The following is a 55,723-nucleotide window of genomic DNA, read 5'->3' as shown; positions in this document are numbered from 1 at the left end:
CTTGATAGCGCATCGCCAATGCCGGATGCCCTGAGTACGCCACCGAACATACCGCCGGCGCCTGTGATCAGTACTACCGAGCAAATCGGCGCCAAGGATGAATCAAGCACTTTTTCTAATGCACTGCCTCCGATACCTTGGCGGCGGCCTAGCACTAACATTGCCACCAACGTTGAAATAAGCAGCGCTACCGGCGTGTTGCCAACGGCTGATAGCAGTTGGAACCACTGTGCGTCACTATCCACAACGCCCATTGAGCGCAGAAAGTTTAAGCCGGTGTTCATGAAAATCAGCACAATCGGCAGCAACAACATGCTGATAACAACGCTGACAGAAGGCGGGTTGATAACGTGGTCATCGCTGACGTCGCCGAACAGGGAGTCTGCGAGAGGGAAGGGGTAGCGCTTTGCGACAATTTTCCCCCACATATAGCCTGATATCCACCAAAGGGGGAACGCAATCACCACGCCAGCAAGCAGCAATAACCCTAAATTTGCCTCATAAAGCTCCGATGCGGTAACCGGGCCTGGGTGAGGGGGCAGGAAAACATGCATAACCGAAAAGGCAGCGGCAGCAGGCATGGCATAAAGAAGGATAGGGCCACCCAAACGACGCGAAACGGCAAAAATGATCGGTAGCATGACGATCAAACCGGCATCAAAAAATATCGGAAAGCCCATTAGCAGTGACGTGATACCGAGGGCAAAAGGCGCTCGCTTTTCGCCGAAGAGATCAATCATTTTATCGGCAAGCGCTTTGGCACCGCCTGAATGCTCAACAAGCTTGCCAAGCATTGCCCCTAACCCTACCAGTAGAGCAACAGCGCCCAGCGTTCCCCCAAAGCTATCCACCATCGTGGGAACAATCGCATTGACTGGAATCTGCGTGGCGAGCGCTGTCAGTAAGCTCACCAGCATCAGCGCCACAAACGCATGCATCTTGAATCTGATGATCAATAGTAAAAGGGACAAGACCGCTACGGCGGCAATGCCTAGCAACGGTCCTGTAGATAACGTTTGCGTCCATTCATCCATGCGAGTACTCCCAATGATAGTGCTAATTGCTGGCTATGTTATCGGTAACATCGTACAGCTTGATATTTTCTTGCATACACGACCTTGGTTTAAATAAAGTAAAAAAAGAATCTGTTAGACGATGAAACAGGCAATTTATGGGATAAAGAAAGGCGACATAATGCGACTAGCGTAGCCATCCTTGCTTTTTTGACGTAAAAAAGGGGTAACCATGTTTGATCTCTACATTGCCAACAAAAACTACTCTTCTTGGTCATTGCGGCCTTGGGTGCTTATGAAGGCGCTTGATATTCCTTTTAAGGAACACGTTATGGCCTTTGAGGGTGGCAATGGGGTGAGTCGCGATACGTTTATTCGCTTTTCGCCTTCCGGGCTTGTGCCTTGCCTGGTGGATGGCGAGATGGCCGTCTGGGATTCGCTGGCCATTGTTGAATACATTGCCGAGCAGCATGCTCGGGTATGGCCAAAAGAGGCGACAATACGTGCTTGGGCACGTTCGGCCAGCGCCGAAATGCATAGCGGCTTTTCCACGTTACGTAACGAATGCCTCATGAACTGCGGCGTGCGCGTCACGCTTCAGGATGTTTCTGCTGGGCTCAGAGCTGATCTCGCTCGATTGGATAGGCTCTGGCAAGAAGGCCTTTCACGCTTTGGTGGCCCTTACCTGGCAGGTGACGAATTTACGGCGGTAGATGCCTTCTACGCACCTGTCGTTTTCCGTGTACAAACGTTTGGCTTGCCTTTAAGCGAGGCTTCGAACGCTTATGCAAAGCACCTGTTGACGCTGCCAGCGATGCAGGCGTGGTATCAAGCAGCGCTCGACGAACAATGGCGTGAGCCTCATCACGAAGCCGATACGTTAAAACACAGCACCCTAACGGCTGATTATCGGAATGCCTAGCGCCTATCGGGCCGCGCATCAGGTAAACTAGCCAAAATTTATCGCTGGATATTCTGATGGCCCTTAGTGCGACGCCTTACAAAGTTGATATTAACCTTACCGACCTGGATCGTGGGGTGTATGAAACGCTACGTTTTACCGTGGCACGCCACCCCTCTGAAACAGAAGAGCGGATGAGTGCGCGGCTGATTGCTTATGTATTGTGGTACAGCGAGGCGATTGCATTTGGGCGCGGGCTTTCCGATGTGGATGAACCCGCACTATGGGAAAAGAGTCTGGATGGGCGGGTGCTGCATTGGGTTGAAGTAGGCTTGCCGGATGCCGAACGCCTAACCTGGTGCTCACGGCGCGCCGAGCGCGTATCGCTGCTTGCCTACGGGCGCACCGATATATGGGAAAACAAAGTACTTCCTGGCGTGGCAACGCTTAAAAATCTTCACGTAGCGACCTTGCCTCAAGAAGCCTTGGCAGTGATTGCTCAGAACCTCCCGCGCGCTATTAACTGGGCGGTTATGGTGAGTGAGGGCTCGCTGTTTATCACGGATGAAAACGGCCAGCATGAAATTACTCCGCAGTGGCTGTTAAGGGACCGTTAGGCTATTTCTTTAAATACATACAGCAAGGTACTGCCAACTTGGTGCGCGCAGCGAGGGCATAGGAACTGGCTATGCTTACTGTTACCCACCTTTGGAACAGAAGAGAGGCAGCGCCTTGCGCCACGGGTGTTGGGTTGTTATTGATGTTTGGCGAATAATATTTCCTTGCTATCTTTTTGCATGTTTACATACAATCAGGAATGTTTGCTAGCGCTCTTCGAGGGCGCTACTTTGGTTTTAACCCCCACTCAAGGGATGAGCAATGTACAACGTTTGCCTGCCTGCTTGGCGCCTGCTTCTCTTTGTAGCAGCAATGAGTCTACTCCCTGCCTTGGCGAATGCAGATAACAACGTCATTTCTGTGACACATGAAAATGACGGTCTAATGAGCAGTGACGATGGGCACTTTACCAGCGGCTTCGAGCTTAATTGGGCATTTAAGCCCAGCCCGGAAAACTGGACTCAGCGTTTAGCCACGGCGTTGCCGGATAGTTTGATAGGCCAGGCAGATTCAGTTGCTTTCCGATTGGTGCACCAGATTTATACGCCGGATGATATCGAGCGCTCTGAGCTAATTGAGGACGACCGCCCCTATGCAGGCCTGGTCTATGCAGGTATGTCACTTTATGAAGATGTTCCGGTAGGACGCTGGCAGCAAGCCACTGATCTTCATATAGAGGCCGGCCTGGTAGGCCCATCATCGCTTGCTGACAGCATTCAGCGTGAGGTGCACCGTATTACCAATAGCGAACGTCCAAGCGGCTGGCATAACCAGTTAAAGGATGAGCCGTTGCTTAACCTGACCATGCGTCGTCAGTGGTGGCATAACGTGCCTCTGGCCGGTAAGCGCTTGGCTCACGGCCCCGGTGTCAGCGTTGCCCTGGGCAACCTCAATACCTACGCTAGTGCGGGTTATGGCGTTCGCTGGGGTGATGATGCCAGCGGTATCCCGACGCTTACCCCCAACCCCAGTAACCGTGGCCGCATGACGAGTACAACGGGCTGGCAGTGGTATGTATTCGCTAATGTCGAAGGCTACTACGTCGCGCATAACCTCACTCTGGATGGCAACGTGTTTTCCAGCAGTCACTCGGTTGACCGTAAAGAGTGGGTAGGAGAAGGGGCCGCTGGCTTTGCCATTGCCTGGGATGAGTGGCAAGCCGTTTTTTCCGGTGTTCAGCGCACGCGTGAATTTGATGGCCAGGAAAAGCAGGACAAATACGGCGCGATTACGCTTTCAAAAAGCTTCTAGTTAAAAAGTCTTCCGGCTAGTTCAGCACATGACCAGGGCAGATGCCCTGGTCATTGTAGAGGTGCGCCATGACTACCGCTTACAGAACAGCTCCTACGCGGATGGGTGGAAGAAACAGCGCTAAGCCCTTATCAATGGATAAGAGCTTTTTAACAAATGATGAACTTGCTGGCTGATTTTTCAGCCCTCTTCGAGAACAGCTACCTTTTAAGAGGAAGAATAAAACGACAGGGATTGTGATTTGTCAGGAGATACGCAATGGAATTGCTTAAGCAAATTACTGATTATCTACAGCAGCAAAAACTCAAATTGGCCACTGCTGAATCATGCACCGCAGGGCTGATTGTCTCTGAGCTGGCCCGTGTGCCCGGTAGCGGGCAGTGCATTGACTGTGGGCTGGCGGTTTATTCCCCGGAGGCAAAAAATCGTTATTTGTCGGTCAGCTTCGATACGATTGATACGTATGGGCTTACCAGTGAAGAAACCTCTCGAGAAATGGCGCTAGGGGCACTTAATAATAACGATGCCACTATAACCGTCGCCAATACCGGGATTGCAGGCCCTGAACCGCATGATGATATTCCCGTCGGTACGGTATGCTTTGCCTGGGCCTTTCGCCATGAGCAAAAGATTTACATGATTACCGAGACACGCCGCTTTTCCGGTGATCGTAACGACGTTCGCCTAGCCGCCGCGCACTATGCATTGGAGTACATTCCTCAATATCATCGTGATGTATTGAACGGTAGCGCGCCATTAGATGAGTAGAACCAAACACATTTCTGCTCTAGCCTGAATAAAACGCTATCCGCTATGGATCAACGTTCGACCGCAAGGAGGCCAGAATGGTAGATCAGCAGGCAACCCAATCGCATATTCAAACGGCTTTACAGGTAAAACCGCATATTGACTCTCAGCAAGAGATTGATAAGCGCGTTGATTTCTTGTGTCGCGAAATGATCGAAACAGGGCAGTATGCGCTTGTATTGGGCATTAGTGGCGGCGTGGATTCCACGGTAGGCGGCCGCTTGGCGCAGTTAGCGGTTAATAAGGCGCGTGAGCAGGGCATCGACGCCTCTTTTTACGCGATGCGGTTGCCTTATGGTACTCAGCAGGATGAAGACGATGCGCAGAAGGCACGGTCGTTTATTGAACCCGGCCATGTGCTGACCGTTAACGTTAAACCGGCAAGTGATGCCCTGTTGGCCGCACTGGAAGAGGGCGGGCTAACGTTTAGAGACGACGCTCACCGCGACTTTGTGTTGGGCAATATCAAGGCGCGCCAGCGTATGGTGACGCAATACGCAGCGGCCGGAGCACGAAGTGGCCTGGTGGTCGGCACGGATCAAGCCGCCGAAGCACTAATGGGGTTCTTCACCAAATATGGTGACGGCGCCTGTGACGTTGCGCCGCTCACCGGGCTAACCAAGCGCCAGGTACGTGAAGTAGGCGCAGCGCTGGGGGCACCTGCCTTCCTAGTTGAAAAGCAGCCCACTGCCGACCTGGAAACGCTCAAACCCCTGTTGGCGGATGAAGTGGCGCTAGGCGTGACTTATGCGGATATTGATGCCTTCCTGGTCGGCGATGCCATCAGCGATGAGGCGTATACCACCATCATTGACACCTATACCCGCACCGAGCATAAACGCCAATTGCCCAAGAGCCCTTAAGTATTTCTCACCAGTAAAGGCTAAACGCCGTCAGGTTAGGTTGTTATGATGCAACCACCTAACCTGCCGTTGAGCCTGCCATGCGTCTACTCCACACCGCCGATTGGCACCTGGGGAGATTGTTTCACAACATCTCACTGCTTGAAGACCAGCGCCACGTTCTAAACCAGCTGATCGAGATCGTCGACCGCGAAGCCGTAGACGCTGTGCTGATTGCGGGCGATATCTATGACCGCTCGGTGCCGCCTTCCGCGGCTGTTACGTTGCTTGATGATGTGCTGGGCGAGCTTTGCCAAGCGCGTGGTTTGCCAGTGGTTATTATTTCCGGCAACCACGACGGCGCCGAGCGCTTGGGCTTTGGTGCACGCCATTTGCGTCAGGCGGGGCTGCATATTCTTTCTGATTTGAGCGCCTGCGATACCCCCGTTACGCTTGCTATCAACGGCGTTGAGGTCGATATTTTTGGTGTGCCCTATGCTGACCCGGAATACGTACGCAGCCAGTTCGGTGAACCGGTCCGCGACTTTGATAGCGCCCACCGCTACTTGCTAACGCGTATTGGTGAGAAGCGCCACGCTACCCGCCCAACGGTACTGATGAGCCACTGCTTCGTAGATGGCGGCAGCGCATCCGATTCCGAGCGCCCGTTAACCCTGGGTGGTGCAGAAAGTGTTGCCTGGGAGCCCATGCAGGGCTTTGACTATGTCGCGCTTGGCCACTTGCATGGCCCGCAATACCGCGGCGGCGAACATATTCGCTACAGCGGCTCGCTGCTTAAATACAGCTTTTCAGAAGCTCGGCAGCGTAAAGGCGTTACGCTTGTGGATATAGGTAACGAGGGAGTGACCGGCATTGAGCATCATCCGCTGGTGCCCAAGCGCGAAGTGCGCGTGCTGGAAGGCGAGCTTGATGAGTTGTTGAGACAAGGGCGCGAGGACCTCTGTGCCGATGACTACTTGTTGGTTCGGCTAACCGACCGCCACGCTATTTTAGACCCCATGGGCAAGCTACGCGCGGTGTACCCCAATGTTCTGCACCTCGAAAAGCCCGGCATGCTGGGTGGGCAACAGCGTCAGCAACTGGATCGCGAACGGCTGCGCTTTAATGCCCTGGATATGTTCAGCGATTTCTTCGAACAAACCAGCGGTGACGCCATGAGCGCGGACCAGGCGCGCGCCATGAGTGATGTCATCACCACCCTCAGCCGCGATGAAGAGGGCCAGTCATGACGCCGCTCATACTCACCATGCAGGCCTTCGGCCCTTTTGCGGCTGAGGAGATCATCAACTTTTCTCAGCTGGGTAGAAGCCCGCTGTTTTTGATCAACGGCCCGACAGGCGCCGGGAAAAGCTCGATTCTGGACGCCATCTGCTTCGCGCTTTATGGCCAGACCACGGGAGAAGAACGCTCGGGCACCCAGATGCGTTGCGACCAGGCCGCCGATACGTTGCTAACTGAAGTAACGCTGGATTTTTACCTGCGCGGAGAGAGCTACCGGGTGCGCCGCGTGCCTCAGCAGGAGCGCCCTAAAGCGCGAGGCGAAGGGACGACAACGCAAAATGCAGAAGCCCAGCTGTGGCGGCTAACCGCTGATGACAAGGAAAATCAGTGCCTCGTCGCGCGTAGCGTTAACGATGCTACCGCCCAAGTGCAGGCACTACTGGGGCTGGATGCCAGCCAGTTCCGCCAGGTGATGGTGCTGCCCCAGGGCAAGTTCCGGGAGCTGTTGCTGGCGGAGTCAAAAGATCGCGAAAAGATTTTTTCCCAGCTGTTTCAAACCCATATTTTTCAACGCATTGAAGAGCATCTGCGCACCCAGGCCAACCAGATAGACCGAGCGGTGAAAGATCACCAGCACCGTGTCCAGGGCATTCTGGATGCAAGCGACATTGAAAGTGAAGCGGCGCTTATTGAGGCGCTGGAAACGCTGGCGCCAGAGCATCAGGCTGCTGAAAAGGCGTTAGCCATTGCTAAACAGCAGCGTGAACAGGCAGAGGCTGCCGAGCGCCAGGGGCAGGAGTGCCAAGCACTTTTTGACCGCCATACGGCATTGGGCGCAGAAAAAAAACAGCGGCTACACCAGCAGCCGGAAATAGAGCGTGCTCAACAGCGCCTAAGCGCCCATGAACAAACCCAGGCGCTGGCCGAACCCTTTCACCGCGTGCAAACAGCGCAGCAAACGGCAAGCGCTACCCAGCAAGAACGCGTTCAGGCTCAAACGGCTGTTGAAAAACAGCAGGCGACGCATCAACACGCTCAGCAAGCGTTACACCAGGCACAAACCCGCTACCAGCAGTTGCCGGAACGCCGTGAACAGGCTGGCCGTTTACAGCAAGCGTTGGAGCAATTTCAGGCGCTCACTGGTGTAGAGCAGGCGCTACACCAGGCGCAACAAACATGGCAAAGCCTGTATCGGCAGCTTGACCAACAAACGCAGCAGCGCGACACCATCGCTGAGCAGGGCGAGGCACTTGCCGCCAGGCTGAAAGCGGAGCAGATAGAGCGCAATCACCTTGCAGGTTGCGATGAGGTGTTAAAAGGCCGCCAAGCGCTGCATGCGCAGCGGCAAACACTGGCCGGGCTTGAATCCCAGCGCGCTGCATTGGCCGAGCAAGTGGCTCAGGCGGCAAGCGATGTTGAGCATCATCAGCAAACGGTTGAGCACTATAAGCGTCGCGCCACCGAGCAGGAGATGCACTGGCACCAGGGCCAAGCCGCGTTACTCGCCGCTCGGCTGGAATCCCAGCAGCCCTGCCCGGTGTGTGGCAGCCGTGAGCACCCTGCACCCGCCGTACAAGAGCAGCCCCCCGTTACCCAGGCCGATGTGAAGCGCGCACGCACGGAGCATGAGCAGGCGCATCAATCGTTGGTGCAAGCTCAACAGTTGCAGCAGCGTTTGACCCAACAGCTTAATTATAACGATGAGCAGAGCGAGTACTTACGTCATACGCTGGGCGAGTGGGGCGCCAAACCAATAAGCGCACTGGAGGCTGCCTGCCAGGAGAGCCAGCGACATGTTGAACGCTATCAAGTGCTGACTCGAGAGTTGGCAGCCCAGGAGCGCACACTTGAGCAACATCGCAGCGAATGGAAAGCGCTGGATACCCAGATAAAGGCACAACAGCCTGAGTTAGAGGCCGCCCAAAAGCGGTGTCATCAGTTGGAAGCCCAATGTGAGCAACTGCGCAGGGCACTGCCCGAGCCACATGGGTCACTTGAGGCGCTGGAGGCAGAGCTTGGCCGTGTGCAAAGCGACATTCAGCAGTCTGAGGCGGCGTGGCAATCTGCTCAGGAGAGTGCTCATCACGCACAAACGGGGCTGGCCCGCGCCGAAACCACGCTGTCAGATAGTGCCCAGCGCGTCGCCGCCGCGACTCAGGCGCTAAGCGCGGCCCAAAACGAATGGCAATTGGCGCTAAGCGGTAGCGCTTTCGACAACGACGCTGACTTTATTCAGGCCCGCCTGGAAGCGCCCGAGCGCCAGGCGCTTATTGAAACCGTCACCCTCTTTCAGCAGGCGTTGGCCAAGCTGGATGGTCAGCTTGAGGATAGCCAGACACGCCTTGAGGGGCTAACGCCGCCTGATTTAACCGCTTTGGCGGAGCAAGTGGCTAGCGCGCAAGCGCATGAGCAGGTTTGTAATCAAACCTACCAGCGCCTGGCGGCTCGGATTGCACAGCTAACCGCCACTCAGCAAAAGCTCAAGGCCGCCCATGCCGCCGAGGTGGAGCTTGAAGCCGAGTATCGGCTGTGGGGAACGCTGAGCGAGATCGCCAATGGGCGCACCGGGCATCGCATTAGCCTGCAGCGTTTTGTGCTTGGCGTGCTGTTGGATGATGTGCTTATCCAGGCATCCGAGCGGCTGGTGCGGATGAGCCGAGGGCGTTATCAGCTGGTACGCCGTGAAGACCCCTCCAAAGGAAATAAGGCCTCAGGCCTGGAGCTGGATGTTGCCGATACCTATACCGGTAAAAATCGCCCCGTCGCGACGCTCTCGGGTGGTGAATCGTTTATGGCCGCGCTGGCGCTAGCATTGGGCCTCTCTGACGTGGTGCAGGCGTATGCCGGTGGCATTCAGCTCGATACGCTATTTATCGATGAAGGTTTTGGCAGCCTGGACCAGGATGCCCTTGACCAAGCCATCACCATGCTGAGCGAGCTGCAAATGGGCGGGCGTATGATCGGAATTATTTCTCATGTCAGCGAACTCAAAGAGCAAATGCCGGTTCGTATAGAAGTACGTGCCAGCCGTCAGGGAAGCACGGTACAAGTGCAAGGTGTTATGCCGGCGTAGGTCCTCTAGACTCAGTAGGATCTATGCGTGCATTCGTGGTCAGTACGTATATTGTCAATACAGCCTGTCAGCCCAAGGAGTACAAGGATGAACGCTAGTAAAATTCTTCAACAGCTTATGCAGCAGGCCGGTGGCAGCCAAAAAGGCAGCAGCGGAGTCAATGTGAAGGGCATGCTGGAGGGCTTGTCTCGTCAGTTGAGTGGGGGCGGTAGTGATCAGCGCTCAAGCCAGTCGGGAAGTTCCAGCGGCTTCGATATGAAAAGCCTTTTGGGCGGTGGTGCCATGGGCATGCTGGTCGGTTCCAAACGTGGCCGTAGTATGGGCGGTAAAGCACTTAAGTATGGCGCTATTGCAGGCGTTGGCATGCTGGCCTGGAAGGCCTGGCAGAATTCACAGGCCGCTAAAAACCAGCAGGCCACCAGCAGTGAAGCAGAAGGCGAGCGTGTTGATGTATTAAGCGGTGAGATTCAGGAGCGGCGTAGCCTTGAACTGCTGCAGGCCATGATAATGGCAGCTCGCGCCGATGGGCATATTGATGAGCAGGAACAGGTGCTGATTACGGAGCAGATCGATGCGCTAGGGGCCGACCAGGAAATGCATAACTGGGTCGAAAGGCAGCTAAAGGCTCCATTGGATGCCGAAGCGCTTGCCCGCGAAGCGGACTCGCCCCAGGCTGCTCGGGAAATGTATTTAATGAGTGTCGCAGTAACTGATGACCAGAACCCCATGGAGCGCGCCTGGTTGGATCAACTGGCGCAAGCGTTAAAGCTTACCCCGGATGTCACCAAAGAGCTTGAGCACCAGGCCCAGCAGGCGGGCTGATAGCGTTTTCGTTTTCACACTAAAAAGCGCCGCCAGGATGCTGGCGGCGCTTTATTTTTACCGGTGGCAATAGCCTAAACGGCGTTATCGATTACTCCTGAATTTGACCCGCCAAAGGGCATTTCCGGGGTGGCAATAAAAGTGCGTACGTCTTTTATCAATGGCTGGTTGGCTGGCGTATGTATTAGTGATAGCTCCGTCCATCTTTTTAAAGCCAGTTTCTTTAAAGCGAGGACCATACTTCGCTCAGCGTACGTAATGCCGCGTCAATGGGAGGTTCTTCTGCACGATCATGGCGCCAAATCAGGCTAAGTGCGCAGGGCAGGCGAATATTGCTGGCAATGACAAGGCCGCTTTCCTGACGCTCGGTCATAGCCAGAGCATCGCGCGCAAGGCTCAGGCCAACGCCCGCGCGGACTAAGTCCAGCATGCAGGCCTCCTGATCGACCTGAGCGACGCGATTGGGTGTGGCGCCATTGCTGGCAAGTGTGTGTTGTAAAAGGCGGTGATGGGCCGAGTCCTCGGGCGTGACGATCCAGGGCAAGCGGGCCAGGGCTTCCCAGCGCGTATCGGCCAGTTGGGCATCCCAGCCCATCGGGGCAACAACGTAGTAGTGAAAGTGGGTCAGCTCGCGCCAGGCAAGCGCCTCATGGTCGGTTCCCAGGCCGGGCGGCGCTAGGTAAAACCCTACATCCAGGTCGCCTTGCTCAACACGCCTTAACGTATTGCCGCTCATCCCATGATGAAGCTCGGTTTCAAGCTGCGGTGCTTGCGTCATTAGGCGGCGCAGGAAAGCGCCCAGGCGAATAAATTCTGGATCGACAATCGTGCCTATCTTGAGCTTGCCTCTTGGCGTGCTGTGCAACGTATTGGCCGTTTGCTCAAAAGCATAGGCGCTTGCTAGGGCTTTCTCGGCGGAGGGTAGCAGGGCATGGCCATCAGGCGTTAGCGCTAAGCCCTGGGGGCGGCGTTCAAACAAAGTAAGCCCCAAGCTTAGCTGAAGCTGCTTCAACTTTAGGCTGATGGCGGGCTGGGTAAGGTGCAGTTGCTCAGCCGCGCGTGAGACGCTGCCTAGACGGGCGACCATGACAAATGCCCGTAGTGTCGCATATTCGTGCATGGCGCCTCCTGGTTTTCATTTTGTTATTAGCAGAGCTTATATCCCGGTTTAAATTTACTCAATTGATCGCGCCAACAATCACGCTAGTCTGGGCAGATCCCATTGGTTCTGCTTATAAAGGTAGTGATGATGACAACAACAGCCATTCAGCACTTTATTAATGGTCAGATCAGCGAAGGTTGCTCTGGCGATGCCCAGGATGTGTTTAACCCAGCCACCGGCCAAGTCACCGGCCGTGTCGCCCTGGCGTCACAAAGCGATGTGGAGGTGGCTGTAAATGCGGCCAGTGCAGCATTTCCTGCGTGGGCCGATACGCCACCCATTCGACGGGCTCGGGTGCTGTTTAAGTTTCTGGAATTATTGAATACGCATAAAGATGCCTTGGCTGAGGCGATCACCCAAGAGCATGGCAAAGTATTTACCGATGCCCAGGGCGAGGTGGCGCGCGGGATCGATGTTGTCGAGTTTGCCTGCGGTATCCCCCAACTGCTTAAAGGTGACTACACCGAGCAGGTCAGTACCGGTATTGATAATTGGACAACCCGGCAACCGCTTGGTGTTGTGGCGGGTATTACGCCGTTTAACTTCCCGATCATGGTGCCGATGTGGATGTTCCCTATCGCTATCGCCACGGGTAACACCTTTATTCTCAAACCAAGCCCGCTTGACCCTAGCGCGTCACTAATGCTGGCAGACCTTCTGAAGCAGGCCGGTTTGCCCGATGGCGTGTTTAACGTGGTGCAGGGAGGGAAGGAGTCTGTTGAAGCATTAATCGATCACCCCGAGGTCAAAGCGCTCTCGTTTGTTGGCTCGACGCCAATTGCCAACCTGATCTATGAGCGGGGTGCCAAGCACGGCAAGCGGGTGCAGGCATTGGGTGGGGCGAAAAACCATATGGTCGTGATGCCTGATGCGCACCTGGATAAAGCGGTGGATGCGTTAATTGGCGCCGCCTACGGCTCGGCGGGCGAACGCTGCATGGCGATTAGCGTAGCGGTACTGGTCGGCGACGTGGCGGATAGCGTGGTGCCCAAGCTTGCCGAGCGCGCTAAAGCGCTAAAAGTAAAAAATGGCATGCAGCTGGATGCCGAAATGGGGCCGATCGTAACGCGTCAGGCCCACCAGCGTATTACCGGCTACATCGAAAAAGGCGTGTCTGAAGGTGCGAAACTGATCGTGGATGGCCGTGAGTTTGATACTACCCAGGTGGGTAGTGACTGTGCCGACGGCTTCTGGATGGGCGGCACGCTTTTCGACCACGTCACGCCGGAAATGACGATCTATAAAGAAGAGATCTTTGGCCCGGTGTTGGTGTGCGTACGCGTGCCGGATGTCGCGACGGCCATTCAGTTAATCAACGACCATGAATTCGGTAACGGCGTCAGCTGCTTTACCGAAAGCGGCAGCGTGGCAAGAGAGTTCGGGCGCCGTATTCAGGTTGGCATGGTCGGTATCAATGTGCCTATCCCGGTGCCGATGGCGTGGCACGGCTTTGGCGGTTGGAAGCGTTCACTGTTCGGCGATACCCACGCCTACGGTGAGGAGGGCGTACGTTTTTATACCAGGCAGAAGTCAATTATGCAGCGCTGGTCAGACTCGATTGATAACGGGGCTGAGTTTGTGATGCCGACGGCCAAATAAGTCGATGCGGAGCAAGGCAAATGACACAACAACAAACCTTGGCATTTGACTACATTGTGATAGGTGCAGGCACCGCAGGCTGCCTGATGGCCAACCGGTTAAGCGCCGATCCGAATAATCGGGTGCTTCTAATCGAAGCGGGTGGGCGCGATAACTATCACTGGATTCATATTCCGGTGGGGTATCTGTACTGCATTAATAACCCGCGCACCGATTGGCTGTTTCGCACCGAGCCAGAACAAGGCCTGAACGGCCGTTCGCTGATTTACCCGAGGGGAAAAACCCTGGGCGGCTGTTCGAGTATCAACGGCATGATTTATATGCGCGGCCAGGCGCGCGATTACAATCACTGGGCAGAAGTCGTGGGTGATGAGGCGTGGCGGTGGGAGAACTGCCTGCCGGACTTTATGCAGCATGAAAGCCACTACCGGCTGGATGAAGGAGGCGATGCGGATGCCGAGCAGCGCGAGTTTCACGGCGATAGCGGTGAGTGGCGGGTTGAAAAGCAGCGCTTGAAGTGGGAAGTGTTGGACGACTTCGCCGAGGCGGCCGTGCAGGCCGGCATTCCCCGCACCGAGGATTTTAACCGTGGCAATAATGAAGGCGTTGCTTACTTTGAAGTCAACCAGCGTAGTGGCTGGCGCTGGAACACCGCCAAGGCGTTTTTACATCCCGCGCTTAAACGTAACAACCTGACGCTTTGGCACTCTACCCAGGTGAATCGGCTCTGCTTTGAAGATGATCAGGGCAGCCCACGCTGTAACGGGGTAGACGTTATCCAGCGCGGGAAAAATCTGAACGCCCGCGCCAGCAAAGAAGTAATTTTATGTGCCGGTGCCATTGGCTCGCCGCATCTTTTGCAGTTATCGGGTATTGGGCCTAAAGCACATCTTGAAGAGCACGCCATTGAGGTAGTGCATGACCTGCCGGGTGTAGGCGAGAACCTGCAAGATCATCTTCAGATCCGCTCAGTGTATCGTGTCACCAATGCAAAAACGCTCAATGCAGTAGCAGGCACTTTGCTGGGTAAAGCAGGCATTGGCTGGGAGTATCTGTGCAAGCGCACCGGCCCCATGAGCATGGCACCTTCACAACTTGGCGCCTTTACGCGCAGTTCTAACGAGTATGAGCACGCTAATATTCAGTATCACGTTCAGCCATTAAGCCTTGAGGCATTTGGGCAGCCGCTACATCCTTATCCGGCCATTACCGCCAGCGTATGCAACTTAAATCCGAGCAGTCGCGGAACAGTCCGCCTGAAAAGCTCCAATCCAGCTGATGCTCCGGCTATTTCGCCCAACTATTTAAGCACCCACGAGGATCGAAAGGTGGCCGCTGATTCACTGCGCGTTACTCGGCACATTGCAGCGCAAGCGGCTTTTTCCAAATATGCTCCCGAGGAGGTTAAACCGGGGCTTGAGTATCAAAGTGATGACGAGCTAACGCGCTTGGCAGGCGACATAGGTACCACCATTTTTCATCCAGTAGGCACAACACGGATGGGTTGTGCTGATGATCCGATGGCCGTTGTGGATGCTAAATTACGAGTGCTGGGCGTCAAGGGGTTACGCATTGCGGATGCGGGGATAATGCCCACCATCACCAGCGGTAATACAAACTCGCCCACGTTAATGATTGCAGAAAAAGCGGCTAAATGGATTTTAGAGGAAAATGTGTTGCATTAACTTTTTTTTTAAGCATAGTGTTGACGTGTGACCTGGTTAGGCGCATTCTTAAACGCAGTTGGTTAGCAAGTCGAACGTTGTCAGCAGTATCGAACGCCTAAGCGTGAGTCTGGTGAAAGTTTCTTGTTCTACCCACTGCAATTCGGGTATTTCCCGGCTTTACATTAAGCTACATCGAGGATTTCGATCATGGCAACTGGTACCGTTAAGTGGTTTAACGACACTAAAGGTTTCGGCTTCATTTCTCCGGACGACAATGGCGACGACCTGTTCGCGCATTTCTCTGAAATTCAAGCTGACGGTTTCAAAACTCTGCAAGACGGCCAGAAGGTTTCCTTCGACGTCACTCAGGGTAAGAAAGGCCTTCAGGCTTCCAACATCAAAGTTCTGGGTTAATTCTCAGCATTTGATGTTCGCTGCTAGCGCCAGGCGTTAGTAAGCTGAAAAAACGCTCGTGAGCGTAATGCCGTTCGGTTAACGATGACCGAAGGCTCTAAGAAAATCCGGTATTCTTCATTGGATACCGGATTTTTTTGTGCCTATTCAACAGACATTGCTCGATATTGATGAGCTACATTCCTTCACTGGCCTCAGCACCTTTGCCCAGCATATCCCTGTCGAATGGATAGAGTCTGCTCTTCACCTTTCTGGATGACCGTCCTCGACCATCAAGGCCGAGGACGGTAAAAATATCCAAAACCCGCTATCCAGTAAATCGCAAGGCGGCGCCGCTTAAGTGAACAGCATTACGAGCCTAGCGCCGGGGCTTTTTGCTATCCACTTCCCAGCTAGAAGCGTCACAGATGCCACTACCGAGCAAATCAGATACAGCAGACATTGCGGTTAGAGTCTTTTGATGGGCAGGAAGGATTCAACCCCGCTGAAGCGGGGTCTGGTGGTTAGGCGACCTGATTCATAAGGCTGTCGTAAGGGATTTTCAGGCCGTCATGAAGTCTTTTTATCATGCCCAGGCTTAGCTTGCGCTTACGGTTCAATACCTCAGAGACGCGGCCACTAGGACCGATATAAGCCTCAAGGTCGCGCTGCGTTAGCCCCTGTTGCTCCATGCGAAATTTGATAGCTTCGATGGGGTCGGACGGGCCAATGGGATAGTGCTTATCCTCGTACTTCTCAATAAGGATGGAAAGCACTTCAATTTCATCGGCTTCAGGAGAGTCCGGCGCGGCACTCCAAAGCTCTTCTAGGCGAGCGAAAGCGCGATCAAGGTCGCTATCATTACGGATGGGCTGAATGTTCATCATATTGTCTCCGCATCAATTTTATCGTACTGAGCATGGGTGCCGACGAATCGAACCCAGGCAATTTGCTGCTCATAACGAATGGATAGGATTACCCGGTACTTATTGCCGCCGATATTGAAAACAGCGCGCCCACCTTTAAGGATGCTGGCTGTTCTAATATCAGCCTTTAGTTGCTGTGGTGTTTCCCAAGATGCCTTTAGCATCATGTTATACCACTCGGTCAGCGGGGTTTCGGCATCGCCATAGCCCTGCTCCCAAAACTCTTTCAGCGTACGCTTTGCTATGACTCTCATGCCACCTCCCAATATGGGATATTGTAGCGCCTCCCGATTTGGGAGTAAAGCTTGATTCCAGCAGGCTAGCGCCGCCTTCCCCTCCCCCCCCCCTTAAAGCTAAGATTGGTTAGAACGCCCATATCGTCAGATGCCGCTAAGCGCGTCCCCAATGATCGACTGCATGCCTTTCAGGGGGCGCTTGCGGCGGAGGGCTGAAGGAGGCTGAATTCTTGGCGCGAGAGAATGAAGAAACGCGATACCGTATTTCGATCGATTCCAGTGGCACCATGGATATATCGCCTACTGCCTACTAGGGCGCTTATTTATTCTCAAGGGCTTGAGATAGGAAGACCCCGCCGAAGCGGTAATGCTGTTCGGTCATCGGCAAACCTTAACCGAATAGCATTACGCTCACGAGCGGGGTTTTTTGTGTGTGAATTTTCTTATTCTATTTTGGTATTTAAATGTTTCTAAAAATAACTTTTTAGAATATGTGGTTGAGGTCACAATAGCGCATTACTTTTGTTAGGAATGTCGCGTTATGACACTGGATGCATGGATTGCGATAGCGGTGGTTGCCACCATCTTCCCGCTAATGACCGTCTCGAGGTTAGGGCCCGACATCATTTTGCTTGGCGCTGTCATTGTACTGATGACCCTGGGCGTTATTGAGCCAGCTCAGGCGTTAAGCGGCTTTTCCAACAGTGGGCTATTTACGGTCGCTTTTATGTACGTGCTGGTGGCTAGCATCCGTGAAACGGGCGGTATCGATCTTATTATTCGCTATGTATTGGGGCGCCCTAAAACCGAGCGGGGTGCTTTGGTGCGGTTACTGTTACCGGTGGCCTCTTTAAGTGCTTTTTTAAATAACACCCCTGTAGTAGCTACCTATATACCGGCGGTTATGAGCTGGAGTCGGCGGCTGCGACGCTCCCCTCAGCGGCTGCTGATGCCGTTAAGCTTCGCCTCCATTCTTGGCGGTACGATTACCTTGTTTGGCAGCAGCACCAACCTGGTGGTGTATGGGCTGCTGACGGAGCGTTATCCCAATGTGACCATGGGCCTGTTTGACCTTGCCTGGGTGGGTGTGCCGGTCGCCGTGGTAGGGCTTGCCTATCTGGTGATTCTTGGGCCGCGCCTGTTACCTGCCCGCGAGGGGTTGGCCAATGCGTTCGCTAACCCGCGTGAATTTACCATTGAGATGGAGATCGATCGGGAAGGCGTTCTGGTTAATCGAACGGTGGAGGAGGCCGGGCTGCGCCACTTGCAAGAGCTGTTCCTGGTTGAGATCGAGCGTGACGGTAACGTTGTGAGTGTTGTGGGGCCTGGTGAACAGTTAAAGGGTGGTGACCGGTTGGTGTTTGTGGGCACCAGCGATGCCGCTGTCGAACTACAGCAAATTCGTGGATTAATACCCTCGCACGATCATACCTCCAGCCTTGAAAAAGAGTTCAAAGAGCGCCGCTTGGTCGAAGCCGTAGTGTCGAACCAGTGCCAGTTCATTGGCCAGCGCATTCGAGACGGCCGCTTTAGGACGCTTTATGGTGCGGCCGTACTGGCTATCTGCCGAGGCGGTGAGCGTGTCACCGGCAATCTGGGGCAGGTACGCCTGCAGCCCGCTGATGTGCTGCTACTGGAAGCGCGTCCTCCGTTTATTGAACGCCACCGTCAGTCAAAAGACTTTCTCTTGATCAGTGAGCTAAACGGCTCTGCGCGGCCTGTTCATGAAAAAGCGCCGCTCGCCTGGGGGATTCTGCTGGGGGCAGTATTGCTGGCCGCATTCGGCGTTTTGAGCATGCTAAATGCCGCGATGCTGGGCGCTGCACTGGCGCTGTTAAGTGGCTGCTGTTCGGTTGAAGCTGCCCGGCGCGGGCTGGATAGCCAAGTGCTTTTGACGATTGCTGCCTCGTTTGGCGTAGGAGCCGCGCTGCAGAGTTCGGGCGCCGCAGATGCTATTGCCGGCGGCATACTGCATGTCGTAGGCAGTAACCCTTGGCTGCTCTTGATAGGTACGTACTGCGTTGTGGCGCTGCTAACCGAGCTTGTCACTAATAACGGTGCGGCGGTGATTATTTTTCCGGTCGTCATGGCCGCCGCCGAGAGCCTTGGTGTAAGCTCAATGCCTTATGTGATTGCAATAATGTTTGCCGCTTCGGCCAGCTTTTTAACGCCTATTGGCTATCAAACCAACTTAATGGTGTATGGCCCCGGCGGTTATCGTATTAGTGATTTTATGCGCGTAGGCGGTGGCCTAAACGTGCTAACCGGGGCCATCGCACTCATATTGATTCCTCATGTGTGGCCCTTTTAAGCGTAATCACTCGCTGTGAATGCCGGTTTACGTTAGGGTCTGTTAATGTTTCATCGCCGCTTGCGCTAACCGTTCAAGCGCCCTAATCGCGTGCTTTTTTAATTAAGTAAGGATAAATATCATGACGGACCCAGGCGAACTGATTATTGAACCGAAAAACGGTCAACCTGCCGATGCCTGTGTGTTTATCATTCATGGCTTAGGTGCCGATGGGCATGACTTCGAGCCTCTGGTGCCCGCGCTTAACCTTCCTGAAGACGCCCACGTACGGTTTATTATGCCGCACGCGCCACGGCTGCCGGTGACCGTTAACGGCGGCATGGTGATGCCCGCCTGGTACGACATTCTGGCGATGGACCTCGGGCGCCGTGTTGATGAAGTACAGCTGAAATGCTCTGCCAAGCGTATTCAGGCGCTGATACAGGAACAGATTGATCACGGTATCGATAGCCAGCGGATTATCGTGGCAGGGTTCTCTCAGGGGGGCGCGGTGGCTTATCAGGCGGCGTTATCTTTTCCGTTGCCGTTAGGTGGGTTGCTGGCAATGTCGACCTACTTTGCCACAGCAGACAGTATCGAATTGAGTGACGCTAACAAGGCAATTCCGATTGAGGTGCATCACGGTAATATGGACCCTATCGTGGCAGAGAGTTTGGGACGGGCTGGGTTTGAGCGTTTAAAAGCCCAAGGCTACACCGCCAACTATCGCCAGTATCCTATGGCTCACGCACTTTGCCCTCAGCAAGTGGGCGATATTGGTCAGTGGTTGAGCACTCTTCTGAAGTAATCCTTACATCGACAAGTGATCAAAAGATAGGCAAAGTAATTTGTCTATAAGCCGCTGCAAGGATAGCAATGGCAGTAATCTCGTCTGTCGACCTCATCGAGGCTGTATTAGCGCTGTGTCTTTTGATAGCAGCGCTGATTTGCCTATTTGACCGCCATTTGGTGCGTGCGTGTCGCGCCTTTTTTGCCTTTACGCTCACAATGGCGCTTGCCTGGCTAACCCTGGGGATGCCCTGGTTAGCGGCTGTCGAAGGGCTATTGGGCACGGTATTAACTGTTGCCTGCTTTTTTTACGCGTTAGGTATCTTTCCCTCCAGCGCTTCTAAATTACCCCGTTACGATCATTTTGAGCCGCCACTAACGCATAGAGTCATGCGCATTGTGTTAGCGCTTGCCTGGTGTTTGATGGTCGGAGCTGCCATTTTCCTTGTGCTACCTGAAATGGCTTACTCGCCTGCAAAGCACCCCCTGGTGTTGGCCGGAGTGGCGGTGGTGGCCACAGCAATGGGCGCTTTTGCCTGGCAGCGCCATTTATTGCGCCGTTTGCTTGCCTTTAACGTGCTGGGGTCGGGTGTGTTTCTGCTCTTGGCCGGGGTTGCAGGCGCAATTCCCCAAGGGCAGGCGCTGGTTATAGTGGGCCTAGTGATAGCTTGGATCGGATCACTGCTGGGGGCATTAGTGATCCGAAAGCTTTACCAGCTTGAAGGGCAAGAGGCCCTGTTAGAGGATGACGGGCTTGGGGAGAAGGCTAAATGATAGAGCGATTTGGCCTGACAGACAGTACATTCGAGCCGCTTTTGACCAGCCATTGGGCATTGGCTGCCGCCGTGTGTTTGCCGCTTGTCTTCGGTGGGCTAGCCGCACTCTGGCCACCTAAGCGGATGTGGCCTATCGCGTTGGCATGCGTTCCTGTATTGGCCGCCGGGCTATCGTTATTGATCGACTACCAGCAAGTAGGGCTACTGCACTGGGGCTGGGAAGCCTGGGGGATTAATGTTGCGCTGCGCTTAAACGGGGTAAGCGTGCTGATGTTACTGATAACGCAGTGGCTGGCAGCGGCAGCGGCGCTTTATACCCCAGGCTCGCTGCGGCTTTCGGCACCCGAACCGTTGGCCCGTTGGATATGGCCGTTGATGGGCGTTATGGTCAGCGCGCTTTCGTTGATTTGGCTGGCCACTGACTTGATCACGCTCTACCTTGCGCTGGAAGCCATGGGGTTGGCTGCAGTAGGCATGTTGCTGCTTTCAGGTAAGGCCACGGCGTTGTTGGCCGGTATGCGGTATCTGTTGCTTACGCTGGTGGGGTCGCTTGCCTATTTACTGGGCGTCGCGCTGCTGTTGGGCACTTGGGGGCGGCTTGATTTGGTCGGGCTTGCGCAGGTTATTGAGCCAGGGCCGATTGTCTGGATCGCCGCGGCGCTAATAGGGGCAGGGCTTGCCCTGAAAGCTGCTCTCTTTCCGCTTCATGCCTGGCTTTCTCCGGTGCATTCCAGCGCCTGGACGCCTGTGAGCGTATTGCATGCTGGGCTGGTGGTTAAAGCATCGCTATTCGTGCTGCTTCAGCTGTGGAGTCTTTTATTACCGGACACCTTTTGGGCGCCGCGATTAATCGCCTGGCTGGGCATGTTGGCCATTATATGGGGTGGCTTAATTGCCTGGCGTGCTGAAACGCTCAAAACAGTGGTGGCTTCATCAACCGTGGCGCAGTTGGGCTACTTGATGGTGGTGTTCCCCTTATTGCTAGGCCCCAATGTAGCGTCAGTAGTAAAGGCGCTGGCGTGGGAAGGGTTCTGGTTGCAGTTAATAGGCCATGCGCTAGCGAAAGCCGCGATGTTTTTAGCCGCCGGTAATTTGATGATGGCCACCGGTGAAACCACCCTAAAGGGGCTTGCTGGCACCAGCCGCCGCCTACCACTTTCACTGTTGGTTTTTGGAATTGCGTCGGTAACTTTAATGGGGCTGCCGCCAAGCGCGGGCTTTACGGCTAAATGGCTGCTCCTGCAAGCCATGGTGCTCTCCCACCAGTGGCTGGCAGTGGCAGTATTGCTTATAGGTACACTGTTAACCGCCGCCTATATTTTTCGCTTTTTCCGCTATTCGTTCCTGGAGGAGGCCCCGCGCCACCGTTTTCAGCCGCTTGCTCCGGGTATGGATGCGATTGCGCTTTGCTTAGCCATGGCGGCATTAGCGTTAGGACTTTTAGCGCACTTTCCGCTTGAGCTTCTTCATGGAGATAACGCATGAATGTCGCTTGGCTACCCTTGACTGCGTTGGCCGCATCGCTACTGGCTGCGGTGATTATTTTTGTACTGCCTGAAGCATCCAGGCGGATGCGTACCAGTATCAACCTGCTGGCGGCGGTCATCAAAATCAGCCTAGTGGCGCTAATGGTAACGCTCGTAGCACGTGGCGAGGAGGCCGTGTTCAGCTTTCAGGTGGTCGGTAATATCGACTTTGTACTGCGTGCTGACGCGTTGGGCGTCATGTTTGCCGGGCTCTCGTCGCTCTTATGGCTATGCACTACGATTTACGCCATTGGTTATCTGGAAGGAACCGCGAACCGTAAGCGCTTTTTTGGGTTTTTCAGCTTATGTGTTGCCAGTACGCTGGGTATTGCGCTGGCCGGTAACTTGTTTACCTTTCTGATTTTCTACGAAATGCTGACGCTGTCCACCTATCCGTTGGTGGTCCATTCGGGCACTGATAAAGCCTTAAATGCTGGGCGAATTTATCTACGTTACACCCTGACCGCAGGCGTAGTACTGCTGTTGGGTACGGTGCTTTTATATAGTTTAACGAGCGACCATTCGTTCGCCTCCGAGCGCGGTCTAGAAGGCTACTTAGTAAACCACCGCAGCCTGCTAACGTTTATATTTGCGCTTCTGGTGGGCGGGTTTGCCGTTAAGGCTGCGATGGTGCCGCTGCATGGCTGGTTGCCCAGGGCCATGGTCGCACCGGCACCGGTAAGCGCACTATTGCACGCAGTGGCGGTGGTAAAAGCCGGTGCCTTTGGCATTTTGCGAATTATTTACGACCTGTATGGCATTGAGCTAAGCGTAGAGCTTGGGGTTACGACGGTATTAGCAGTGGCGGCCTCGATCACTATTATATACGGCTCAATACGTGCCATCGCGCAGCAGGAGTTAAAGCCGCGACTGGCCTTTTCAACCATCAGCCAAGTGTCGTATATCGTACTTGGGGTTAGCCTGGTGGGTCCTTTTGGCACCATTGGCGCGCTTGCTCACCTACTGCACCAAGGGATCATGAAGGTAACGCTATTTTTCTGTGCGGGTATTTATGCAGAAGAGCTGGGCATCCACCGCATTGATGAGATGGATGGAGCGGGTAAGCGTATGCCACTCACCAGCCTGGCCTTTACGGTGGGCGCCTTTGGCATGATTGGTCTACCGCCTGTGGCCGGATTTATCACTAAATGGTATTTGGGAATTGGCGCCATTCAGGCCGACATGTATTGGGTTGTCGCCGTGTTGGTGTCAAGCAGTGCGCTAAATGCCCTCTATTTTCTGCCGATCGTGCATCGTCTTTGGTTTCGTGTTGGCCCTGCCCATGGCAATGGAAACTGGCCAAAAGATCAGCGTCTTGGACGTTTGGAAACTCACGGCTGGCTGCTCTGGCCTGCGGTGTTTACCGCCGTTCTCAGTATTGCTGCTGGCGCACTTGCCGGGTTGCCGTTTAGCCCACTGGATTGGGCAACGCGTGTAGCCGAGGGGGAGTACCTGCAATGATAACGCTACTCTTGGTGATAACACTTTGCTGGCCGGTCTGCGTGTCGTTGATGGGCGTATGGAAGGCTTATCGTACACCTGCTGCTCAGCGCTGCTACTTCTCGTGGGTCTGGCTCAGTGCGGCATGGCCGGCACTACTGTTGGCGTATATGGGGGAAGCCCAGTGGGTGATAGATGCCTGGATGCTGGGCGGGCACTGGTCGCTTAACGCACTGAGCCGCCCTTGGCTTGCTTTCACCGCGCTGCTTTGGTGTTTTGTAGCGATTCATGCGCGTGGATATTTTGCCAAGGAGCAGGCCAGCGCCCAAGCGGGCGACAGTGCCGCTGAGCGCCGGTTGTTGCGCTTGGCTCTGTTATGGCCATTAACGTTTGTCGGTAACGTACTTCTGATTATCGCCCAGGATATCGCCACTTTTTACCTGGGCTTTGCGCTGATGACATTTGCCGCCTATGGCCTAGTCGTACATAACGGTACGCCGGATGCGAAGCTGGGGGCGAGGGCCTATTTGATTCTCGCGGTGGTCGGCGAAGGATTGCTTCTTGGAGGCTTGCTGTGGGCGGCCGGTAGTGCGGAAACCGTACTGCTGGCAGGCGTACGTGAGGGGATCGCCACGGCTGAGTATGGTGCCTTAATGGCGTGCTTGCTATGGCTTGGGCTGGGCGTGAAGGCTGGCGTTATCGGCTTACACGTGTGGCTACCGCTTGCGCATCCGGCGGCCCCCGCTCCGGCCAGCGCGGTGCTAAGCGGCGCGATGATCAAGGCCGGACTGCTTGGCTGGATCTACGTATTACCCTTGGGGGAAACCTCGCTTTCCGGTGCGCTCACCCGGCTTGGCGACATCATGGTGATCGCTGGTTTGGCCGCTGCCTTTGGCGCGGCGCTGTATGGGGTGTGGCAGAGGCATCCCAAGGCCGTATTAGCTTACTCCAGCATCAGCCAAATGGGCATGCTGACCGCCATGGTCGCTATGGGATTGGCTGCACCCGAGGTGTGGCCCTTGTTGCTGCCGGGCGTGGTCCTCTTTGCGGCTCACCACGCGCTGGCCAAAGGCGCGCTATTTATGGGGACCAGTGTTAGTGAGCATTTACCTCGGTGGCCGTTGGCGCTTGTCTGGGTGCTGCTGGCGCTGCCTGCCTTGTCGCTTACCGGCTCCTTTGGCGCTGGGCTCGTCAGCAAGTGGGGCGTCAAAAGCGCGCTGTATGAGATGCATCATGAGCAACTGGTCGCGCTGTTAACCTGGGCGGCAATTGGCACCTCTGCGTTGGTGAGTGTCAGTCTCTGGCGGCAGTGGCAGCAGCGCAGCACCGGTGGCAGCCATCCTGGTCAGTGGGGTGCTTGGCTTGCTGCATTAACTGCCGCTCTTGTGACGCCGATATGGCTACCGCTTCCTCAAGGGAGTGCGGAAATCCCCCCGTTGAAAGAGTGGTTTAGCCTGATGTGGCCACTGCCCGTAGGCATCGTGTTAACGTGGGCGGGATGGTGGTTAACGCGCCATTGGCGTATATGCCCCCCGCCTGCAGGCGACTTATGGTGGCCTTATGCGTGGCTCGTTCAAAATGCCTTGGTAGGGGTTCGCTCTGCTGGGCAGTGGTGTGGCGATGTTAAAGCAGCATCTGTGGGTATTGCTCTGGCCATTGAAAAACGGATGATGGCGCGCTTAACTCAACTAACGGCCATGGAAAGCTGGATGCGCCACCATACGAGCGGCTTGATGATGGCGTTAGCCATTGTTTTGGCACTGTTATTAATCTGGGAAGGGGCGCCATGAGCCACGAGAGTTCACAGAACCACCGAGGGAGACGTGCCAAAAAGCCCGATGAGATTCCACGTTATGGGTGGTTTGATGTTGTATGGCGGGTGTTGCGCGCCGCTAAGCGTGACCGCCTTACCATGTTGGCGGCTGGTGTCGCGTTTTACGCTTTGCTGGCACTATTTCCTACCATTGCAGCGGTAATATCGCTGTGGGGGTTACTGTTTGACCCGGTGGAAGCAGGGCGGCAGCTTTATGAGCTAAGCCGTTTTATGCCCCCGGATGCGGCAAGCCTTATTGACCAGCAGACCCAGACAGTGGTTGAGAGTGCCGAATCTGGCAACGTAATGGCGGTGCTTTTAGGGCTATTGGTCGCCATGTATATCGCTTCCAAAAGCGTGGGAGTGCTCGTGGTGGGGCTGAATGTGGTTTATGGCGAAAAGGAGCGGCGTAACTTCTTTCTTCGCGGTGTTGTGTTGGTGCTACTGACGTTTGGCCTGATTGGCATGACCTTGGTATCGCTTGGCTTTATTGCGATTGTGCCTGTGTTGGTCGATGCCTTAGCGGTGGATGATCCTTTCGATCAAGTATTTAAGTGGCTGCGTTGGCCTGCCTTGTTGATCATCATGAGCTTTTTAATTGCCCTGTTGTACCGGTTTGCGCCTTATCGGCGTGCCGCGCAATGGCGCTGGTTAAGCTATGGCACGCTGCTGGCGACCACCTTATGGTTACTTGGGTCAGGCGGGCTTTCACTTTATGTCCGCTACTTTTCAAGCTTCAGTGAGCTTTATGGGTCACTGGGCGCCGTGGTTGTACTGATGATGTGGTTTTGGCTGTCTGCGTTTGTGGTACTGCTAGGTGCAGAAGTGAACAGTGAAATGGAGCGCCAGACCTATAAAGACACCACTATTGGTGAAGAGCGCCCATTAGGTGAGCGCGAAGCCTTTGCCGCCGATACGCTGGGGGTTGAAAACCCTTGGAACGGGGATAAAGAAAAAAACCGCCAGTAGCGAGCTGGCGGTTTTACCGTACGTTTACGTATTAGGCGGTTACCCTTGCGGTAAGAGCCCTTTTTAGAACAGCCTTTTTACAAAAGCTCTTCAGCCGCCAGCGCCAGGCGCGAACGCTCAACGCTTTTGAGGGTAATATGCCCGGCGTGTGGCCAGTCACGGAAGCGCTCAACCACGGCCGCCATGCCACAGGTATTGGCGGTTAGATAGGGCGTATCGATTTGCCCCACGTTGCCTAAACAGACAATTTTGGTATTACGTCCGGCACGGGTAACCAGTGATTTAAGCTGTTTGGGTGTAAAGTTTTGTGCCTCGTCGATAATCAAAAAGGTGTCGTTTAAGGTGCGCCCTCGCATAAAGCCTGGCGAGCGAATTTGCACGCGTGAGCCAATCAGTTGCCGTGTTGCGCCATTATCCCAGGTCGACTCTCCTTCGTCATTGCGCAGCAGGTTATCCATATTGTCGTGGAAGGCACCCATCCACGGCGACATCTTCTCCTCCTCGGTGCCGGGTAAAAAACCAATGTCCTCGCCCATTGGAATAGGTGCGCGGGTAAACACGATGCGCTCAAACTGCTTGGCATCCAGGGTTTGCTGGAAAGCGGCGGCCAGCGTCATAAAGGTCTTACCCGTGCCCGCGTTACCGGCAATGGTGACCAGATCAATGTCCGGGTCCATCAGCAGGTTAAGGGTAAAGTTTTGACGGCTATCATGGGCGTGAACGCCCCACACTCCAGCGTGGTGGCGGTAGTTGGTCAACAGCTGTAACCGCGCTGATGAGGGCGACAGCTCACGAATAATGGCCTCAAACTCAGCGCCATTCTCGCTGTCGGAGACAAGCATTCCCAAGTGCCAGTGACGGGGCATGTCGCCACTTAATTGATAAAACGTTTGATGCTCCACCCGCTCAACGCTGACATCAACATTCAGCGCTTCCCAAAGTGCCCCGCCGTTGTGTCCCGCCGATGCGTACACCTGGGCACCCTCAATCATGGCATCGCTGTCTGAGAATGCCCGATCGTTAAAGTAATCCTCCACAGGGACTTTTAGCGCGGCCGCCTTTACGCGCAGGTTGATATCTTTGGTAATTAGAATGACCGAGGCATCGGGGCGCTCATCGCGTAGCCGACAGGTTTCCGCCAGAATACGGTTATCCGGACTGTCGTCCATCGAGTCGAAGGGCTTTAAATCGTTGAAGCAGAGAAAGTGCAGGCGTCCAGATTCGCCGCTAATACGTGGGATGGGGATGCCGCGTTGAATCTCGTCAAAAGTAACCTGGTTGGTAAGGTCAGAGAGCGTACGGCTAACTTGACGTGCCGTACGGGCAATCTCACGAATTCCGTTTTTATGCTTATCCAGTTCCTCAAGAACCGTCATGGGGATAACCACGTCATGCTCTTCAAAGTGGTAGAGCGCTGTGGGGTCATGGATTAGGACATTGGTGTCCAGGACATAAAGCCTTGTCGCTTTCTTATCGAGTCTTACCATCGGGCGATAGCTCCTTGGTTGACGGCAACATCGACACTGGCAGCTACATCTTACGCCTAGATGACACTTGCCTGTGTCGTTCCTCTGGCGTGTCTTTCAATCTCCTTGTGAGGCACTTTTTTATAGCGTGGAAGGATATTGCACTTTTTTCCACTGCTATATTTCACCGAAGTGACCACTCCTACATTTTAGCGAAGTGACCACTACTGCGAATTGCCTAGAAAACGCGCCACTTTGTTAAGGAGTGCGGTGGCCACTACGCCCAGGTTTTCACTCTCTACATAGCGGTAATAGTGGCTTTCCAGGGCAAGGTCGTGATTCAGTGAGTAGAGCTGATCACTTTCCAATGCTTCTTTAACCAGCGGGTGGGGAAGTAGTGCCCATCCCGTGCCGTTTATTACCGCATCTCGGATCACCTCAAACATGGTGAATCCCAGGTAGTTAGCGGAAAACAGCGCCTCGCTGACCAGTTTGTCGTCCTGAATGTGGGTTAAGCAGACTTGCGTGTATTGGGCGAGATCATCGCGATTGACGCTGGGAAGCCGACTCAGTGGGTGCTGTGGAGAGGCCACTAAGCGCATACTTACAGGTGCCAGGTTGGCTGCATGGGTGGCAACGCCTTCGGCGGTATAAAGCCCAAACGCAATATCGACAGTTTGGCGCAGAATAAATTGGCTGTGCTCCTGGGGTGGAACAAGATAAACCGATACAGCGGTCAGCGGGAACTGCTGCTTTAAATCGTGCATGACCTGGTGCCAGAACCGCTCGGGAAGCGCATCATCGCGGGCAATGCACAGCTGGTTTTCGACCCCTTGCAGATGTTGGTGGCAGTGCTTTTTGATTCGGCTGGCACTTGTCAGTAGCCGGTAACAGTCGGGGAGTACGCTTTCACCTACGGCGGTTAGTGTCAGGCTATTTCCCGAGCGTTCAAAGAGTGCCACCCCCAGGCTATCTTCCAGCGCATGGACCGCCGCACTTAGCGTACCGCGCTTTATACCTGACTGCCGTGCAGCGGCGGCAAAGGAGCCGTGCTCAGTAACTTCAACAAACGCCTGGACTTGTTCAGCTCGCATACGGAGTCTCGTGGTTGAGTGCTATTTTTTTTAGCGCTGAGTGATTCGTTAAACGTTAGTACACCCTTTACCATGCAGCACGATTTCCTACAATCCTGCTAAATCAGAATGGAGTTTTCTGCGTGACCCCCTTTATTGCTGAGCGCCGTGCGCTAAGATTTTCAGCTATTTCAGCAAGCTTTTTTGCGCTGTCTGGCTTGGTCCTGGGATTAGCCAGTGGCTCTATCACGATTTTATTCGATAGTGGATATTCACTGTTAAGCCTTGTTCTCGCTTCGCTCTCACTGCTTGCGTTACAGCATGCCCGCAAACCCGCGGATGATCACTACCCCTTTGGGCGGCTAACGGTAGAGCCGCTAGCGGTGCTGCTCAAAGGCGTGGTGATTGCGCTGGTGTGTCTGTTCTCTTTAGTGTCAGCCGTGTGGAGCCTGGCGCAGGGCGGACGCTTGGTGACACTTGATTTGGCCTTGTTATTTGGTGTTGCTAACGTGAGCGGCTGTTTGTTGACCTGGTGGTGGCTAAAGCGCTATGCCCGTATTGCTCGCTCCTCCTTATTGGCGGCTGAGCTGCGTCAGTGGCAAATGGATACCTGGTTAAGCGCGGCGGTAATGCTTGGTTTTGCACTTACCTGGGGGCTCACGTTAACGCCCTGGGCAAGTTATGCGCGGTTGGCAGACCCGGTAATGGTGCTGGTCATTGCAGGCTACTTTTTACCCATGCCTATCCGCATGGTGCGTGGAGCGCTTCGCGAACTGATGTTTGGCGAACCCATGGGCAGCATTCGCCAGGACATGGTGGAAGAGGTCGCCGGTTTTGATATCGCCAGTGACGATGTGCGCCTGGCGCAGGTGGGCAGTTTTCTGATGGTGGATATCCAGCTCGACAAGCAGCAGATCGATGATGCTGAAGAGATTGTGGAGAGCGTTGAGCAGCACTGCTTGCAGCGTAATTTGCGCCCCGTCACCAGCATTACCCTGGTGGCCACGTAAACCGGGGGGAATAGCACTGTCACTTTCGTTAGTGTTCATCATAACGCCTGCTTAATGAAGCGGGCGTTATGATGTAAAAGCGGAGCACTACAAGCGCAGTTAATCGTCTTTCTTCTCTGGTTTGCCTTTGCGCTCGGTGCTTGCCATCTCCTCAAGCTCCTCTTCGCTCATTGAGTTGTACATATCCCTGGAAGCATCATAAAGCTCACTGGGCTTGATTTCTCCACGTTTGGCGGAAAGGGCAGCGCCTGCGGCTTTTTGCTGGGCTTTCGATGTGGCTGGCATAATTAAGGCTCCTTTAGGTTGACTTCCCTTTAGCGCTTACGCTATTTAGCGTAGCAGGCAGGAATAGGCTTTCCAGAGCGCGCCACAAGGGCTGCCCAACTTTACTAAACATCAAGAGAGCGTCATGACACCAGCCATTAATACGGCCAAAAAAGCGGGTATACCGTTTGAAATTCATGAGTATCAGCACGATGTAGCGGCGGAGTCTTACGGCTTGGAAGCCGCTGAAAAACTGGGGGTGGCCGTCGAGCAAGTATTCAAGACCCTGGTAGTAACGCTGGACGGCAAGACGCTTGCTGTGGGGATCGTGCCGGTCACTCATCAGTTGGGCCTAAAGCAGATTGCCAAGGCCGCTGGGGCTAAAAAAGCCGTCATGGGGGTGCCTGCCGAGGTCGAGCGTGCCACTGGTTACGTGTTGGGTGGGGTAAGCCCCTTGGGGCAGAAAAAACGCCTGGCAACCTATATTGATGCGTCGGCTGCGGGCTTTGCCACTATTTTTGTCAGCGCCGGGCGGCGCGGGCTTGAAATTGAGCTGGCGCCCAATGACCTGGCAACCCTTTGTAAGGCTGAGCTTGCGCCACTGGCGGTATGAGATGCACGCAGGGGCAGGCACTTTCTGGTATGGTGCTTCACATTAAAGTGTATCCGTATTAGTTACCTCTTTTACTGGCCGTTAAACGGCCCTGCAGGTTTTATTGTGTCAGACGCCTCCTTCTCGTCGCTCGCCTTACCGGCCACGCTGCTTACTAACCTTGAGTCGCTGGGTTATCACCAGATGACGCCTGTTCAGGCGCAAAGCCTGCCGCCTATGCTGGCCGGGCGGGATGTGCTGGCACAGGCCAAAACAGGCTCGGGCAAAACAGCGGCGTTTGGTTTGGCGCTACTCGCTGAACTACGGGTTGAAGTATTTTCTGTACAGGGGCTGGTACTTTGCCCCACTCGTGAGCTTGCTGATCAGGTAGCCGAAGAGCTGCGCCGTTTGGCGCGGGCCATGGCTAACGTTAAAGTATTAACACTGTGTGGCGGAGCGCCGTTTGGGCCACAGTTAGGCTCGCTTGAGCATGGCGCGCATATTGTTGTTGGTACCCCGGGGCGTATTGAAGAGCATCTGCGTAAAGGTTCGTTGACGCTGGGTTCGCTAAGCACACTTGTGCTGGATGAGGCGGATCGCATGCTCGATATGGGCTTTCAAGCATCATTGGATGCGATCATTGCGGAAACCCCGGCGGATCGCCAGACGCTGCTATTTAGCGCTACCTTCCCTGATCAACAGGAGTCCGGTGGCTTGGCGGCCATGACGCGCGGCGTCATGATGGATCCTGTCAGCGTTAAAGTGGCTGAGGTGCATGACGCCACTACCATTGATCAGCACTTCTATGAAGTGCCTAGTGAAGATGCCCGCTTTGGTGCGCTTAAACAGCTGTTGCTGGTCAACCGTCCGACGACCAGCGTGGTGTTTTGCAACACCAAGCGCGAAACCCAGACGGTAGCCGATAGCCTGTTGGATGCCGGTTTTAGCGCGGTAGCGCTGCACGGTGATTTAGAGCAAAAAGACCGTGATCGTATTTTGATACTCTTTGCCAACCAAAGTGCGTCAATCCTGGTGGCCACCGACGTGGCGGCACGTGGCCTGGATATTGCGCAATTGGATGCGGTGTTCAACTATCAAATTGCTCGTGAGCTAGAGGTTCATGTCCACCGCGTAGGACGTACCGGGCGGGCGGGCGCCAGTGGCATTGCCTGTACACTGGTAACCCCTCAAGAAACCTATCGCTTGGGACGCTTGGCAGAGCTTCTGAGCGAGCAGCTCACTACGGAAGCGCTTCCTAAAGCCACACAAACAGCCCCCTTTGAACCTCCCATGGCGACGCTGCAATTAGCCGGTGGCAAAAAGGATAAACTGCGGCCAGGCGATATTTTGGGTGCCCTGACCAGCGAGGGTGGGCTGCGCGGTGATCAGGTCGGTAAAATTAAAGTGTTGGCCCGCAGTGCTTATGTCGCGGTTGAGCGCAGCGCTGTTCAAAAAGCCCAGGCCAAACTCGAACGTGACAAACTAAAAGGACGCGCCTTTCGTGTGCGTCGCATTCGCTACTGAGTGCCAGAAACTGTCCCTACTTCTAACTGTTTCTACTTCTATAGGAGCCATTGCAGCTAGCCATGAAAACACCCAAACGATTACAGCCCCTGGTCGATGACGGCCTGATCGATGAGGTGCTGACGCAGTTGATGAGCGGCAAGGAAGCACAGGTTTACGTGGTGCGCTGTGACGAAGAAGTACGCTGTGCCAAGGTATTTAAAGAGGCTAAACAGCGCAGCTTTAAGCAAGCGGTACAGTACCAGGAAGGGCGTAAAGAGCGTAATAGCCGGCGTGCCCGGGCCATGGCGAAGAAGACCCGCTATGGCCAAAAAGAGCAGGAACAGGCGTGGCTGACTGCGGAAGTAGACGCGCTTTATCGCCTTGCCGCGGCTGAAGTACGCGTACCCAAGCCTTTCGGTTTTGTGGATGGCGTGCTGCTCATGGAGATGATTACCGATGCCGAGGGCGCTGTTGCGCCACGCTTGGATGACGTAACACTGACCCACGAGCAAGCGCTGCGCTATCACGATAAAGTCATCAAGGATGTGGTGCGCATGCTCTGCGCTGGCCTGATCCACGGCGACTTGTCGGAATTTAACGTGCTGGTAGATGCCGAGGGGCCGGTCATTATTGACCTGCCCCAGGCCGTGGATGCTGCTGGTAACAATAGCGCCGCTGCCATGCTAGAGCGTGACGTTAATAACATGCGCGCCTACTTTGGCCACTATGCGCCTGAATTGCTAAAGACCCACTATGGCAAAGAGATGTGGGCGCTTTATGAGGCAGGCGAGCTGCACCCAGAGAGTAAGTTGACCGGCCACTTCGACTTCGACACCCACATCGCCAATGTCGATGAGTTGATGGAAGTGATCGATGATGCCAAGGAAGAAGAGGCTGAGCGTCAGGCGCGGATGCGCGATGACGAGGATGACGGCGAGATTCCCCAGCCCTACTGACCCCTCAATGTGCATCGGCAGTGATAAACTGCCGCATATTTAGCGGGTTAACAAACCAACCCGCTGGGGTAGGTTGCGGTAGCGAGGGCTGGTGTGAAAGGTGTTGTAAGTACAAGAAGTGCAAAAGGACTGTTAACGTCGCTCATCGTTGGCGCGATAGGTGGCACGATTTTTCAACTTACCGGTTTACCGCTTGCCTGGATGCTTGGTCCTCTGGTTGCCAATCTGCTGGTTTCCTCTCGGGGCGTTAACGTTGTAGTGCCGGAGCGCCTGCGCAATGTTTTTCTCGCTGTTATGGGGTTGGTGTTAGGCAGCCAGGTGACACCGGAGCTCGCTCAGCGGGTGGTCGACTGGCCAATATCAGCTGTGCTATTGCTAGCGGGCATTAGCGCCTCCACGGTGGTGGCTTCGGCCTGGTATCGGCGCTGTGGGTTTGATTCCGTCAGCGCTTGGTTTGCCGCCGCTCCTGGCGCCATGACGGCGATGATTATCCTGGGCGACAAATGTGGCGGTGACCCTCAGCGTATTGCTATTGCCCAGTCGCTTCGCGTGATTTTGGTGATTTTAGTGTTACCTCCTCTTTTTTGGGCCTACGAGGGCGGGGAGGGTGGCATGGCGTTACGGGCAAATGAGTTTGAACATGCCTGGATGCTATTGCTTATTCCTCTGCTACTGCCGCTCGGGCGCTGGCTACGTTTTCCTACCCCCGCCTTATTGGTACCGCTGCTTACCGCTGCACTGCTTTCAGGGTTTGATATTGCCAGTCTTCGCTTGCCCGACTGGGGAATGAACCTGATGCTTTGGGTATTGGGCAGCGCAATCGGTTCTCGTTTTAAAGGCATGACGCGACGGTTGTGGGGGCGCTATTTATGGCAGTCAGGCATTGCCACGCTGTTGGCGCTTATGGTGTTGGCTCTGTTTGCCGAATTGATTCATCAGTTTGTGGGCGTTGGCCGTGATGTAGCTCTACTGGCGCTGGCACCCGGCGGGGTTGGCGAGATGGCCATTTTGGCGGTGGCGCTTAATATTGACCCGGTATTCGTCGCATTTCATCACCTTCTTCGCATGGTGACGTTGATGGTTTTTGCGCCATTTTGGGCTCGCTGGCTTTTACGGCATCAGGCATCTAACCCTACTAATGATCGATAAGTAACGTAAGGAACGTTCATGTTTTCTCGTATGCTGCAGCCGCTATTTCGTTACTTTGAAACGCGCGTAGATCCTTACCCCATGGAGGATGTGCAAACACCGCCTAAAGGCCTGTTGCCTTTCATCAAGCACTTCTCGCGCCCGGTATTGCCGTTGCTGATTGCCATGACGCTATTTACTGCGTTGGTGTCATCTGCGGAGGTGGTTTTCTTTAACTATATGGGGCAACTGGTTGATTGGCTGGGCAATGTAGAGCGTGAAGGCTTTTGGGCTGCGAATGGCCTTTGGTTGACCGGAGTCGGTGTGTTGATGCTTGTGGGGCTGCCACTGTTGGTGCTGGCTCAATCGTTGATTACTCATCAAAGCATCTTCGGTAATTACCCGATGATTGGCCGTTGGCTCTCGCATCGTCATATGCTCAATCAAAGCTTGGCTTTTTACCAGGACGAGTTTGCCGGGCGGGTGTCCCAAAAAGTGATGCAAACCGCCCTGGCGATCCGCGAAACGGTCACCAAGGTGATGGGCCTTTTGGTCTATGCCATTGTGTATTTTACCGGTGCGGCGATTTTGTTGGGGCGGGCCGATTTGTGGCTATTGCTCCCTTTGGGGCTTTGGCTTGTTGGGTATCTGGCCATCATGCGCTTTTTTGTTCCTCGGCTGCGTGATGTGTCCATGGCGCAGGCCGATGCCCGCGCGCAGATGACTGGGCGCGTGGTCGACAGCTACAGCAATATTCAAACCATAAAGCTATTTGCGGATACCGAGCGTGAGCAGTGCTATGCACGTGATGCCATGGAAGGGTTCATGGAAACTGTGCACCGGCAGATGCGTCTGGTCACCATTATGAGTGTCAGCTTAACGCTACTAAATACCGCGCTGCTGGTAGGCACGGCAGGTATGGCGATTAGCACCTGGTATTACGACGCCATTTCGCTAGGCGTATTAACCATCGCGATTGCGCTGGTGATGCGCATTCGCTTTATGTCTGACTGGATTTTATGGGAAGTGGCGGGCTTGTTTGAAAATATTGGTACGGTACAGGATGGCATGAACACTATTGCCCGCGAACCGACCATCAGTGATGTGCCCAATGCGCCCGCCCTCCATGTACCGGCGGGTAAAATTCATTTTGATGCGCTGCGCTTTGGCTACGAGCAGGCCAAAGGCGAAAGCCGAACCGTGTTTGATGGGTTGAACCTGACAATCGCCCCCGGTGAGAAAATTGGCCTGATTGGTCGTTCAGGCGCGGGTAAATCGACCCTCGCTAACCTACTGCTGCGTTTTTATGATGTTCAGGGCGGGCGCATTCTTATCGATGAGCAGGACATTGCTCAGGTCACGCAAACCTCGTTGCGTCACCAGATTGGCATGGTGACCCAGGATACCTCGCTTTTGCACCGTTCACTGCGCGATAACATTCGCTACGGCACCCCACAGGCAGATGATGAAGCGGTATGGGCCGCCGTATGCCGTGCCCATGCGGATGCGTTCATTAACGACCTGGTGGATCCTCAGGGGCGTCGTGGGTTAGACGCACATGTGGGCGAGCGCGGCGTTAAGCTGTCGGGCGGCCAGCGCCAACGTATTGCCATCGCGCGCGTACTATTGAAAAACGCGCCTATTTTGGTATTGGATGAAGCCACGTCGGCGCTGGACTCTGAAGTGGAAGCCGCCATTCAAGAGCAGTTGGATACGTTAATGGAAGGCAAAACGGTTATTGCTATTGCCCATCGTCTCTCTACCATTGCAATGCTTGATCGACTGATCGTGGTCGAGCAGGGGCGTATTGTAGAAAGCGGCACGCATACCGAATTGCTCGCTCAAGACGGTATTTATGCGGGGCTATGGAAGCGCCAGTCGGGCGGCTTTCTTGGGGTCGATATGTGATGTTTCTGATCCTCTGCTAACGTGTTCCAGATGACAGCTAACCCAGGAGATCGACAATGCAAGTGGTAACGCTACAGGCCCCAGGTGGGCTGGATAAACTTAATGTGCAGGAGGCCACGGCACCCGGCGCACCTGCAGCGGGTGAGATTCGCGTACGCATCCATGCAAGCTCGCTGAATTTTCATGACTACGGCGTAGTGGCGGGCATAATGCCGACCGCTGACGGCCGTATTCCCATGTCGGATGGGGCGGGTATTGTTGAAGAGGTCGGTGAGGGAGTATCCGAGTTTTCAGTGGGTGATCGCGTGGTATCGACGTTCTTCCCCTACTGGTTGGAAGGCCCTGCACGCATTGCGGATTTTACGACAACGCCTGGCGATGGTGTCGATGGCTACGCCTGTGAACAGGTGGTTCGCCCGGCACAGTGGTTTACCCATCAGCCCAAGGGGTATAGCCATGCTGAGTCGGCAACGCTCACTACCGCAGGGTTAACGGCATGGCGTGCACTTGTGGTGGATGGCGGCTTGAAAGCAGGCGATACGGTTTTGGTGCTGGGCTCTGGCGGTGTATCCATATTTGCGTTGCAGTTTGCACGCATGATGGGCGCCCACGTTATCGCGACGTCATCTTCCAGCGCGAAACGCGAGCGGTTACGTGAATTGGGTGCTACCCATACGATTAACTACAAGGAAACCCCTGAATGGGGCAAGCAGGTTAATGAGCTGACGGATGGTCAAGGCGTTGATCATATTGTCGAAGTAGGCGGACCTGGCACGCTACCGCAATCTATCGAAGCGATCAAAATTGGTGGGCATATCTCATTGATTGGTGTGCTGACAGGCCGCCAAGGGGACATTCCAACTGCGAAGCTAATGGCGAAGCAGGCGCGTTTGCAGGGCCTGATTGTGGGCAGTCGTCGCCATCAGATAGAGATGATCAAGGCTATTGAGGCTAACGATATGCGCCCCGTTATTGATCGGGAGTTTGCATTAGCCGAGATTGCGGAGGCTTTTCGCTACCAAGAGGCAGGCAAGCATCTAGGAAAAATTTGTTTAACGTTCTAAAAGCGTTTACGTGTGATCTTTACCAGCACTGCCCATAAGGGGGTGCTGGTAGAGCAAGGTGATTATTCTGCTAAACGGCTATACACGACGCCCTTGATTTCAAGCTCCCAGATATGCTCATAAGGCACGGTGATGCTATCCACCTCATCAGGATCATCGTGGCTTTTGTGTAGCTGCTGTTCGGGAATGACCGTTGCATCCATTTTGCGGGCGAGCTGAATGCGCGCACTAAACCGGTTGCCAGCCTGGTCAATAAGAACGCGCTCTCCCGACATGCATTTTTCAAGCTTGGCGTAGAGCTCTGCCTCGCTAACATGAACAATACTCATGGTCGCCTCCTGCGTAACATGAAATGGTTGCGGATAATGGTTATCTCTGAAGATGTCATTTTAGTCGATAAGTTCGAATAGCTCCGCAGAGATTTATCCTCAAGATACTAACCTTGTTCTTGTGTAATGTATTGACCGTAAACCTCAGAGCGTTCGTTGTTTGATGGCGCCTACTTATCAAGCGTCTGTCCATGCAGAGCGACAGCGTTTGGCGGTGTACTGCCGAGGCAGTGAGGTGTGGCAGCAGTTTTTGTTTATTACCGACCTAACCGTGCAGGGGAAGCAGGTGCTGAGCGATGCCGGTATTAACCCCGCGCTGTTGTCACCGAATGCTGCGCTGGGTGGTCATGCGGTATTGGCCGTCAGCAATACGCTGACGGCCACTTTAAACGTACCGGAGCGCGCTATTTACGCTGTCTCTTCGGGTAGCTCAGCGCTGTGGAAGACGTTTTGTACATCGTCCAGATCGGTGAGCATGCCCACAAATTTTTCAAATAGCGCCACGTCATCGCCTTCGAGCGGCGTGGTGTTTTGTGGCAGAAACTGAATCTCATCAATTTCAAAATTGAGCTCACCGAACGCATTCAGCAGGGCTTGCTTGGCTTTAGAATATTCGGTGTGTGGCGCATAAACCGTAATACGCGCTTCTTCCTGCTCAATGTCGGTCACATCAACATCGGCTTCCATTAGCGCTTCAAGCACCGCCTCTTCTTCCTGGCCGACAAACGCAAAAATCGCGCAGTGATCGAACATGTGGCTAACGCTGCCGGGGGTGCCAATCTTGCTTTTCGTTTTGGTAAAGCAACCGCGTACATCGCCAAAGGTGCGGTTAGGGTTATCGGTTAAGCAGTCGACAATCACCATGGCGTTACCGGGGCCAAAGCCTTCGTAGCGTGCTGGAGAGAAGTCTTCGCCACCTGCGCCGCTGGCCTTGTCTAGCGCTTTATCAATAACGTGCGAGGGAACCTGATCTCTTTTTGCACGCTCTATTAAACCGCGCAGGGCAAGGTTACCGTTCGGGTCGGAGCCGCCTGCTTTTGCAACAACGTAAATTTCACGCCCGTATTTGCTGTAAACCTTGGTTTTTGCGTCGGCCGTTTTAGCCATCGATTCTTTACGGTTTTGAAACGCCCTACCCATATCGGAGTCCTTTATTAGCCGTGCCACGCCTGCCTTGACAGCAGGCGTCATTTTCATCGAAAAAGGGGCAAATTTTACCCAACAGAGTACCATGCTAACAGCGTTATTTAAGCGAGACGACGTTATACAGCAAGCAACTCAGCCGGTAACGGCATTGGCGCATGTAGACGATGATTCATTAACAAGTAAAAAGAGGAAAAAATGCCGTTCTCACTCTGGTTGTCACTCGCGGCTATCTGCGCCATGGGGGCGATGTCGCCCGGGCCCAGCCTCGCTCTGGTTTTAAAACACACGCTGGGCGGTGGGCGGTGGCCAGGCATTACCGCTGCTTTATTTCATGCGGCTGGTGTCGGATTTTATGCGCTTTTGACCGTCTGGGGGCTGGGCGCGTTAGTGACTCGTTCGCCTGACGTTTTTCAACTGGTTACCTGGGCGGGCGCCGCCTATTTAGCCTGGTTAGGCATCAAGGCGTTACGGGCTGGTAGGGCGGGGGCAATGAGTCAACAGGGGGCGGTAACCACTCGCCGTCAGGCGGCCAAAGAGGGGATGCTAGTAGCGCTGGGTAATCCCAAGCTGATTATCTTTTTTGTAGCGTTGCTGAGCCAGTTTGTTACTCCTGATATGAGTAGTATGGCAAAGATGATCGTCGTACTAACCGCTATGCTTATTGATGGTGGTTGGTACGTGCTGGTGGCGGTCGGCTTGTCGCATTCGCGGGTACTGCCTTGGTTGCAGCGCCATGCGCACTGGATCAATCGATTAACCGGCGTGCTACTGATTGCGCTGGCGCTGCGCGTTGTCATGGGGCCAATTACCTTGGGTTAATAGGCCGTTGTGCTTGGCAATAATCGATACAAGGCGCTGGTGCCATCCCTGTAGCCGTGGCAAGGTAGTGTTTATATCGCCTGGAAGGTGTAAGGCTTAATAATGACGATTTACGATCAAGACTGTTACACCCACCAAGGGCAGCCGTTTAATTTACGCGCGCTGCGTGGGCAAGTGCTGTTGGTAGTTAATGTGGCCAGCCAATGCGGATTTACGCCGCAATTAAAAGAGCTTGAGGCGTTATACCAGCGCTATCGTGACCGTGGCTTCACCGTGCTGGGGTTTCCCTGCAACCAGTTTGGCCGTCAGTCGCCGGAAAGTGCCGAGGCATTTTGTACTTTTGGTGAGCAAACGTACGGGATAAGCTTCCCGTTGATGGAAAAAATCAGTGTTAATGGTAACCACGCACACACGCTATTTGTCATGCTGAAACAACAGGCGCCCGGGGTCTTGGGCACTCAAGCCATTAAGTGGAATTTCACCAAGTTTCTGGTTGGACGCGATGGCAGGGTCATTACCCGTTTTGGCCCGCGAGATCATGGGCAACCCTTACGCTTGGCATTGGAAGCGGCGCTGGATCGTGAGTAGGTCATTGGCCATCAACGAACCAGAGTGTTGACGGCGGCTTAATGCTCTCCACGGGCAACCTTAACGCGGTTCATAAGCTCGACCCAGCGGTGGCGTACCATCATGGTAGTTAGCCCGGAAAAAAGCGCCCAGCCTTTGCGCCGCCACCCCTTTAATCGCAGGTTATGGCTCACTAACTGTTGCATCAGCTTATGGTCATCAAATTTTCGCCATTCGCTGGCAATCGAAAGTTGATGGCGTGACATCACCGGGGCTAGCTCCAGGCGAAACATCCACTCAAGCTCCATCAGCGGCATGTCGTACTGGTTAATGACCTCGACCATGCGGGCGTAATCCCGTTCGCTGGGTTCGCGGTCTAGCCATAAGGGGGCCAAGGCAAGCCAAAGGTCGCCGCGCTCGTCGACTAGTTGCTGTGCGTTCATGATGGCCTCGCAGGCATTTAAAAGAAGGGGCACTATCCTGCCGTGAAAGGCAAATAAGCTCAAGAGCGGACAGCGCCCGCCTGGCAAGCTAAAATAGCCGCCATGCTTACAGCATTGTCATGCTGATAATGAAATCAATCCGATAGTGAGGTTCGATGTGATTATTAAACCCAAAGTACGCGGCTTTATCTGCACGACTACTCACCCTAAAGGCTGCGAGCAAAACGTGCTTGAGCAGATTGAAGCAACCCGCGCGCGTGGTTTGGATAAAAGCGCCGGCCCCAAAAAAGTGTTGGTGATCGGGGCTTCCAGCGGTTACGGCTTGGCTGCTCGGATTACCGCTGCCTTTGGTTACGGCGCCGATACGCTGGGCGTGTTTTTTGAAAAGCCCAGCAGTGACACCAAAACCGGTACGGCGGGTTGGTACAATAGCGCAGCGTTTGACAAGTTTGCCAAGCAGGAAGGTCTTTACAGCAAGTCGATCAATGGCGATGCGTTCTCTAATGAAGCGCGTGAAAAAGCCATTGAGCTGATCAAGCAAGATATGGGCGAAATCGACCTGGTGGTGTACTCACTGGCATCGCCTGTGCGCAAGCTGCCGGATAGCGGTGAACTCAAGCGCTCAAGCCTGAAGCCGATCGGTGAGACCTACCGCGCCACGGCCATTGATACCAATAAAGACCGGATTATCGAGGCAGAAGTGGAGCCTGCCACTCAGCAGGAAATCGACGATACCATCACCGTGATGGGTGGCGAAGATTGGGAGCTGTGGATGGACGCACTGGACCAGGCGGGCGTGCTGGCCAAAGGCGCACGCAGCGTGGCGTTTAGCTATATCGGTACGGAAATTACCTGGCCGATTTACTGGCACGGCGCCTTGGGTAAAGCCAAGGAAGACCTGGACCGTGCGGCCACGGCGATTGATGACAAGCTTAAAACTAGCGGCGGCGGCGCTAATGTCGCGGTACTCAAATCTGTTGTTACCCAGGCCAGTGCAGCTATTCCGGTGATGCCGCTGTATATCGCCATGGTGTATCGCATCATGAAGGAGCAGGGCGTACACGAAGGCACCATCGATCAGCTCAATCGACTCTTTGGTGAACGGCTCTATGCCGCAGAGCAGAGCGGCGACATGGCCACGGATGATAAAGGCCGTCTGCGTCTGGATGATTGGGAGCTGCGCGATGATATCCAACAGGCTTGCCAGGATCTGTGGCCGGAAGTGACTACCGAGAATCTATTTGATATCACCGATTACGCTGGTTATAAGCATGAATTCTTAAAACTGTTCGGCTTTGAGCGTGATGATGTCGATTACGACGCCGACGTGAACCCTAACGTTGCGTTCGATGTGGTTAATTTATAAACCATTAAGCGACTTGCTTACCGCTTTAACGAATTGCCGGGCCTTTGTGCCCGGCAATTTGCGTTTGACGCGTAAAGTCCGCTAGCGGCAGGCGCAAAATCAATCACTGTTAAATGTTTACTGCTGGATACGCAAGTCCTTGAAGGTTCTGCCATGGTTAAAAGCAGAGTGTTACTCGCTTTTACCATGGAGGAAATATGACCCGTACCGCACGAGTGGAGCCAGTTAGCGAAGACAAGGGCGACGCGATCATCGTATCGGGTTGGCGCGTTGTCGATGTTACCGAGCCTGATACCCCTCAAGAAATATCCCGCCACGACACTGAGCCACAAGCAATTGATGCAGCGCGCCGCTTTGAAGCCGAAACTGCCCACGAACCTGGTTCAGCGCCTGATGATACTCAGGATTACGATGCGTCTGATCCCAACGCAGGCAAAGACGTTTCGTAATAGAGTCGTTTCAGCTGCGGGCCAGAAGGTGCCATGCACAAACGATGTCATGAAACTGATTGGATAAACAGGCAGCGATTATCCCGCAACTGGCGGGTAATGGTGATTTTCAATTCGGTCAACTAACTTGTAAGAGTGTGGCACTCAAGGAGAGACAGCATGAAACGGACTACACTAGCGATTGCAATTGCAGCTCTTTGCACTGGAATGTCCAGTGGCGTGTTTGCTGAGGATAACCAGCAAGAAAATGGTCAATCAGAAGGTGCGCTGGAACAACAGGAAGAGGCGGTCGATGAGCAGGACGACGCTCAGGATGAGCAGCCCGCCGCTATGACAGGTGGCAACGCGGCGTCTTCTTCGGATGTTGATCAGGAGGAGAGAGATGATCCGAACGACCTGATGTCTCGCCAAATAAGTGATATCGAAGGCATGACAGTGGTCAATATGCAGGGTGAAGAAATTGGCGATATTGACCGGATCGTTGAGCATAAAGAGTCTGGCGAACTGTATGCGGTTATTTCCATTGGTGGCGTATGGGGAATCGGTGCCGATGAAGTGGCGCTGCCATTAGATGAAATTGAGCTGAAGGACGACCAACTGGTTACCAACACCACCTACGGTAGTGAAGAGATAGAAGCGACGGCAGAGCAGTATGACGAAGACAATTTCAGCCAGATAGATAACAGTATGACCGTAACGCAGGCCCAGCAGCATCCTAATTAAGATACTGTCATGAGAATGGTCATCTAACGCCTGAAAGGCCATAACACTTTGTTCATGAGTTCGCCTTGCCTTGTATAATGAGGCAAGGCGTTTTTTTGGTCGTTAAACGATTATTAAGATCGTTATTAACTTTCATACAAGTTTTAAGAAAGATGGTTTTTTATTGTTACTTTTATCCTCCGTTGGCTAACGTTTGAAGAGTGACTCATCCAAGGAGGACATCATATGAACCGGACAATAGTAGCCATTGCTATCGGTGCTATCTTTACGAGCATTTCAGCAGCCGTGTTGGCCAATGAAAATGATGCATCACAGAGCGACGGTCAGATGACCCAGCAGCAGAACAGCTCAACAGCCGGACAGCAGCAAAGTACGGACACTCCCCGTAATCAGGAACAGGGCGATACCGAGCGTGAAACCGGCACTCAAGGGCCTCAACAGAGCTCTGAAAGCGACGACCTGGATATGCCTGACCAGGCCGATATAGGCAGCGACGATACGCAGAATGAACAAGGTGGTAACCGCTTGGAAGTTTTGAAAGATGAGGATGCCGACCAGACCACGGTTGAATAGTATAAAACCTCACCATTGTTTCTTGACGAGTTTTACTAAGTAAGCGGTGATAATATACGTGTTAATTTTTATTATAATTCATCGTTAGCTTTGCTCTTAGGCGCTTAGGTCTACTAGCTTTTTAAGTGCAAGCCAACACAAGGAGCAATATTATGAAACGGACAACACTAGCCATTGCTATTGGTGCGATTTGTGTAGGACTTTCAGGCGGCGCTCTGGCTCAAGACGCTAACCAGAACGACACTGACAATGCCGATCAAATGACGCAGCAGCAAGATGCTACGGCGCAAACGCAGCCACAAGGCACAGAAACTGACAGCCGTGCTCAGTCTCAGCCTAATGGCGACGAAACGATGGACGTTGAAGTCGACCAAGAGCCTGCTGAAGTAAAAGTTGAACAAGACTCTCCCAATATTCGAGTAGAGCAGTCAGAGCCGAACGTGACGGTCGAGCAGCCTGAACCCAACGTGACGATTGAACAGCCCGAGCCCAACGTTACCGTTGAAGACGCTGAGCCTAACGTTACTGTTGAGCAGGGTGGCGAGCCTGACGTTAACGTCGAACAAGCCGATGATGCACAGGTCGACGTTAATAGCGATGACGATCAAGAACGCCAGCAGGCTGCCCAGGATAATCGTAACGACCAGGATGACAATAATTCATTGATGTCTCACCCGGTTAGCGAGCTGGAAGGTATGGCCGTCATTAACCAGGATGGCGAAGAGATCGGTGATATTCAACATATCGCTCAGCACAACGACTCTGGTGACCTGTTTGCCATTATCTCAGTCGGTGGTATCTGGGGCTTCGGCGCGACAGAAATCGCTTTGCCGATGGACGAAGTGGAGTTCCAGGATGAACAGCTCATCATGAATACCACGTATGGCAGTGACGAGATTGAAGCGTCCTCAGAGGATTATGTCGAGGATAACTATACGCAGGTCGATAGCGATATGACGCTATCCGAAGCGAAGCAGAATCAAAACCAATAAGCGATTTGATCGATAAGTGGCTTAGATGCTGACAGGAAGGGCAGGGCGTTCGCGCCTCGCCCTTTTTCTATTGGGGGCTATCAGGCACTGCCCAAAACGTCACAATTGGGTAAGATGACGTTTCATTTACTGATGGCGTTTTGGCATGCAGCTCAGCTCTTTGTCTCCCCCGTTAACACTTGCGCGCCAGCGCATTGGGGTATTACTGCTGCCTGGCTTTTCCATGCTCTCACATGCCAGTGCCGTCGAGCCGCTGCTGATGGCCAATCAACTTAGCGGCCAGGTGCTCTATCAGGTGTTTACACTCAGTACCGATGAGCAGCCGGTGCGAAGCAGCGCTCAATTATCCTGTCATGCTGACTACACCCTGGAAGGGGCGCCGCCTCATCTGGACATGGTGCTTATCTGCGCGCCTTCGCCTCTGCCCTATGCGTTACCGGCCAAACTAATGGAGTGGCTGCGCCACCAGCCAAGCCGTACGATGCTGGGCGGATTAGCGGGAGGGGCTGAAGTATTGGCCCGCACGGGATTGCTGGAAGGCTATCGGGCGACCTTACCCTGGCAACGTTTTGCGGCCTTTTCCCAAGCGTATCCTCAGGTGGCGCTGTCGCAACAGCTTTTTGAGATCGACCGCAACCGGATCACTTGTGCCAGCGGTACGGCGGCCATGGACATGATGCTGACGCTGGTGCGCCAACAGCAGAGCAGTCATCTGGTTGAACAGGTGTCAGAGCACTTTATGTGTGAGCGAATTCGCATGGCCGATGAGCGCCAACATGTGCCGCTGCGCCACCGCTTGGGCCACGCCCCGCAGAGCTTGGTAGACGCTGTGACGCTGATGGAAGCCAACATAGAAGAGCCGCTTTCGACCCTGGAGCTTGCTGAGCATTTAGGCATTTCCCGCCGCCAGTTGGAGCGCCTGTTTAAAAAATATCTTCAGGCGGTGCCTAGCCGCTATTACCTCAATTTGCGTTTGCAGGATGCCCGTAAACAGTTGCGTGAAAGTGATCGCTCGGTAGGCGATATCGCGTTTGCGACGGGGTTTTCCTCGGCGGCTCATTTTTCAACGGCTTACCGCAATCATTTTGGATTAACCCCCCGGGAAGAGCGTTTGAGCTGATGCTCGTCCACGTCGCAACATCTGCAGTAACGCATTAGCACCAGAGACCTTCCTTCAGAAATAATCTGAAATATGGGCAGCATTACATAATTTACCGTCACATTACTGAAAGCGGGTGAGCTTGCTCGCCCCGTATACTGATATAACTGATTGACTCAACGAGAGGGACTGACCCATGAGCACGACCCCAACCCGGCAGGATTTTGATCACTACATGACTCCCAACTATGCGCCGCAGCAGATTATTCCGGTGCGCGGAGAAGGCAGCCGCTTGTGGGATCAGCAGGGGCGTGAATATATTGATTTTGCGGGCGGTATCGCGGTGAACTCGCTGGGTCATTGCCATCCCGTGTTGGTGAATGCCTTAAAAGAGCAGGGTGAAAAACTTTGGCATCTCTCCAATATCTATACCAATGAACCCGCGCTTAAGTTGGCTAAAAAGCTGGTTGAACGCACCTTCGCTGACAAGGTGTACTTGTGCTCTTCCGGCGGTGAAGCCAACGAGGCCGCACTGAAGCTGGCGCGCCGTTACGCGGTAGACCATTACGGCGAAAAGAAAGACAAGATCATCTCCTTCAGCCAATCCTTTCATGGTCGCACGCTGTTTACTGTGAGCGTGGGTGGTCAGCCCAAGTACTCCCAGGGGTTTGGTCCAGTGCCTGGCGGTATTTTGCACGCTGAGTTTAATGATCTTGACAGTGTGCGCGCTCTAATGGGCGATGACACGTGTGCGGTGATGGTCGAACCCATGCAGGGTGAAGGTGGCATTTTGCCCGCCACCCCCGAGTTTCTAGAAGGCCTGCGCGAGCTGTGCGATCAGCACAATGCGCTGCTGGTATTTGATGAAGTGCAAACCGGGGTTGGCCGTTGCGGTACGTTGTATGCCTATGAGCGTTATGGCGTAACGCCCGATATTCTCACCAGTGCCAAGTCGCTGGGTGGCGGCTTCCCGGTTGGCGCGATGCTGGCAACCGACAGCGTCGCCAAATCCCTCGCGTTTGGAACCCATGGTTCTACCTACGGCGGTAATGCCTTGGGCTCCGCGATTGCGTTGGCTGCGCTGGAATTTATCGATACGCCAGACGTACTGGAAGGCATTCAAAAGCGCCACGACCTGTTCCGTGAGCAGTTGGAAACCATTAATCGCAAACATGGCGTGTTTAAAGAAATTCGTGGCATGGGACTGTTGATAGGTGCCCAGATGTCGGACGCCTATGAAGGCCGCGCCAAGGATATTCTGCCGCTGGCCATCGAAGAAGGCGTAATGGCACTGATTGCAGGTCCTAACGTGCTTCGCTTGGCGCCTTCACTGGTAGTGCCGGAGGCAGACATTGCTGAAGGTATGGCCCGTTTGGAGCGTGCGATTGAGCGCCTTGTTGCCAACGCATGAATTCGACCACGGCGACATTGAGAGAGGGGGCGTCAAGCATGCTGGTCATTCGTCCGGTAAAAATGGCGGATCTCGAAGCGCTGGTCGTGTTGGCAGAGCATGCGACGCCCAAGCTTACCAACCTGCCCGCTAACCGCGAACGTTTAGAGGAGCGCATTGAGCGCTCCCTGGCGGCGTTTAATGATGAGATCGAGTTTCCGGGTAACGAGCACTACACCTTTGTGCTTGAAAATAGCGCGCTGGTGGATGAGGCGGGGCATGGTGAAATACTGGGAACGGCCACTATTCGTGCCCAGGCGGGCGCCAATGAGGCCTACTACACCTACCGCCAGGAAACGTTGATTCATGCGTCTCAACAGCTCAACGTACGTCGCGAAGTACAAACCCTGGCGCTCTCTCATGAAGTTTCTGACGCTACGCTGCTGTGCGCGTATTCACTAAATCCGCGTTACAAGGGGACCAGCGCCGAAAGCCTGTTGCGGCGTGCTCGGCTGATGTTTATTGCCCAGTACCCCGAGCGCTTTTCGCGCATATTGGCCGTGGCGTTTCCCGGTTACCTGGATGCGCAGAACGAATCGCCCTTTTGGGAAAGTGTGGGCCATCACTTTTTTGCGCGCAGTTTTCACGATATCAACCACATCGCAGGTGTGCGCTCTAAAAGCTTTATTGCTGAGGTGATGCCTCAGTTCCCGCTCTATTTGCCGCTGTTGACGCCACCGGCTCGGGCGGCGATTGGCCGGGAGCATCCTGCGCATGAAGAAGCTTTGCAGGAGATGCTTGCCGAAGGCTTCGTGCGCTCGCGCCATGTGGACATTTTTGACGCCGGGCCGCTTGTGAAAGCCGAACGCGAGTGTTTGGCAACATTCAACCGTGCCGCTTGGCATCCGGTACGCCTTCGTCCGGACGAAACGCTTCCCGATGCCGAACCTGCCTTGATCGCTAACCAAGCGCTGGGTGATTTTCGCTGCATTGTCGCCCGTTACGCGCTTTCAGCCACTGGGCAACTGATGCTTTCAGAGGTGGATGCCAAACGCTTGGGAGTAGAGGAGGGGCGAGCTGTATTTGCCGCACCACTTACTCTGCCCAGCGCGGTGGATGCCTTTGATGAAGGAGAAATATGATGCGCATTCGTCCTATCGCCCGTGCAGATGTTGATGGGTTGCTGGCGCTTGCGCAGCAGGCGGGCGTGGGCTTTACCTCGCTGCCCAATAACCGGGAATTTCTGGCAGAAAAAATTGAAACGTCTGTCCGCGCGTTTGAAGAGCGTACCCCGGTTAACAATCGGCTCTACTTCTTTGTGCTGGAAGATGAGGCCAATGGCGAGCTGGCTGGCTGCTGTGCCATTGAAGGCCAGGTAGGGCACGAAGTGCCTTTTTATAACTATCGGTTGGGCACGCTGGCGCACTCGTCGGTACAGCTGGGTTTACACCGCACCATCGATACGCTGTTTTTAAGCTCTGACCATACCGGCGATGCCGAAGTATGCTCACTGTTTTTGCGCCCGGAATACCGCGGCGAGGCCAATAAGCACCTGCGTAACGGTGCGCTGCTCTCCAAGGCGCGCTGGCTGTTTATTGCACAGTTTCGTGATCGTTTTCCTGAGAAAGTGCTCGCTGAAATGCGCGGCGTGTTCGATGAGCAGAACCGCAGTCCCTTCTGGGAGAGCCTGGGAAAACACTTTTTTCCCATGGACTTCAGCGAAGCCGACCGCTTGACCGGTCTTGGGCAGAAAAGCTTTATCGGTGAATTAATGCCGCGCTTTCCCATTTACACCACGTTTATGGCCGAGGAGGCGCGCGCGTGTATTGGCCAAGTGCATCGCCATACCCGGCCCGCCCTTGAAATGCTCAAAAAAGAGGGGCTGCGCTGGGAAGGCTATATCGATATTTTTGACGGTGGCCCGACGGTTGAAGCCTATATCGACGATGTGCGGGCTGTGCGCAATTCGCAGCTATATCACGTTGAAGTATCGACCAAGGCGCCTGATGAGAGCGTTAGCCGCTGGTTGGCCGCGACCACCACCATGCAGGCCTTTACCGCCGCGTGGATAGGCCGTGCACCCACCCGCGATACGATTGTTTTAAGCCACTCAGAAGCCGAGCGCCTAGGGGTTACCACAGGTGATGCCGTGCGGCTTCTGGAAACCTGAACAGGTAGGAGAGCATGATGCACGCCCAACAACAGCAGCTTATCAACGGCGCCTGGGTGAATGGCGCTGCAGCATCGTTTAGTAAGTTTGACCCCGTCTCAGGCGGGCTGCTCTGGCAAGGGGCATCAGCCAGTGATACGCAGGTTGAAGAAGCGGTAGCCGCTGCGCGTAAGGCGTTTCCCGAATGGGCAAAAACGCCCTTTAGCGAACGCCAGGCGTTGGTCGAACGTTTTGCTGAGGTACTTAAATCGCGCAGTGAAGCGCTGGCTGTCGCCATTGCCTCTGAAACCGGCAAGCCGCTTTGGGAAGCGCGTACAGAAGCGGGCGCTATGGTGGGGAAAATAGCGCTCTCACTCAAGGCGTACAAGGAGCGCACCGGCGAACGCGAAAAAGCTGTAGGCAGTGCCAAAGCGGTGCTGCGCCACCGTCCGCATGGCGTGATGGCAGTGTTTGGCCCCTATAATTTCCCGGGCCACTTGCCTAACGGTCATATGGTGCCGGCTCTCCTGGCAGGCAACACGGTGGTCTTCAAACCGAGCGATCAAACACCGCTAACCGCGGACTTGGCGCTGCAGTGCTGGCAAGAAGCCGGGCTGCCTGCTGGCGTCATCAGTCTTGTTCAAGGCGGTGTACCGGTGGGGCAGGCGCTCTCTGCACACCCTGGGATCGATGGCCTGCTGTTTACCGGCAGTGCAAAGGTTGGCGGCATGCTGCAACAGCAGTTTGCCGGGCAGTTGGATAAAATCCTCGCGCTGGAGCTTGGGGGCAACAATCCGCTGGTGGTTAAGGACGTGGATGATGAGCGCGCCGCCGTGCTGGCCATTTTGCAATCCGCCTTTCTGTCCGGCGGCCAGCGCTGCACGTGTGCACGCCGTTTAATCGTACCCCAGGGCGAGGTTGGCGACCGGCTAATTGACGCGCTTTCCGAAGCGATTGCCAGGCTTCATGTGGCCGGGCAGTTTGATGAGTCGCCCACACCGTTTTACGGCGGCCTGGTCAGTGTGGCGGCGGCTGATGGCCTGCTAAAAGCACAGGATGAGCTGGAAACACTGGGTGGCACGGTGATTAACCGTATGCAGCGTGTTAAAGACAATACCAGTCTGCTCACGCCTGCGTTAATCGATGTGACGGGCTTGGAAGTGCCTGACGAGGAGTACTTTGGCCCGTTATTGAAGGTGCACCGTTACCACGATTGGGACGAGGCGTTAACGCTTGCCAATAACACGCGCTATGGCCTCTCGGCGGGTTTGATTGGCGGTGAAAAGGCCGACTGGGACGATTTTCTGCTGCGCATCCGTGCGGGTATTGTGAACTGGAATCGCCAGACTACCGGGGCTTCGGGTGATGCGCCGTTCGGCGGCGTCGGCGACAGCGGCAACCATCGCCCCAGCGCGTACTATGCGGCGGACTACTGCGCCTATCCGGTGGCCTCCATGGAAGCCGAGGCGTTGGAGATGCCCGATACTCTGCCGCCGGGAGTTAGTCTGTGAGCACCTCTGCGATCAGTAACGTTAGGGAAGTCAATTTCGATGGCCTGGTAGGCCCGACGCATAACTACTCAGGGCTCGCCGTAGGCAATGTGGCTTCCATGAGCCACGGCGGCCTTGAGTCCAATCCTAAAGAGGGGGCGCTACAAGGGCTTTTAAAAATGAAATCCTTGATGGAGGCAGGCTACACCCAAGGCGTTCTGCCGCCTCAACAGCGCCCGGATATCGGCGCGCTGCGCGATTTAGGTTTTAGCGGCAGCAACCACGAAGTGCTGGCCCGTGCTGCCGCCGATGCACCGCAGTTGCTGCGGGCTGTATGCTCCGCTTCGAGCATGTGGACGGCTAACGCCGGCACCGTTACCCCCAGCATCGACGCGCCGGACCGCCGGGTGCACTTCACTCCGGCCAATCTGCAATCAAGCTTTCATCGCTTTCTTGAGCCGCAGACCACGGGCCGCGTGCTGCAAGCCATTTTTCACAGCGAACAGCACTTCGCCCACCACCCAGTGCTGCCCGCCACGCCGGCGTTTTCCGATGAAGGTGCTGCCAATCATACTCGCCTGTGTGGTGAGTACGGTGAGCCGGGCATTCATCTGTTTGTGTATGGCCGCCAAGCGTTTGGTGACGTGCGTAGCGGCGAGCGCGAGCCAGCACGCTATCCCGCCCGCCAAACGTTGGAAGCCAGCCAAGCGGTAGCCCGCCAGCATGGGCTTGTTGAGTCGCAAACGGTATTTGCTCAGCAGCATCCGGACGCTATTGATGCGGGCGTATTTCATAACGACGTCATCGCCGTGGGCAATGGCCCCGTGCTGCTGTATCACGAAATGGCTTTCCTGGACGAAGAGGGCACGCTCGACGAGTTGCGCCGCAAGATGACGACGCCCTTGATTCCTGTCCGCGTACCCATTGAAGCAGTGAGCCTGGAAGATGCAGTGGCGTCGTACCTGTTTAACTCGCAGCTGCTTTCCAACCCTGATGGCACCATGACGCTGGTCGTGCCCAGCGAATGTCAGGAGCGTGAAGCCGTCTGGCGCACCGTTCAAGACTACCTGCTGGCAGGCAATAACCCCATCAGTGACGTGGTGGTGAAAGACGTCAAGCAAAGTATGCGCAACGGCGGCGGCCCCGCCTGCCTGCGCCTGCGCGTTGCTCTTTCAGAAGCCGAGCGCGCAGCACTGACCGGCCGCGTATTGCTCACTAATGATCTTTACGAAGACCTTACTGCTTGGGTCAACCGCCACTACCGGGATCGCTTGGCACCTGACGACCTCGCCGATCCGCAGTTGGCAGAAGAGTCGCTCAGCGCACTGGATGAGCTAACGCAGCTTCTGCAAATAGGGTCGGTTTACCCGTTTCAGTTGGGGTAGGGGGTAAGGCAGAAATAAAGTAGAGCGTCAGGCATTGCCCTGACGTTAGTCTGTCAGAGGTGAGCCGATGCAGCGCTCAAAAATGGATGCTAACGGTTGATAGTCGCAATAGTAGCTGGCGATATTGGCCGCTATCCATTCACGCTGCTCGAGTGGGTGCCATGAAAGGTGATAGCCACAGTTGATGATGAGGTGTTCAAAGAGTAATCGCTGTGCGCGACCGTTACCTTCTCTAAAGGGATGAACAACATTTAAATCACCATACAATTCAGCGCACGCCGGTATGAGTTCTGCTTTCTCAAGCTGAATAAATAATCGTGTTCTGCAAGTTTGGTAAACAGCTTTTCCGCTTCGGGAATGATGCGATTGACGTGGCAAAATCGCGTATCGCCTTTGGCTATATCAATAGTGCGCACACTACCTGCCCAGTCATAGAGGTCATGGAATAGCTGATGATGAAGGTGTTTCAGGTACGCAAAATTATAGGGTGGCTGCAAAAGCTCAATGCTATCCGCGTTAACAAGCGATAGATCGCGCTCCGCTTCTTCAAGCTCTGCCGTGTCGTAAATTTCCAGCTTATTACGCAAGATATCAGTACCGGGATAGCAATAAGGGTCTTGGCCGACGCCGTACTTATCCATTAGCAATTTTTATATTTTTTATATTTCACTAATACATCGGCTTTATTGGTTTTAGGCGCCTGAGAATCAACGGTGATCCCTTCCAGTGCCATGCTCGCTTGGTAATTTGAACGCCTGACCTGTGCATAATAGCGGCGCTTTGTTTCCAAAGAGACGTTGTTCATACTCCCTCCTTCGCTATTTATCTACGCTACTGCCTAGTATAGCGGATTAAGGGGGTGATTCTCATCTTAACAGCGGAGTCATATTGTAAATCGCTGGCAACGTAATGATTTATGATGTCAGCTTCTCCAGGAACAACATTCGCAATAGGTGCCGATAGGAGCGCCAGGAGTAAATATGACGCCACTGATTGTGCCGACTAACGATAAGGATTTTGCAGAGCAACTGATCCGCCAGAATATGTCCGGCTACTATGAGCAGTTGGATATGCACTGGGACAGCGCTTTGTTTGAAAGTGAGTGGCGCACCCTGGAAAGCTATCAGTTGGTCATTAACACGCACCCGGTGGGCCTACTGTGTATCAACCAGGCTACCGAGGCTTGCTATATTCGCGAGCTGCAAATCGCGCCGCAGTGGCAGTGTCAGGGTTTTGGTACGGCAGCCATCCATCATATGGTACACAGGGCGCGGCAATCGAGTATCGATACGCTGCGCCTTCGGGTGTTCTGCATTAATCCTGCCGTCGCGCTCTACGAACGCATAGGCTTTCACATTCGTAAAACGGAAGGCAATACTCACTACATGGAACGGCGTATTGTTTAAGTGATGCCTGCCAGATATGCCTTTGTTTATTTAGGAAATTTGCTTGGCTTTGCCGACATTAAGTAGGGCGATACCGGCGCCTATCAGTAGGGCGCCGGGCAATAAGCCCTCGGGGGCGGCTTCGCCCTGTAGCACTATCGCCACTGGTACGCCAACCACGGCACCGACGGAACCCAACAGGCTGAGAAGCACTGGCCCGCCGGTTTTTTGAAGCAGAAATAGCAGTAAAAACTGGCCTGCAAATACCATTGATTGAAGGGCAATTAGTAGAAGTGGTAGACGTTGCCCGCTTGGAATACCAAGCGAAAAACCAGGCAGCAGGCCGACGCTGAACAGAAGAGCCGCCGCGGCGATTAACATTCCGGGAGCAAGGGCATCGCCTGAGACACCCGCTGGCCAGCGCAGTGTCCGATAAAGATTGCCGATAGCCAGTAGTACCGGCCCCGCCAACGCTAGAAAAATCCAGGCATAGTCGGCATCAGGCGCGGAAAGCTTGTGAGCCGCTAGGGTGATGGCGCCAGCAAGCGCAGACATAACGCCCATCGCACGCATCATCTGAAAGCGTTCCAGCCTTACTATCAGCGCGCCGACATAGGTGAGCAGCGGCGGCAACGTAATCACCAAGGCGACAAAGCCAGCGCCGATATGTGGAATAGCCGAGAAGAAAATCAGGTTAGAACCCGCAACGCCCACAAGGGCCGAAACAAGGTAGTACTCAAGTGTGCGGCCCGTGACAGGTGGCAAATTGCTGCGCAGCGCTGCCACCACCAACAGAATCAAGGCCGCGCCAGTAATCGACCAAAATAGAAAGGCGAGTGGCGACAGCTGCACATCACCGGCCAGTTTGGCCACATTGGTCGAAAGTCCTAGCAGCGCGCCACCTGCCACAAGATAGATAAATGCGGCAAGTCGCTTCTGTTTGGGAAGTGCCCCTGATCTTGCCTTGGATGGTTGCATAGAGTGGCTCTTGTGGTTGCTCTGTAAAATGATTCTCAAAATATCTTGATATCAAGATATATGGTTTTTTATCTTGACGTCAAGCTAAAAGGCGGTAAGCATGAACGCCATGGATCATGTCGATAAAATACTCACACAGTGGCAGCAACAGCGCCCCGACCTGAACGTGGCCCCAATGGGCACGCTGGGCCGACTCAAACGACTGAATCAGAGCTTGATGCGGCGCATGGAGCAGACGTGGGCGGTGTATGGCCTTAACGACTCAAGCTTTGATGTACTGGCCACGCTGCGCCGTGAAGGCCCGCCTTACGCGCTTTCTCCCAGCGACTTAATGGCCTCCACCATGGTGACGTCCGGCACTATGACGCACCGCCTTCAGCAGCTGGAAAAAGCGGGATTGATTGAGCGTGTCAAAAACCCCGCCGACGGACGAGGCTTTCTGATTTCGCTATCTGAGAAAGGGTTTGTGCTAATCGATGAGGCCATTGTTGCCCACGTAGAGACCCAAGCAGAGCTGGTTAGTGGTTTGAGCGACGAGCAGAGGGCGCAGCTTGATGCGCTACTTAAGCAGTTTTTGAACAGTGTTGAGAAGCAGTGAGGCGTGAACGTGGGCATTCTGTGAGATATCTTTGTCGCAGGCTGTGTTGGCTGCAGAGGTTTAGTGACTATTTGGCGAGATGGCCGTATGTCGGACCATGTATAATCGGCGTTTTATACTGTTTGAAGTCTTAATGCCCGATGGAGATTGCACCGCGATGTCTTTACGTTTTAGCTGGTCGAGACTGGACGAATTAAGCACGCACGATTTTTATAACATCGTAAAGGCACGTGAAGCGGTGTTTGTGGTGGAACAGCGGTGTGCCTATCAGGAAATTGATGAGCTGGACCCGCTTGCCTGGCATCTTTCCGCCACGGTTGATGGTCAGCTCGCGGCGTATATCCGAGTAGTGGGGCCGGGTGATAAATTCGCCGAGCCCTCCATTGGCCGAGTGATGACACTCAAGGCTTTCCGGGGCCATCAATATGGCCGGGCGCTTATGAGCGAGGCGATTCGTTTTACCGAGCAAACCTATCCTGGTCTGGGCATTAAGATCGGCGCACAAGTCTATTTGAACGTTTTCTATGAGTCGTTTGGGTTCAAGCGAATCAGTGAGCCTTACGATGAAGATGGCATACCGCATATTGATATGGTCAAACCCGCCTCCCACGCATAAACGATCATGGAACAGGAGTTTAATCCCGTGACCGCTTCAGATGCCTGCTTTTCAGAGAGTGAACGCCACGGGCTTTATCGTGCCATTTATGAGCGTCGTGATGT

The 55,723-nt window shown here is 54.3% G+C and carries 56 protein-coding genes (2 of these 56 running past the window's edge); 42 read left to right on the top strand and 14 right to left on the bottom strand.

Translation table 11 applies throughout. From position 1 onward, the window contains the following. On the bottom strand, positions 1–1,034 hold the 5' portion of the coding sequence (locus tag ACT3RQ_RS11775; RefSeq protein ID WP_444640361.1) for a GntP family permease. The gene continues 346 nt to the left of window position 1, outside the view; only the first 1,034 of its 1,380 coding nucleotides appear in the window; its start codon is at positions 1,032–1,034; its stop codon lies beyond the left edge, outside the window. 211 nt (positions 1,035–1,245) lie between these two features. Here ACT3RQ_RS11775 and ACT3RQ_RS11770 point away from each other — a divergent pair, with 211 nt between their 5' ends. The 8 genes from ACT3RQ_RS11770 (at position 1,246) to ACT3RQ_RS11735 (ending at position 10,569) form a co-directional block, all read left to right on the top strand. Continuing rightward, a complete protein-coding gene (locus tag ACT3RQ_RS11770; RefSeq protein ID WP_444680538.1) occupies positions 1,246–1,935 on the top strand; it encodes a glutathione S-transferase family protein in 690 nt (229 codons plus the stop codon). A 56-nt stretch (positions 1,936–1,991) separates the two neighbouring features. Beyond that, complete coding sequence (locus ACT3RQ_RS11765) at positions 1,992–2,531, top strand: YaeQ family protein (RefSeq protein ID WP_192527464.1); 540 nt, start codon at positions 1,992–1,994, stop codon at positions 2,529–2,531. 262 nt (positions 2,532–2,793) lie between these two features. Continuing rightward, positions 2,794–3,783: a lipid A deacylase LpxR family protein gene (locus ACT3RQ_RS11760; RefSeq protein ID WP_444631501.1), complete on the top strand. Its 990-nt coding sequence runs from the start codon at positions 2,794–2,796 to the stop codon at positions 3,781–3,783. Between the two features lie 258 nt (positions 3,784–4,041). Continuing rightward, entirely contained in the window at positions 4,042–4,551 is a 510-nt protein-coding gene (locus ACT3RQ_RS11755) for a CinA family protein (RefSeq protein ID WP_444640363.1), read from the top strand. A gap of 77 nt (positions 4,552–4,628) precedes the next feature. Next, a complete protein-coding gene (gene nadE, locus ACT3RQ_RS11750; protein WP_444680537.1) occupies positions 4,629–5,453 on the top strand; it encodes an ammonia-dependent NAD(+) synthetase in 825 nt (274 codons plus the stop codon). A gap of 80 nt (positions 5,454–5,533) precedes the next feature. Beyond that, positions 5,534–6,682, top strand: a complete 1,149-nt coding sequence (locus ACT3RQ_RS11745; RefSeq protein WP_444640365.1) for an exonuclease SbcCD subunit D — start codon at positions 5,534–5,536, stop codon at positions 6,680–6,682. After that, positions 6,679–9,747 (top strand): AAA family ATPase, encoded by a 3,069-nt coding sequence (locus ACT3RQ_RS11740; protein ID WP_444640366.1) that lies wholly within the window; start codon positions 6,679–6,681, stop codon positions 9,745–9,747. The genes ACT3RQ_RS11745 and ACT3RQ_RS11740 overlap by 4 nt, the downstream gene beginning before the upstream one ends. Positions 9,748–9,834: 87 nt before the next feature. Continuing rightward, complete coding sequence (locus ACT3RQ_RS11735) at positions 9,835–10,569, top strand: tellurite resistance TerB family protein (RefSeq protein WP_444640367.1); 735 nt, start codon at positions 9,835–9,837, stop codon at positions 10,567–10,569. A 223-nt stretch (positions 10,570–10,792) separates the two neighbouring features. Here ACT3RQ_RS11735 and ACT3RQ_RS11730 read toward each other — a convergent pair whose 3' ends face one another. Continuing rightward, positions 10,793–11,689 (bottom strand): LysR family transcriptional regulator, encoded by an 897-nt coding sequence (locus ACT3RQ_RS11730; protein WP_444640368.1) that lies wholly within the window; start codon positions 11,687–11,689, stop codon positions 10,793–10,795. 129 nt (positions 11,690–11,818) lie between these two features. Between ACT3RQ_RS11730 and ACT3RQ_RS11725 the strand changes: the two genes are divergently transcribed. The 3 genes from ACT3RQ_RS11725 to ACT3RQ_RS11715 all read left to right on the top strand — a co-directional run bounded on the left by ACT3RQ_RS11725 (position 11,819) and on the right by ACT3RQ_RS11715 (position 15,411). Next, complete coding sequence (locus tag ACT3RQ_RS11725; RefSeq protein WP_444640369.1) at positions 11,819–13,330, top strand: CoA-acylating methylmalonate-semialdehyde dehydrogenase; 1,512 nt, start codon at positions 11,819–11,821, stop codon at positions 13,328–13,330. 20 nt (positions 13,331–13,350) lie between these two features. Further along, on the top strand, positions 13,351–15,015 hold the full coding sequence (locus tag ACT3RQ_RS11720; protein ID WP_444640370.1) for a GMC family oxidoreductase: 1,665 nt from the start codon (positions 13,351–13,353) through the stop codon (positions 15,013–15,015). A 189-nt stretch (positions 15,016–15,204) separates the two neighbouring features. Then, positions 15,205–15,411: a cold-shock protein gene (locus ACT3RQ_RS11715; protein ID WP_054641278.1), complete on the top strand. Its 207-nt coding sequence runs from the start codon at positions 15,205–15,207 to the stop codon at positions 15,409–15,411. A gap of 503 nt (positions 15,412–15,914) precedes the next feature. Here the strand turns inward: ACT3RQ_RS11715 and ACT3RQ_RS11710 are convergent. Both ACT3RQ_RS11710 and ACT3RQ_RS11705 read right to left on the bottom strand, forming a co-directional pair. After that, positions 15,915–16,277, bottom strand: coding sequence for a helix-turn-helix domain-containing protein (locus tag ACT3RQ_RS11710; protein WP_226912098.1), 363 nt, complete (start codon positions 16,275–16,277; stop codon positions 15,915–15,917). Continuing rightward, positions 16,274–16,570 carry a type II toxin-antitoxin system HigB family toxin gene (locus ACT3RQ_RS11705; protein WP_444640371.1) on the bottom strand — a complete coding sequence of 99 codons (297 nt, stop codon included), beginning with the start codon at positions 16,568–16,570 and terminating at the stop codon, positions 16,274–16,276. Before ACT3RQ_RS11705 ends, ACT3RQ_RS11710 begins: the two co-directional genes overlap by 4 nt. A gap of 523 nt (positions 16,571–17,093) precedes the next feature. Between ACT3RQ_RS11705 and ACT3RQ_RS11700 the strand changes: the two genes are divergently transcribed. The 7 genes from ACT3RQ_RS11700 to ACT3RQ_RS11670 all read left to right on the top strand — a co-directional run bounded on the left by ACT3RQ_RS11700 (position 17,094) and on the right by ACT3RQ_RS11670 (position 26,155). Beyond that, positions 17,094–18,863, top strand: a complete 1,770-nt coding sequence (locus ACT3RQ_RS11700; RefSeq protein WP_172117279.1) for an SLC13 family permease — start codon at positions 17,094–17,096, stop codon at positions 18,861–18,863. A 121-nt stretch (positions 18,864–18,984) separates the two neighbouring features. After that, complete coding sequence (locus ACT3RQ_RS11695; RefSeq protein WP_172117278.1) at positions 18,985–19,650, top strand: alpha/beta hydrolase; 666 nt, start codon at positions 18,985–18,987, stop codon at positions 19,648–19,650. A 68-nt stretch (positions 19,651–19,718) separates the two neighbouring features. After that, a complete protein-coding gene (locus ACT3RQ_RS11690) occupies positions 19,719–20,405 on the top strand; it encodes an NADH-quinone oxidoreductase subunit K (RefSeq protein ID WP_444640372.1) in 687 nt (228 codons plus the stop codon). After that, a complete protein-coding gene (locus tag ACT3RQ_RS11685) occupies positions 20,402–21,892 on the top strand; it encodes a complex I subunit 5 family protein (RefSeq protein WP_444640373.1) in 1,491 nt (496 codons plus the stop codon). Before ACT3RQ_RS11690 ends, ACT3RQ_RS11685 begins: the two co-directional genes overlap by 4 nt. Further along, positions 21,889–23,394, top strand: coding sequence for a complex I subunit 5 family protein (locus tag ACT3RQ_RS11680; RefSeq protein ID WP_444640374.1), 1,506 nt, complete (start codon positions 21,889–21,891; stop codon positions 23,392–23,394). Before ACT3RQ_RS11685 ends, ACT3RQ_RS11680 begins: the two co-directional genes overlap by 4 nt. Further along, positions 23,391–25,163: a proton-conducting transporter transmembrane domain-containing protein gene (locus ACT3RQ_RS11675; protein WP_444640375.1), complete on the top strand. Its 1,773-nt coding sequence runs from the start codon at positions 23,391–23,393 to the stop codon at positions 25,161–25,163. Before ACT3RQ_RS11680 ends, ACT3RQ_RS11675 begins: the two co-directional genes overlap by 4 nt. Further along, on the top strand, positions 25,160–26,155 hold the full coding sequence (locus tag ACT3RQ_RS11670; RefSeq protein WP_172117273.1) for a YihY/virulence factor BrkB family protein: 996 nt from the start codon (positions 25,160–25,162) through the stop codon (positions 26,153–26,155). The genes ACT3RQ_RS11675 and ACT3RQ_RS11670 overlap by 4 nt, the downstream gene beginning before the upstream one ends. 77 nt (positions 26,156–26,232) lie before the next feature. On the opposite strand, the gene ACT3RQ_RS11665 is transcribed toward ACT3RQ_RS11670, so the two are convergent. Together ACT3RQ_RS11665 and ACT3RQ_RS11660 are read right to left on the bottom strand one after the other, a co-directional pair. Beyond that, complete coding sequence (locus ACT3RQ_RS11665; RefSeq protein ID WP_444640377.1) at positions 26,233–27,642, bottom strand: PhoH family protein; 1,410 nt, start codon at positions 27,640–27,642, stop codon at positions 26,233–26,235. A 203-nt stretch (positions 27,643–27,845) separates the two neighbouring features. Next, positions 27,846–28,715 carry a LysR family transcriptional regulator gene (locus ACT3RQ_RS11660; RefSeq protein ID WP_444640378.1) on the bottom strand — a complete coding sequence of 290 codons (870 nt, stop codon included), beginning with the start codon at positions 28,713–28,715 and terminating at the stop codon, positions 27,846–27,848. Positions 28,716–28,837: 122 nt separating this feature from the next. Here ACT3RQ_RS11660 and ACT3RQ_RS11655 point away from each other — a divergent pair, with 122 nt between their 5' ends. After that, the gene (locus tag ACT3RQ_RS11655) at positions 28,838–29,704 is read left to right on the top strand and encodes a cation diffusion facilitator family transporter (protein ID WP_444640379.1); all 867 of its coding nucleotides are present in this window, start codon (positions 28,838–28,840) and stop codon (positions 29,702–29,704) included. Between the two features lie 99 nt (positions 29,705–29,803). On the opposite strand, the gene ACT3RQ_RS11650 is transcribed toward ACT3RQ_RS11655, so the two are convergent. Then, positions 29,804–29,989, bottom strand: a complete 186-nt coding sequence (locus tag ACT3RQ_RS11650) for a DUF3008 family protein (RefSeq protein ID WP_172117269.1) — start codon at positions 29,987–29,989, stop codon at positions 29,804–29,806. Between the two features lie 124 nt (positions 29,990–30,113). Between ACT3RQ_RS11650 and ybaK the strand changes: the two genes are divergently transcribed. The 6 genes from ybaK to ACT3RQ_RS11620 all read left to right on the top strand — a co-directional run bounded on the left by ybaK (position 30,114) and on the right by ACT3RQ_RS11620 (position 37,122). Continuing rightward, positions 30,114–30,581, top strand: coding sequence for a Cys-tRNA(Pro) deacylase (gene ybaK, locus ACT3RQ_RS11645; RefSeq protein ID WP_172117268.1), 468 nt, complete (start codon positions 30,114–30,116; stop codon positions 30,579–30,581). Positions 30,582–30,686: 105 nt separating this feature from the next. Beyond that, positions 30,687–32,084: an ATP-dependent RNA helicase DbpA gene (dbpA, locus tag ACT3RQ_RS11640; RefSeq protein WP_444680536.1), complete on the top strand. Its 1,398-nt coding sequence runs from the start codon at positions 30,687–30,689 to the stop codon at positions 32,082–32,084. A gap of 62 nt (positions 32,085–32,146) precedes the next feature. Further along, positions 32,147–33,022 (top strand): PA4780 family RIO1-like protein kinase, encoded by an 876-nt coding sequence (locus tag ACT3RQ_RS11635; protein ID WP_444640381.1) that lies wholly within the window; start codon positions 32,147–32,149, stop codon positions 33,020–33,022. Positions 33,023–33,115: 93 nt separating this feature from the next. Further along, positions 33,116–34,171, top strand: coding sequence for an AbrB family transcriptional regulator (locus ACT3RQ_RS11630; protein WP_444622544.1), 1,056 nt, complete (start codon positions 33,116–33,118; stop codon positions 34,169–34,171). Positions 34,172–34,189: 18 nt separating this feature from the next. After that, on the top strand, positions 34,190–36,058 hold the full coding sequence (locus tag ACT3RQ_RS11625; RefSeq protein ID WP_444640382.1) for an ABC transporter ATP-binding protein: 1,869 nt from the start codon (positions 34,190–34,192) through the stop codon (positions 36,056–36,058). A gap of 56 nt (positions 36,059–36,114) precedes the next feature. Beyond that, complete coding sequence (locus ACT3RQ_RS11620; RefSeq protein ID WP_444640383.1) at positions 36,115–37,122, top strand: zinc-dependent alcohol dehydrogenase family protein; 1,008 nt, start codon at positions 36,115–36,117, stop codon at positions 37,120–37,122. Positions 37,123–37,184: 62 nt separating this feature from the next. On the opposite strand, the gene ACT3RQ_RS11615 is transcribed toward ACT3RQ_RS11620, so the two are convergent. Beyond that, entirely contained in the window at positions 37,185–37,451 is a 267-nt protein-coding gene (locus tag ACT3RQ_RS11615; RefSeq protein WP_172117262.1) for a hypothetical protein, read from the bottom strand. Between the two features lie 408 nt (positions 37,452–37,859). Beyond that, positions 37,860–38,591, bottom strand: a complete 732-nt coding sequence (locus ACT3RQ_RS11610; protein ID WP_444640384.1) for a YebC/PmpR family DNA-binding transcriptional regulator — start codon at positions 38,589–38,591, stop codon at positions 37,860–37,862. 201 nt (positions 38,592–38,792) lie between these two features. Between ACT3RQ_RS11610 and ACT3RQ_RS11605 the strand changes: the two genes are divergently transcribed. Further along, entirely contained in the window at positions 38,793–39,416 is a 624-nt protein-coding gene (locus ACT3RQ_RS11605; protein WP_172117261.1) for a LysE family translocator, read from the top strand. 102 nt (positions 39,417–39,518) lie between these two features. Next, the gene (locus ACT3RQ_RS11600; protein ID WP_444640385.1) at positions 39,519–40,004 is read left to right on the top strand and encodes a glutathione peroxidase; all 486 of its coding nucleotides are present in this window, start codon (positions 39,519–39,521) and stop codon (positions 40,002–40,004) included. 38 nt (positions 40,005–40,042) lie between these two features. On the opposite strand, the gene ACT3RQ_RS11595 is transcribed toward ACT3RQ_RS11600, so the two are convergent. Further along, positions 40,043–40,426, bottom strand: coding sequence for a DUF7079 family protein (locus tag ACT3RQ_RS11595; protein WP_087106394.1), 384 nt, complete (start codon positions 40,424–40,426; stop codon positions 40,043–40,045). Positions 40,427–40,583: 157 nt separating this feature from the next. Between ACT3RQ_RS11595 and fabV the strand changes: the two genes are divergently transcribed. The 11 genes from fabV (at position 40,584) to astB (ending at position 52,042) form a co-directional block, all read left to right on the top strand. Continuing rightward, positions 40,584–41,792: an enoyl-ACP reductase FabV gene (gene fabV / locus ACT3RQ_RS11590; protein ID WP_444680535.1), complete on the top strand. Its 1,209-nt coding sequence runs from the start codon at positions 40,584–40,586 to the stop codon at positions 41,790–41,792. 197 nt (positions 41,793–41,989) lie between these two features. Then, the gene (locus tag ACT3RQ_RS11585) at positions 41,990–42,241 is read left to right on the top strand and encodes a hypothetical protein (RefSeq protein ID WP_444640387.1); all 252 of its coding nucleotides are present in this window, start codon (positions 41,990–41,992) and stop codon (positions 42,239–42,241) included. A 159-nt stretch (positions 42,242–42,400) separates the two neighbouring features. Continuing rightward, a complete protein-coding gene (locus ACT3RQ_RS11580; RefSeq protein ID WP_444640388.1) occupies positions 42,401–42,964 on the top strand; it encodes a PRC-barrel domain-containing protein in 564 nt (187 codons plus the stop codon). 225 nt (positions 42,965–43,189) lie between these two features. Continuing rightward, entirely contained in the window at positions 43,190–43,537 is a 348-nt protein-coding gene (locus ACT3RQ_RS11575) for a hypothetical protein (protein WP_444640389.1), read from the top strand. 152 nt (positions 43,538–43,689) lie between these two features. Continuing rightward, positions 43,690–44,529: a PRC-barrel domain-containing protein gene (locus tag ACT3RQ_RS11570; protein ID WP_444680534.1), complete on the top strand. Its 840-nt coding sequence runs from the start codon at positions 43,690–43,692 to the stop codon at positions 44,527–44,529. 145 nt (positions 44,530–44,674) lie between these two features. Then, positions 44,675–45,649 carry a GlxA family transcriptional regulator gene (locus tag ACT3RQ_RS11565; RefSeq protein WP_172117252.1) on the top strand — a complete coding sequence of 325 codons (975 nt, stop codon included), beginning with the start codon at positions 44,675–44,677 and terminating at the stop codon, positions 45,647–45,649. A gap of 175 nt (positions 45,650–45,824) precedes the next feature. Next, the gene (locus tag ACT3RQ_RS11560) at positions 45,825–47,039 is read left to right on the top strand and encodes an aspartate aminotransferase family protein (RefSeq protein WP_444628159.1); all 1,215 of its coding nucleotides are present in this window, start codon (positions 45,825–45,827) and stop codon (positions 47,037–47,039) included. A gap of 38 nt (positions 47,040–47,077) precedes the next feature. Beyond that, positions 47,078–48,160 carry an arginine N-succinyltransferase gene (locus ACT3RQ_RS11555; RefSeq protein WP_444680533.1) on the top strand — a complete coding sequence of 361 codons (1,083 nt, stop codon included), beginning with the start codon at positions 47,078–47,080 and terminating at the stop codon, positions 48,158–48,160. Next, positions 48,160–49,188 (top strand): arginine N-succinyltransferase, encoded by a 1,029-nt coding sequence (gene astA / locus ACT3RQ_RS11550; protein ID WP_444639597.1) that lies wholly within the window; start codon positions 48,160–48,162, stop codon positions 49,186–49,188. The genes ACT3RQ_RS11555 and astA overlap by 1 nt, the downstream gene beginning before the upstream one ends. Positions 49,189–49,205: 17 nt before the next feature. Continuing rightward, positions 49,206–50,678 (top strand): succinylglutamate-semialdehyde dehydrogenase, encoded by a 1,473-nt coding sequence (astD, locus tag ACT3RQ_RS11545; protein ID WP_444639598.1) that lies wholly within the window; start codon positions 49,206–49,208, stop codon positions 50,676–50,678. Further along, positions 50,675–52,042, top strand: a complete 1,368-nt coding sequence (astB, locus tag ACT3RQ_RS11540) for an N-succinylarginine dihydrolase (RefSeq protein WP_444639599.1) — start codon at positions 50,675–50,677, stop codon at positions 52,040–52,042. Before astD ends, astB begins: the two co-directional genes overlap by 4 nt. Positions 52,043–52,087: 45 nt before the next feature. Here the strand turns inward: astB and ACT3RQ_RS11535 are convergent, their stop codons facing one another. From ACT3RQ_RS11535 to ACT3RQ_RS11525, 3 genes are read right to left on the bottom strand one after another with little or no spacing between them, the layout of a single operon-like run. Then, complete coding sequence (locus tag ACT3RQ_RS11535; protein ID WP_444680532.1) at positions 52,088–52,309, bottom strand: hypothetical protein; 222 nt, start codon at positions 52,307–52,309, stop codon at positions 52,088–52,090. After that, positions 52,294–52,683, bottom strand: coding sequence for a Fic/DOC family protein (locus ACT3RQ_RS11530; protein ID WP_444680531.1), 390 nt, complete (start codon positions 52,681–52,683; stop codon positions 52,294–52,296). Before ACT3RQ_RS11530 ends, ACT3RQ_RS11535 begins: the two co-directional genes overlap by 16 nt. Further along, positions 52,683–52,847 (bottom strand): YhfG family protein, encoded by a 165-nt coding sequence (locus ACT3RQ_RS11525; RefSeq protein WP_444680530.1) that lies wholly within the window; start codon positions 52,845–52,847, stop codon positions 52,683–52,685. The genes ACT3RQ_RS11530 and ACT3RQ_RS11525 overlap by 1 nt, the downstream gene beginning before the upstream one ends. Positions 52,848–53,022: 175 nt before the next feature. On the opposite strand from ACT3RQ_RS11525, the gene ACT3RQ_RS11520 reads away from it, so the two are divergent. After that, a complete protein-coding gene (locus ACT3RQ_RS11520) occupies positions 53,023–53,448 on the top strand; it encodes a GNAT family N-acetyltransferase (RefSeq protein ID WP_444680529.1) in 426 nt (141 codons plus the stop codon). Between the two features lie 30 nt (positions 53,449–53,478). Here the strand turns inward: ACT3RQ_RS11520 and ACT3RQ_RS11515 are convergent, their stop codons facing one another. Then, positions 53,479–54,405 carry a DMT family transporter gene (locus tag ACT3RQ_RS11515; protein ID WP_444680528.1) on the bottom strand — a complete coding sequence of 309 codons (927 nt, stop codon included), beginning with the start codon at positions 54,403–54,405 and terminating at the stop codon, positions 53,479–53,481. A 100-nt stretch (positions 54,406–54,505) separates the two neighbouring features. Here ACT3RQ_RS11515 and ACT3RQ_RS11510 point away from each other — a divergent pair, with 100 nt between their 5' ends. The 3 genes from ACT3RQ_RS11510 to bluB form a co-directional block, all read left to right on the top strand. Beyond that, positions 54,506–55,003: a MarR family winged helix-turn-helix transcriptional regulator gene (locus ACT3RQ_RS11510; protein WP_444680527.1), complete on the top strand. Its 498-nt coding sequence runs from the start codon at positions 54,506–54,508 to the stop codon at positions 55,001–55,003. Between the two features lie 157 nt (positions 55,004–55,160). Next, on the top strand, positions 55,161–55,619 hold the full coding sequence (locus tag ACT3RQ_RS11505) for a GNAT family N-acetyltransferase (protein ID WP_444680526.1): 459 nt from the start codon (positions 55,161–55,163) through the stop codon (positions 55,617–55,619). 6 nt (positions 55,620–55,625) lie between these two features. Beyond that, positions 55,626–55,723, top strand: partial view of a 5,6-dimethylbenzimidazole synthase gene (gene bluB, locus ACT3RQ_RS11500; RefSeq protein WP_444680525.1) — the 5' portion only. It continues 631 nt past the right edge of the window; 98 of the gene's 729 nt are visible here — the first part of the coding sequence; it begins with the start codon at positions 55,626–55,628; its stop codon lies beyond the right edge, outside the window.

Source organism: Halomonas sp. AOP43-D1-4, from assembly GCF_052446175.1.
GTDB lineage: Bacteria > Pseudomonadota > Gammaproteobacteria > Pseudomonadales > Halomonadaceae > Vreelandella > Vreelandella citrativorans.
Note: the sequence above shows the minus strand (reverse complement) of the source record. Positions and strands in the feature narration are given on the sequence as shown.

What these genes read in the sequence shown, in the direction of transcription:
- ACT3RQ_RS11690 (WP_444640372.1), top strand. Translation starts at nt 19,719, where the DNA reads ATGGCAGTAATCTCGTCTGTCGACCTCATCGAGGCTGTATTAGCGCTG.
- ACT3RQ_RS11770 (WP_444680538.1), top strand. Translation starts at nt 1,246, where the DNA reads ATGTTTGATCTCTACATTGCCAACAAAAACTACTCTTCTTGGTCATTG.
- ACT3RQ_RS11615 (WP_172117262.1), bottom strand. Translation starts at nt 37,451, where the DNA reads ATGAGTATTGTTCATGTTAGCGAGGCAGAGCTCTACGCCAAGCTTGAA.
- ACT3RQ_RS11715 (WP_054641278.1), top strand. Translation starts at nt 15,205, where the DNA reads ATGGCAACTGGTACCGTTAAGTGGTTTAACGACACTAAAGGTTTCGGC.
- ACT3RQ_RS11575 (WP_444640389.1), top strand. Translation starts at nt 43,190, where the DNA reads ATGAACCGGACAATAGTAGCCATTGCTATCGGTGCTATCTTTACGAGC.
- ACT3RQ_RS11610 (WP_444640384.1), bottom strand. Translation starts at nt 38,591, where the DNA reads ATGGGTAGGGCGTTTCAAAACCGTAAAGAATCGATGGCTAAAACGGCC.
- ACT3RQ_RS11555 (WP_444680533.1), top strand. Translation starts at nt 47,078, where the DNA reads ATGCTGGTCATTCGTCCGGTAAAAATGGCGGATCTCGAAGCGCTGGTC.
- ACT3RQ_RS11675 (WP_444640375.1), top strand. Translation starts at nt 23,391, where the DNA reads ATGATAACGCTACTCTTGGTGATAACACTTTGCTGGCCGGTCTGCGTG.
- ACT3RQ_RS11760 (WP_444631501.1), top strand. Translation starts at nt 2,794, where the DNA reads ATGTACAACGTTTGCCTGCCTGCTTGGCGCCTGCTTCTCTTTGTAGCA.
- ACT3RQ_RS11605 (WP_172117261.1), top strand. Translation starts at nt 38,793, where the DNA reads ATGCCGTTCTCACTCTGGTTGTCACTCGCGGCTATCTGCGCCATGGGG.
- ACT3RQ_RS11685 (WP_444640373.1), top strand. Translation starts at nt 20,402, where the DNA reads ATGATAGAGCGATTTGGCCTGACAGACAGTACATTCGAGCCGCTTTTG.
- ACT3RQ_RS11735 (WP_444640367.1), top strand. Translation starts at nt 9,835, where the DNA reads ATGAACGCTAGTAAAATTCTTCAACAGCTTATGCAGCAGGCCGGTGGC.
- ACT3RQ_RS11570 (WP_444680534.1), top strand. Translation starts at nt 43,690, where the DNA reads ATGAAACGGACAACACTAGCCATTGCTATTGGTGCGATTTGTGTAGGA.
- ACT3RQ_RS11580 (WP_444640388.1), top strand. Translation starts at nt 42,401, where the DNA reads ATGAAACGGACTACACTAGCGATTGCAATTGCAGCTCTTTGCACTGGA.
- ACT3RQ_RS11680 (WP_444640374.1), top strand. Translation starts at nt 21,889, where the DNA reads ATGAATGTCGCTTGGCTACCCTTGACTGCGTTGGCCGCATCGCTACTG.
- ACT3RQ_RS11725 (WP_444640369.1), top strand. Translation starts at nt 11,819, where the DNA reads ATGACAACAACAGCCATTCAGCACTTTATTAATGGTCAGATCAGCGAA.
- ACT3RQ_RS11660 (WP_444640378.1), bottom strand. Translation starts at nt 28,715, where the DNA reads ATGCGAGCTGAACAAGTCCAGGCGTTTGTTGAAGTTACTGAGCACGGC.
- ACT3RQ_RS11625 (WP_444640382.1), top strand. Translation starts at nt 34,190, where the DNA reads ATGTTTTCTCGTATGCTGCAGCCGCTATTTCGTTACTTTGAAACGCGC.
- ACT3RQ_RS11505 (WP_444680526.1), top strand. Translation starts at nt 55,161, where the DNA reads ATGTCTTTACGTTTTAGCTGGTCGAGACTGGACGAATTAAGCACGCAC.
- ACT3RQ_RS11525 (WP_444680530.1), bottom strand. Translation starts at nt 52,847, where the DNA reads ATGAACAACGTCTCTTTGGAAACAAAGCGCCGCTATTATGCACAGGTC.
- ACT3RQ_RS11745 (WP_444640365.1), top strand. Translation starts at nt 5,534, where the DNA reads ATGCGTCTACTCCACACCGCCGATTGGCACCTGGGGAGATTGTTTCAC.
- astA (WP_444639597.1), top strand. Translation starts at nt 48,160, where the DNA reads ATGCGCATTCGTCCTATCGCCCGTGCAGATGTTGATGGGTTGCTGGCG.
- ACT3RQ_RS11530 (WP_444680531.1), bottom strand. Translation starts at nt 52,683, where the DNA reads ATGGATAAGTACGGCGTCGGCCAAGACCCTTATTGCTATCCCGGTACT.
- astD (WP_444639598.1), top strand. Translation starts at nt 49,206, where the DNA reads ATGCACGCCCAACAACAGCAGCTTATCAACGGCGCCTGGGTGAATGGC.
- ACT3RQ_RS11700 (WP_172117279.1), top strand. Translation starts at nt 17,094, where the DNA reads ATGACACTGGATGCATGGATTGCGATAGCGGTGGTTGCCACCATCTTC.
- ACT3RQ_RS11635 (WP_444640381.1), top strand. Translation starts at nt 32,147, where the DNA reads ATGAAAACACCCAAACGATTACAGCCCCTGGTCGATGACGGCCTGATC.
- ybaK (WP_172117268.1), top strand. Translation starts at nt 30,114, where the DNA reads ATGACACCAGCCATTAATACGGCCAAAAAAGCGGGTATACCGTTTGAA.
- ACT3RQ_RS11650 (WP_172117269.1), bottom strand. Translation starts at nt 29,989, where the DNA reads ATGCCAGCCACATCGAAAGCCCAGCAAAAAGCCGCAGGCGCTGCCCTT.
- ACT3RQ_RS11560 (WP_444628159.1), top strand. Translation starts at nt 45,825, where the DNA reads ATGAGCACGACCCCAACCCGGCAGGATTTTGATCACTACATGACTCCC.
- ACT3RQ_RS11515 (WP_444680528.1), bottom strand. Translation starts at nt 54,405, where the DNA reads ATGCAACCATCCAAGGCAAGATCAGGGGCACTTCCCAAACAGAAGCGA.
- ACT3RQ_RS11595 (WP_087106394.1), bottom strand. Translation starts at nt 40,426, where the DNA reads ATGAACGCACAGCAACTAGTCGACGAGCGCGGCGACCTTTGGCTTGCC.
- ACT3RQ_RS11565 (WP_172117252.1), top strand. Translation starts at nt 44,675, where the DNA reads ATGCAGCTCAGCTCTTTGTCTCCCCCGTTAACACTTGCGCGCCAGCGC.
- ACT3RQ_RS11600 (WP_444640385.1), top strand. Translation starts at nt 39,519, where the DNA reads ATGACGATTTACGATCAAGACTGTTACACCCACCAAGGGCAGCCGTTT.
- ACT3RQ_RS11755 (WP_444640363.1), top strand. Translation starts at nt 4,042, where the DNA reads ATGGAATTGCTTAAGCAAATTACTGATTATCTACAGCAGCAAAAACTC.
- ACT3RQ_RS11665 (WP_444640377.1), bottom strand. Translation starts at nt 27,642, where the DNA reads ATGGTAAGACTCGATAAGAAAGCGACAAGGCTTTATGTCCTGGACACC.
- ACT3RQ_RS11695 (WP_172117278.1), top strand. Translation starts at nt 18,985, where the DNA reads ATGACGGACCCAGGCGAACTGATTATTGAACCGAAAAACGGTCAACCT.
- nadE (WP_444680537.1), top strand. Translation starts at nt 4,629, where the DNA reads ATGGTAGATCAGCAGGCAACCCAATCGCATATTCAAACGGCTTTACAG.
- ACT3RQ_RS11705 (WP_444640371.1), bottom strand. Translation starts at nt 16,570, where the DNA reads ATGAGAGTCATAGCAAAGCGTACGCTGAAAGAGTTTTGGGAGCAGGGC.
- ACT3RQ_RS11620 (WP_444640383.1), top strand. Translation starts at nt 36,115, where the DNA reads ATGCAAGTGGTAACGCTACAGGCCCCAGGTGGGCTGGATAAACTTAAT.
- ACT3RQ_RS11765 (WP_192527464.1), top strand. Translation starts at nt 1,992, where the DNA reads ATGGCCCTTAGTGCGACGCCTTACAAAGTTGATATTAACCTTACCGAC.
- ACT3RQ_RS11730 (WP_444640368.1), bottom strand. Translation starts at nt 11,689, where the DNA reads ATGCACGAATATGCGACACTACGGGCATTTGTCATGGTCGCCCGTCTA.
- ACT3RQ_RS11510 (WP_444680527.1), top strand. Translation starts at nt 54,506, where the DNA reads ATGAACGCCATGGATCATGTCGATAAAATACTCACACAGTGGCAGCAA.
- ACT3RQ_RS11740 (WP_444640366.1), top strand. Translation starts at nt 6,679, where the DNA reads ATGACGCCGCTCATACTCACCATGCAGGCCTTCGGCCCTTTTGCGGCT.
- ACT3RQ_RS11710 (WP_226912098.1), bottom strand. Translation starts at nt 16,277, where the DNA reads ATGATGAACATTCAGCCCATCCGTAATGATAGCGACCTTGATCGCGCT.
- ACT3RQ_RS11720 (WP_444640370.1), top strand. Translation starts at nt 13,351, where the DNA reads ATGACACAACAACAAACCTTGGCATTTGACTACATTGTGATAGGTGCA.
- ACT3RQ_RS11585 (WP_444640387.1), top strand. Translation starts at nt 41,990, where the DNA reads ATGACCCGTACCGCACGAGTGGAGCCAGTTAGCGAAGACAAGGGCGAC.
- ACT3RQ_RS11670 (WP_172117273.1), top strand. Translation starts at nt 25,160, where the DNA reads ATGAGCCACGAGAGTTCACAGAACCACCGAGGGAGACGTGCCAAAAAG.
- ACT3RQ_RS11520 (WP_444680529.1), top strand. Translation starts at nt 53,023, where the DNA reads ATGACGCCACTGATTGTGCCGACTAACGATAAGGATTTTGCAGAGCAA.